46 protein-coding genes and 3 pseudogenes (1 of these 49 running past the window's edge) are annotated in these 57,671 nt (G+C 40.2%); 21 read left to right on the top strand and 28 right to left on the bottom strand.

The window, feature by feature from the left end; all coding sequences use genetic code 11:
• Together V7K79_RS24430 and V7K79_RS24425 are read right to left on the bottom strand one after the other, a co-directional pair.
• On the bottom strand, positions 1-3,093 hold the 5' portion of the coding sequence (locus tag V7K79_RS24430; RefSeq protein WP_335051254.1) for a DEAD/DEAH box helicase. It extends 1,413 nt beyond the left edge of the window; the window shows 3,093 of its 4,506 coding nt (coding positions 1-3,093); it begins with the start codon at positions 3,091-3,093; its stop codon lies off the left edge, out of view.
• Positions 3,094-3,433: 340 nt separating this feature from the next.
• Positions 3,434-4,033: a DUF1802 family protein gene (locus V7K79_RS24425; protein ID WP_335051252.1), complete on the bottom strand. Its 600-nt coding sequence runs from the start codon at positions 4,031-4,033 to the stop codon at positions 3,434-3,436.
• Between the two features lie 78 nt (positions 4,034-4,111).
• Between V7K79_RS24425 and V7K79_RS24420 the strand changes: the two genes are divergently transcribed.
• The 8 genes from V7K79_RS24420 to V7K79_RS24385 all read left to right on the top strand — a co-directional run bounded on the left by V7K79_RS24420 (position 4,112) and on the right by V7K79_RS24385 (position 13,643).
• Entirely contained in the window at positions 4,112-5,068 is a 957-nt protein-coding gene (locus V7K79_RS24420; protein WP_335051250.1) for an aldo/keto reductase, read from the top strand.
• 623 nt (positions 5,069-5,691) lie between these two features.
• A complete protein-coding gene (locus V7K79_RS24415) occupies positions 5,692-6,411 on the top strand; it encodes a hypothetical protein (protein WP_335051248.1) in 720 nt (239 codons plus the stop codon).
• 232 nt (positions 6,412-6,643) lie between these two features.
• A complete protein-coding gene (locus V7K79_RS24410; RefSeq protein WP_335051246.1) occupies positions 6,644-6,847 on the top strand; it encodes a hypothetical protein in 204 nt (67 codons plus the stop codon).
• Entirely contained in the window at positions 6,793-7,677 is an 885-nt protein-coding gene (locus V7K79_RS24405; RefSeq protein WP_335051244.1) for a hypothetical protein, read from the top strand. Before V7K79_RS24410 ends, V7K79_RS24405 begins: the two co-directional genes overlap by 55 nt.
• Positions 7,674-9,440, top strand: a complete 1,767-nt coding sequence (locus tag V7K79_RS24400; protein ID WP_335051242.1) for an ATP-binding protein — start codon at positions 7,674-7,676, stop codon at positions 9,438-9,440. Before V7K79_RS24405 ends, V7K79_RS24400 begins: the two co-directional genes overlap by 4 nt.
• 8 nt (positions 9,441-9,448) lie before the next feature.
• The gene (locus V7K79_RS24395; RefSeq protein ID WP_335051240.1) at positions 9,449-10,630 is read left to right on the top strand and encodes an exonuclease SbcCD subunit D; all 1,182 of its coding nucleotides are present in this window, start codon (positions 9,449-9,451) and stop codon (positions 10,628-10,630) included.
• On the top strand, positions 10,617-12,341 hold the full coding sequence (locus tag V7K79_RS24390) for an SMC family ATPase (protein ID WP_335051238.1): 1,725 nt from the start codon (positions 10,617-10,619) through the stop codon (positions 12,339-12,341). The genes V7K79_RS24395 and V7K79_RS24390 overlap by 14 nt, the downstream gene beginning before the upstream one ends.
• A 501-nt stretch (positions 12,342-12,842) precedes the next feature.
• On the top strand, positions 12,843-13,643 hold the full coding sequence (locus V7K79_RS24385; protein ID WP_335051236.1) for an SbcC/MukB-like Walker B domain-containing protein: 801 nt from the start codon (positions 12,843-12,845) through the stop codon (positions 13,641-13,643).
• Between the two features lie 99 nt (positions 13,644-13,742).
• On the opposite strand, the gene V7K79_RS24380 is transcribed toward V7K79_RS24385, so the two are convergent.
• Entirely contained in the window at positions 13,743-14,681 is a 939-nt protein-coding gene (locus V7K79_RS24380) for an alpha/beta fold hydrolase (RefSeq protein WP_335051234.1), read from the bottom strand.
• A gap of 127 nt (positions 14,682-14,808) precedes the next feature.
• Here V7K79_RS24380 and V7K79_RS24375 point away from each other — a divergent pair, with 127 nt between their 5' ends.
• Positions 14,809-15,690 carry a shikimate dehydrogenase gene (locus tag V7K79_RS24375; RefSeq protein ID WP_335051232.1) on the top strand — a complete coding sequence of 294 codons (882 nt, stop codon included), beginning with the start codon at positions 14,809-14,811 and terminating at the stop codon, positions 15,688-15,690.
• Positions 15,691-15,803: 113 nt separating this feature from the next.
• Here V7K79_RS24375 and V7K79_RS24370 read toward each other — a convergent pair whose 3' ends face one another.
• Both V7K79_RS24370 and V7K79_RS24365 read right to left on the bottom strand, forming a co-directional pair.
• Positions 15,804-17,186, bottom strand: a complete 1,383-nt coding sequence (locus tag V7K79_RS24370) for an aminopeptidase P family protein (RefSeq protein WP_335051230.1) — start codon at positions 17,184-17,186, stop codon at positions 15,804-15,806.
• A 29-nt stretch (positions 17,187-17,215) separates the two neighbouring features.
• Entirely contained in the window at positions 17,216-17,476 is a 261-nt protein-coding gene (locus tag V7K79_RS24365; RefSeq protein ID WP_335051228.1) for a hypothetical protein, read from the bottom strand.
• 177 nt (positions 17,477-17,653) lie between these two features.
• On the opposite strand from V7K79_RS24365, the gene V7K79_RS24360 reads away from it, so the two are divergent.
• Entirely contained in the window at positions 17,654-18,460 is an 807-nt protein-coding gene (locus tag V7K79_RS24360) for a PhzF family phenazine biosynthesis protein (protein WP_335051227.1), read from the top strand.
• Between the two features lie 2 nt (positions 18,461-18,462).
• Here V7K79_RS24360 and V7K79_RS24355 read toward each other — a convergent pair.
• Both V7K79_RS24355 and V7K79_RS24350 read right to left on the bottom strand, forming a co-directional pair.
• Positions 18,463-18,927: pseudogene (locus V7K79_RS24355) on the bottom strand (DUF29 domain-containing protein).
• Between the two features lie 154 nt (positions 18,928-19,081).
• Positions 19,082-19,288 carry a hypothetical protein gene (locus tag V7K79_RS24350; RefSeq protein WP_335051225.1) on the bottom strand — a complete coding sequence of 69 codons (207 nt, stop codon included), beginning with the start codon at positions 19,286-19,288 and terminating at the stop codon, positions 19,082-19,084.
• Between the two features lie 159 nt (positions 19,289-19,447).
• Between V7K79_RS24350 and V7K79_RS24345 the strand changes: the two genes are divergently transcribed.
• Positions 19,448-19,894 carry a DUF4332 domain-containing protein gene (locus V7K79_RS24345; protein WP_335051223.1) on the top strand — a complete coding sequence of 149 codons (447 nt, stop codon included), beginning with the start codon at positions 19,448-19,450 and terminating at the stop codon, positions 19,892-19,894.
• 85 nt (positions 19,895-19,979) lie between these two features.
• On the opposite strand, the gene V7K79_RS24340 is transcribed toward V7K79_RS24345, so the two are convergent.
• Entirely contained in the window at positions 19,980-20,594 is a 615-nt protein-coding gene (locus tag V7K79_RS24340; protein ID WP_335051221.1) for a TetR/AcrR family transcriptional regulator, read from the bottom strand.
• Positions 20,595-20,745: 151 nt separating this feature from the next.
• On the opposite strand from V7K79_RS24340, the gene V7K79_RS24335 reads away from it, so the two are divergent.
• The 4 genes from V7K79_RS24335 to V7K79_RS24320 all read left to right on the top strand — a co-directional run bounded on the left by V7K79_RS24335 (position 20,746) and on the right by V7K79_RS24320 (position 26,947).
• On the top strand, positions 20,746-22,386 hold the full coding sequence (locus V7K79_RS24335; RefSeq protein ID WP_335051220.1) for a M16 family metallopeptidase: 1,641 nt from the start codon (positions 20,746-20,748) through the stop codon (positions 22,384-22,386).
• Between the two features lie 45 nt (positions 22,387-22,431).
• A complete protein-coding gene (locus V7K79_RS24330) occupies positions 22,432-23,949 on the top strand; it encodes a M16 family metallopeptidase (RefSeq protein WP_335051218.1) in 1,518 nt (505 codons plus the stop codon).
• An 892-nt stretch (positions 23,950-24,841) separates the two neighbouring features.
• Positions 24,842-25,489: a Uma2 family endonuclease gene (locus V7K79_RS24325; RefSeq protein WP_335051289.1), complete on the top strand. Its 648-nt coding sequence runs from the start codon at positions 24,842-24,844 to the stop codon at positions 25,487-25,489.
• Positions 25,490-25,744: 255 nt separating this feature from the next.
• The gene (locus V7K79_RS24320) at positions 25,745-26,947 is read left to right on the top strand and encodes an alpha/beta hydrolase (RefSeq protein ID WP_335051216.1); all 1,203 of its coding nucleotides are present in this window, start codon (positions 25,745-25,747) and stop codon (positions 26,945-26,947) included.
• 45 nt (positions 26,948-26,992) lie between these two features.
• On the opposite strand, the gene V7K79_RS24315 is transcribed toward V7K79_RS24320, so the two are convergent.
• Entirely contained in the window at positions 26,993-27,628 is a 636-nt protein-coding gene (locus V7K79_RS24315; RefSeq protein ID WP_335051214.1) for a hypothetical protein, read from the bottom strand.
• A gap of 394 nt (positions 27,629-28,022) precedes the next feature.
• On the opposite strand from V7K79_RS24315, the gene V7K79_RS24310 reads away from it, so the two are divergent.
• On the top strand, positions 28,023-28,454 hold the full coding sequence (locus V7K79_RS24310; RefSeq protein WP_335051212.1) for a biotin carboxylase: 432 nt from the start codon (positions 28,023-28,025) through the stop codon (positions 28,452-28,454).
• 99 nt (positions 28,455-28,553) lie between these two features.
• Here V7K79_RS24310 and V7K79_RS24305 read toward each other — a convergent pair whose 3' ends face one another.
• The 3 genes from V7K79_RS24305 to upp all read right to left on the bottom strand — a co-directional run bounded on the left by V7K79_RS24305 (position 28,554) and on the right by upp (position 30,030).
• The gene (locus V7K79_RS24305) at positions 28,554-28,823 is read right to left on the bottom strand and encodes a YggT family protein (RefSeq protein WP_335051210.1); all 270 of its coding nucleotides are present in this window, start codon (positions 28,821-28,823) and stop codon (positions 28,554-28,556) included.
• A 127-nt stretch (positions 28,824-28,950) separates the two neighbouring features.
• Positions 28,951-29,304, bottom strand: a complete 354-nt coding sequence (locus V7K79_RS24300) for a hypothetical protein (RefSeq protein WP_335051287.1) — start codon at positions 29,302-29,304, stop codon at positions 28,951-28,953.
• Positions 29,305-29,379: 75 nt separating this feature from the next.
• Positions 29,380-30,030, bottom strand: a complete 651-nt coding sequence (gene upp, locus V7K79_RS24295; RefSeq protein ID WP_335051208.1) for a uracil phosphoribosyltransferase — start codon at positions 30,028-30,030, stop codon at positions 29,380-29,382.
• 313 nt (positions 30,031-30,343) lie between these two features.
• Here upp and crtH point away from each other — a divergent pair, with 313 nt between their 5' ends.
• On the top strand, positions 30,344-31,846 hold the full coding sequence (gene crtH, locus V7K79_RS24290) for a carotenoid isomerase (protein WP_335051206.1): 1,503 nt from the start codon (positions 30,344-30,346) through the stop codon (positions 31,844-31,846).
• Between the two features lie 281 nt (positions 31,847-32,127).
• Here the strand turns inward: crtH and V7K79_RS24285 are convergent, their stop codons facing one another.
• The 8 genes and pseudogenes from V7K79_RS24285 to V7K79_RS24250 form a co-directional block, all read right to left on the bottom strand.
• Positions 32,128-32,760 (bottom strand): DUF1003 domain-containing protein, encoded by a 633-nt coding sequence (locus tag V7K79_RS24285; RefSeq protein WP_335051204.1) that lies wholly within the window; start codon positions 32,758-32,760, stop codon positions 32,128-32,130.
• 121 nt (positions 32,761-32,881) lie between these two features.
• Positions 32,882-33,031, bottom strand: a pseudogene (locus V7K79_RS24280) (IS630-like element ISAcma27 family transposase); the annotation flags it as partial.
• 68 nt (positions 33,032-33,099) lie between these two features.
• Positions 33,100-37,023 carry an ATP-binding protein gene (locus tag V7K79_RS24275; RefSeq protein ID WP_335051202.1) on the bottom strand — a complete coding sequence of 1,308 codons (3,924 nt, stop codon included), beginning with the start codon at positions 37,021-37,023 and terminating at the stop codon, positions 33,100-33,102.
• 1,065 nt (positions 37,024-38,088) lie between these two features.
• The gene (locus V7K79_RS24270; protein WP_335051200.1) at positions 38,089-39,171 is read right to left on the bottom strand and encodes a TIR domain-containing protein; all 1,083 of its coding nucleotides are present in this window, start codon (positions 39,169-39,171) and stop codon (positions 38,089-38,091) included.
• 110 nt (positions 39,172-39,281) lie between these two features.
• Positions 39,282-39,752, bottom strand: a complete 471-nt coding sequence (locus V7K79_RS24265) for a toll/interleukin-1 receptor domain-containing protein (RefSeq protein ID WP_335051198.1) — start codon at positions 39,750-39,752, stop codon at positions 39,282-39,284.
• A gap of 174 nt (positions 39,753-39,926) precedes the next feature.
• Positions 39,927-40,973 (bottom strand): RNA 3'-terminal phosphate cyclase, encoded by a 1,047-nt coding sequence (gene rtcA, locus V7K79_RS24260; RefSeq protein WP_335051196.1) that lies wholly within the window; start codon positions 40,971-40,973, stop codon positions 39,927-39,929.
• Between the two features lie 145 nt (positions 40,974-41,118).
• On the bottom strand, positions 41,119-42,486 hold the full coding sequence (locus V7K79_RS24255; RefSeq protein WP_335051194.1) for an FAD-binding oxidoreductase: 1,368 nt from the start codon (positions 42,484-42,486) through the stop codon (positions 41,119-41,121).
• 182 nt (positions 42,487-42,668) lie between these two features.
• Entirely contained in the window at positions 42,669-43,331 is a 663-nt protein-coding gene (locus V7K79_RS24250) for a GIY-YIG nuclease family protein (RefSeq protein WP_335051193.1), read from the bottom strand.
• Between the two features lie 171 nt (positions 43,332-43,502).
• On the opposite strand from V7K79_RS24250, the gene V7K79_RS24245 reads away from it, so the two are divergent.
• Positions 43,503-44,429, top strand: coding sequence for a carbohydrate ABC transporter permease (locus tag V7K79_RS24245; protein WP_335051191.1), 927 nt, complete (start codon positions 43,503-43,505; stop codon positions 44,427-44,429).
• 636 nt (positions 44,430-45,065) lie between these two features.
• On the opposite strand, the gene V7K79_RS24240 is transcribed toward V7K79_RS24245, so the two are convergent.
• Complete coding sequence (locus tag V7K79_RS24240) at positions 45,066-45,959, bottom strand: ABC transporter permease (RefSeq protein ID WP_335051189.1); 894 nt, start codon at positions 45,957-45,959, stop codon at positions 45,066-45,068.
• A gap of 209 nt (positions 45,960-46,168) precedes the next feature.
• A complete protein-coding gene (locus tag V7K79_RS24235) occupies positions 46,169-47,254 on the bottom strand; it encodes an ABC transporter substrate-binding protein (RefSeq protein WP_335051187.1) in 1,086 nt (361 codons plus the stop codon).
• A gap of 547 nt (positions 47,255-47,801) precedes the next feature.
• On the opposite strand from V7K79_RS24235, the gene V7K79_RS24230 reads away from it, so the two are divergent.
• A complete protein-coding gene (locus V7K79_RS24230) occupies positions 47,802-48,929 on the top strand; it encodes a succinylglutamate desuccinylase/aspartoacylase domain-containing protein (RefSeq protein WP_335051185.1) in 1,128 nt (375 codons plus the stop codon).
• A gap of 74 nt (positions 48,930-49,003) precedes the next feature.
• Here V7K79_RS24230 and V7K79_RS24225 read toward each other — a convergent pair whose 3' ends face one another.
• Positions 49,004-50,086 (bottom strand): ATP-dependent 6-phosphofructokinase, encoded by a 1,083-nt coding sequence (locus tag V7K79_RS24225; protein WP_335051285.1) that lies wholly within the window; start codon positions 50,084-50,086, stop codon positions 49,004-49,006.
• Positions 50,087-50,515: 429 nt separating this feature from the next.
• Between V7K79_RS24225 and era the strand changes: the two genes are divergently transcribed.
• Together era and V7K79_RS24215 are read left to right on the top strand one after the other, a co-directional pair.
• The gene (era, locus tag V7K79_RS24220; protein ID WP_335051183.1) at positions 50,516-51,490 is read left to right on the top strand and encodes a GTPase Era; all 975 of its coding nucleotides are present in this window, start codon (positions 50,516-50,518) and stop codon (positions 51,488-51,490) included.
• A 134-nt stretch (positions 51,491-51,624) separates the two neighbouring features.
• Positions 51,625-52,302 (top strand): response regulator, encoded by a 678-nt coding sequence (locus V7K79_RS24215; RefSeq protein WP_104908984.1) that lies wholly within the window; start codon positions 51,625-51,627, stop codon positions 52,300-52,302.
• Between the two features lie 688 nt (positions 52,303-52,990).
• On the opposite strand, the gene V7K79_RS24210 is transcribed toward V7K79_RS24215, so the two are convergent.
• The 5 genes and pseudogenes from V7K79_RS24210 to V7K79_RS24190 form a co-directional block, all read right to left on the bottom strand.
• Positions 52,991-53,731, bottom strand: a complete 741-nt coding sequence (locus V7K79_RS24210) for a DUF3891 family protein (RefSeq protein WP_335051181.1) — start codon at positions 53,729-53,731, stop codon at positions 52,991-52,993.
• 343 nt (positions 53,732-54,074) lie between these two features.
• Entirely contained in the window at positions 54,075-54,767 is a 693-nt protein-coding gene (locus V7K79_RS24205) for a manganese catalase family protein (RefSeq protein ID WP_292871159.1), read from the bottom strand.
• Positions 54,768-54,936: 169 nt separating this feature from the next.
• Positions 54,937-55,182 (bottom strand): GlsB/YeaQ/YmgE family stress response membrane protein, encoded by a 246-nt coding sequence (locus V7K79_RS24200; RefSeq protein WP_442938968.1) that lies wholly within the window; start codon positions 55,180-55,182, stop codon positions 54,937-54,939.
• Positions 55,183-55,887: 705 nt separating this feature from the next.
• Positions 55,888-57,270 carry an oxygen-independent coproporphyrinogen III oxidase gene (hemN, locus tag V7K79_RS24195; protein WP_335051177.1) on the bottom strand — a complete coding sequence of 461 codons (1,383 nt, stop codon included), beginning with the start codon at positions 57,268-57,270 and terminating at the stop codon, positions 55,888-55,890.
• 71 nt (positions 57,271-57,341) lie between these two features.
• Positions 57,342-57,578: pseudogene (locus V7K79_RS24190) on the bottom strand (biliverdin-producing heme oxygenase); the annotation flags it as partial.
• Between the last annotated feature and the right edge of the window lie 93 nt (positions 57,579-57,671).

Raw genomic sequence — 57,671 nt, 5'->3', positions numbered from 1 at the left:
AATCAAACTATCAAGTTGTTTTAGCCGATTTTCCCAGTTGCGTATTTTTGCTGTAAATTGTGGGGATTCAGTCAGAATATTTGAAGAATTATTGAGGTATCGTTGCACTAAAAGTCTTAATTCATTGGGTAAGTGTGGAAAGGATGAAAGTTCTTGTGAAAGTGCGATCGCTTTTTTAAATTTGAAGTCAGCTTCACTGCGATAATTTTCTAGCTGCTCTTGATTAGCAGATATTTTTTGCTGTTCATTAGTCGCTAACCTCATCTGTTCATTTAATTGAACCTCAAGCTGCTTTTGCTCATTTTCGGTTTCAGTCTGTAGTTGCTTCAGCCATGTACGCGCACTCATAACTATGCCGTTGACTACCACCTCTGTAATTTGGGAGATAGCCGATTCACTTTCAACAGGTTGAACTTTTTGACGTATAATCTGGGCTTGTCTCCTAATAGCCTCAAGAGTTACCACCGCACCATAACGGCGGCTATATGGACGTAATTTTTGAGCTATGGAATCCAAACTTGGCTGGTTGACAGCAACCGCAAGTATCCATTCGATAATCTGACCCCAGATCCCTAGTGGTTTCTCAATGTAATCAATGCTATTTTGTGCTAGTTGCTTCAGTTTTATGAGAGATTCCACAGGGTCTTGCGCGTTACTAACGCTCACCTGGGAAATAGCAGCTTCATTGATTGAGCGATTACCTAGTAGATTTCGTCCCCGCACGAGTAAATCTCTGATTTCAGTAACCCGACTGCATACTCTATCCCATTGGCGATATTTTTGAATTAATTCATTGACTTTCAACCGACACTGATCAATACTTTGTTGCCAGGGTAGATATTGATCTGCGATCGTCATGCTTTGTAATCCCGAAGGTAATGAGATTAAGTTAACTATAAAGTCTTGACGTTTTTGTAAGCAGTGCTTCAATACATTGACGATATTTAAATTAGCTGTAGACCGCCATATATCAAGGTCATTTATTGCTAAACTGACCTCAGATTCACGGTTATGTAGATTTTTAATTCTTGATTGTAAGCTTTGCTGATTAGTAAGAAATTGTTTGTGATTTGACTTTAGACGAGCAAGAGATTCTGAATTTTGTGTGTAAGTTTGTGCAGTTAACTCCGCTTCGGTCATTGCCATAGCTATATCACTGGCGTAGGCTAATGCTGTGCGAACTTCAGTAATCCAAGAAGCTACAGTGTTGTACAACCAACTAGCTAAATCAAATAAGCCGTGATTTGGGTGAACCATACCAAGTTCAGAAGCCAAATCAATTGCTAACCAAAGATTTGCAGCAAAGTTTCGCAATGAAGCGTCTGTAGATGTGTATTTATTCAGACCCGCCCACAAATTAAGAAGTGCTGGATCTTGCCAGTTTACTGAAGGTGCTTGATTCAGCAATTCTTCTAAAGCAGTTTTCAGAGATTCAACCTCACCTAGTTGAGATGCGGTTTGATTGTATTCATTTATTTGGATCGTACAAGCTGACTCTAAATTAGCTTTACGTATCTGTAATAAATCCTGCTCTCTCTTAAACACCTCTTCTACTTTCAGGTATGCTGTGAATCGTTGTGATGATGCCAGCAATTGACGTAAAACTTTTACATTATCGAGGCGTTGAGCAAGATTTTTTTCGCAGTCAGTAGCAGTATTTTCTAACCATGTGCCAATCACTCGATTTTCTAAAAATGGCTGTCCTTGTACTCCAACTTTTTCGGCGTTTCCCTTTCGCACAGCCCGAATCACTGGGTTATGAACTAATCGACTCAGGGCGTTATCTACTGCTAAATTGGCTTGAGAAGTAATTAGAGTGCGTCCACCCCGCAGAGCAACTTGATAGCAAATCTCGGCAATTACGGTAGTTTTCCCAGTACCTGGTGGCCCTTGAATTAGAACTAAATCCTCAGCTGCAAGCACCATTTCTACTGCTGCTTTCTGACTTGGATTAGCTGAGGATAACAACAAATCCTCTGGTTGCAATTCGACAGTTTTTTGAATAGGTCTTGCTTGGGAAGCGTCGAATAAAAAGTTTCCCAAATAGGGATTTTGGGTACGTCCTTGTCTTAATTGTGCTAAGGCTTCTTTTTTGCGTTTAATCTGTTGGATGTTACCAACTTCCTCGAAAAACAAAAATCCGGTAGCTGGTAGCTGATAACGCCCTGCTGCCATATAGTCAGCTAAATCGCTTTCTAGACTCACACGAATAATGCAACTGTTTGGGACAATTTCTTCAATAGTTCCTAATAGGCGGCTATTGCGCCAGCTTTGTCCTGTGGGAGTAGTCTCGAACAGTTTAACCTCTTCATTTTTTGCTCGTTTTACACGTTCCCAGAAGTTTTCCACAGCTAAGGAATTTTCATCAGAACCATCAAGAGTAGCTGAGGTTACGTCAATCTTAAAAGTGATCGGTCTTCCAAAGCCATTGTGGCTGAAAAAAGGTACACAAAATTGGCCTGTTTTAGCGATTTTTTCCTCAATCTGTAAAAATACTTCCCAAATCCGCAGATGATCTTCTGTAGGTAGATGGTGGCCGCATATAGGCATGGCTGCCATCCGTGCCAATGCCGTTGACGGAATATTGATGTGATACTGATGATTAGGCAGCAACCGTAAACGATAAGGTACAGCATAACCATCAGCATTTCCTTGTGAAAGTTGTAGCAACTTAGCAGATAGTACCTTTAAACCGTCCCTTCCATCTTGTTCTACAACTGCTATGAATCTTAGTGTTTTTCCTAGCTTCTTAAGTCTTGCAGGTAATTGGAAATCATCTTGATCTGTTGCTATGATTAAATCCCAAATTTCTTCTCCAGGATTTCTACCTGCGCCCTTGCGGCGTACATAGACTAGGCGAGGCTCTTGGCCTAGTAAATCAAATATTAACTCGTTAGCACGCTCTCGTCGCTGCCAAAAGTCGGGATATGATTCAAGGGCTGTTTGACTTTCAATATTGCTGATCAAACTATCAATTGTCGAACTGACTAATGTATAGCCCCAATCTTCAGAATCTATTTTATGGAAAGATGTAGTAATGGATAATTCTAGGGTGTTAAAGGGGCGATAGATTCTGACTTGGGCGTTGTTCATCCACTGCTTGCCTTTGGAAACAAAGTTTTCTAAGTCTAGTATTCCCAAATACTCTGAAGGAACAACATCTTCAACTTAAGCCTATCGCGCTACTACAAATATTATTGAGTGTTTAACCGAACCTGATATTAGAGATAATTTATAAAGTCAGGACTTACGCAAAATTTGCCGAAAAGCTTAATTTATCAAACCGCCAAGAACGCTAGGAATTCGTAGAGTGTGCGTAAGTCTTAAAAGTTATAAATCAAATGAGCTATAGGGTAGAATAGCACTTACTTAAACTAGATTTAGATACCCGACTTATTGAATAAATCGGGTATCTGAACAACAAGTTGGGTTATTAGAAGGATGGAGCATACAACTTATCGCCGACAATCTGGCGAATTGTCTCTACTAGTTGGGTGTATGCAAAGTTAGATAAAACTGGTTGTGCTGTTTGCAACTGAATTTGTCGATCTAAATCAATCCATGACTTGCAGCCAGCGTATTTGGTGTAATAGGGAATTTCTTGCTCTTGCGGTAGTTTATATGTCCGCAGGAGGAGGATATAAAGGGGTTGACGTGCTTTCCATTTAAGGCGATCGCTAATAAAATGCTCGTTCCAAATATGGAAGGGAAGTAAACTGTTGACAATAGACTCATCACTACAAGGCAAAATATCTGTAATTTCAGCCCAACTGCCAATGCGAACAGTTTCAGGATGCCAGCCTGATGTTACTGGATAAACATTATTGGCATACTCAGCTTTTAGCATGAAAGCTTGTTGGTGCTCATAAGTAGGGTAAAGCAAAATTTGCTTGTGGGCAACTTGGAAATGTCCATGTCGTTCGTGGATTCCGCCTTTGCGGAGCAACATAATTGTTTTGCCACTTTCCAAGGCATTTATAGCAACTGCCCATTCTTTGAGAGCATGAAAAGTTGTAGTCAATTCCATCGGCATCTACTGTAACTCTGATTTAATTTGAAGCTAAGACTGATAAAGTATGAACCTGTCCAAGGAATGAATTAGGTAGCGGTTATGGAAAAGCGAACGCTAGGTACGAGTGAAGTCAAAATCACACCCATCTTAATGGGAACTTGGCAAGCTGGTAAAAGAATGTGGGTGGGAATTGAAGATGCTGACTCGATAAAAACCATTCGAGCCGCTTATGAAGCTGGGATCACCACAATTGATACTGCTGAAGCTTATGGTGAAGGACACTCTGAGCGAATTGTCGCTGAAGCTTTATCTGATGTCCGAACTCACGTGGAATATGCTACGAAAGTTTTTGCTAACCATCTCAAGTATGAACAAGTGATTGAAGCTTGTGAGCATTCCTTAACTAACCTGAAAACTGATTACATCGATCTTTACCAAATACATTGGCCCTCCGGCGCTTTCAATAGTGAAATAGTACCTATCGAAGAAACTATGAAAGCTCTTAACCTGCTCAAAAAGCAAGGTAAAATTCGAGCAATCGGTGTTTCCAATTTTTCTGGCGTCCAGTTAGCAGAAGCAGCAAGTTATGGACGTATTGATAGTTTACAACCACCCTATTCTTTATTCTGGAGACAGGTAGAACAAGATGCATTGCCCTATTGTATCGAAAACAATATTTCTATCCTTGCTTATTCGCCTTTAGCGCAGGGGTTATTAACAGGAAGATTTACTTTCGGTCATAAATTTGACCCAACAGATAATCGTGCTAAAAATAAACTGTTTCAAGGCGAAAACTTTGAACGTGCCCAACAAGCGCTAGAAAAACTGCGTCCTATAGCCCTTCTTTATAATTGTACCCTTGCTCAGTTAGCTTTAGCCTGGTTAATTACTCAACCTCAAACAAATGCGATCGCTGGAGGGCGTTATGCCGAACAAGCACGAGACAATGCATTAGCCGCTCAAATTAAGCTTTCTACCGCCGAATTGGCAGAAATTGATGCCATTGGCCGTATTGTCACCGACCATCTGGACAACAATCAGATTATGTGGGATTGATGACAATGCAGTTTGGTTACTATGCTTAATCTATCCAAGATCCCTTTAACTTTCTTCAAAAGAGGGTTAGGGATCAAATTTCTAGCTCTAGATTGCAAAATATAACAAAACGTCAACTTTAATAAACCAAAGATTGCAACTCACAAATTAAGTGATAATTTAGATAGTAGGACACCGAAGAAAATAAAACCAAACAAAAAGGGTTAATGACTTAGTGTCCCCTTGTCATCAGCCCAAGCAAACTTCAGCATATCAAATGTAATATAAGTGGCAAAAAGCCTAATGTAGAAGGTAAAGCCAAATCCTAAAGCGGAAAAACGCAAGAATGCTGAGTTTGTTAGTTTTTCAGCCCACCTTAGTTATTAACCTCCAGTTAGTTAATTAGTTTAAAATTTGAAACCTGTAAACTCGATAAAACCTGGTCAACCTTGACCAGGTTTTTGGCATCTTATTGTAATATGATTTTCTCAGTACGGCAGCGAGTGCCAGTGGGGCTTTGTTAAGTTACGCTTTGCTTAATCCAATTTACAAGTTTTCTTAACTCAATCATATTGGATGGACTCTAGCTAATTTTTCAGCAGGGAATAAAATAGGACAGCAACATATCCTGCAAGGAAAATTTGATGAAAAAGTATCGCATTTTAAATAAAATTACTACAGTTACGATTGTAGCTGCCCTTTCTTTTTCCTGTAAGTCTTCTGTTATTAAAAATGTAGAACAGGTAAAAACAACTGAGAAACCGAAGCTGCAACCAAATCTTATCTATGGCGATTTAATTATCAAAGAACAATCAGATTATCTAATGATTCCTGTTAGTCTTGCAGAGCATAATGAAGATAAGGGAATTGATTTAAACCTTTCACGTTCTTATGAAAATGAAAAAAATAACCAATTGTATAACATCATCTTTTATCAAAAGCAAGGTAGTGAAGCTCATCTTTTATTAAATAAAAAAGCTCTTATCACCTCCTTTGATTTATTGGAAGTAAAAGCGGTAGAGAAACCCACTACCAGAGTTTGGTTATATAAAATCATTGACCAAGATACAAATACAGATAAAAAACTTAATAGCGAAGATGCTACTATTGGCTACCTTTCTGATTTATCAGGTAAGAACCTCCAGCAAATTACCCCAAATAATACTCGAATAATCAGTTGGGTTGTTGTTCCAAGTCAAAATGCAATTTTTCTAAAAATTATTAAAGACTCGGATAATGATAAAAAATTTACAAAAGAAGATAAAACAAATTTTGTGAAGGTTAACCTCAATAAAATTGGTATGGGAACTGAGATTATTAGTGACAAAATAGAGCAAGAAATTAAATCCTACGTTTTTAAATAATTAAATAAGTGTGTTTTAAACTTGACAAGGCAAATTTTAGCTGGTACTGCATGAGCCGCTAAAATTCCTTTGCTCTTTAGCGATCGCCCCTTCTGTAATGCGGTAGGTTCGTTCCTATTTGGATGGCCATCAACCAAAGTTGCCAAGACTTAATAATCCATAAAGTTGACAATTATTCGTAGATTGCGAGTAACATTGAAAACATGAAATTTACTACGCAAAATACAAGGTAATGTCTGAGGAGAACTATGTAAGTAGCTTCTGGCGATCGCATAATTTTCGCTTGGAGCCTTGGGGGAATGACTACGAGCCGCCAATTCAAATCAGCGAAGAGCTTTCACTGTCTGAAAGTGATGTTAACCCGACAGTAGAAACTGAGAATTGGGACTGTTTTCAGTCTCTCCAGCCGCGATCGCTTCGCTACCTAATCGCCTGATTTTTATCGACGGGCGTCGTCGCTTAGATGCTGCACTTGTAGGTGGGAATGGCAACACAATAACATACGGTGTTTTTGGGACAATTGCTGTGGGTGCTGTGGTAGTAGATAGAACTATCCCCAAAGCGAGTTGTATTGAAATTGATGTTCGTCGAGTTTTGGGTTTTGGCGGAGAGCAAGATGCAGTATCAACACCCATCCCTTGTCCTTTAGGAAGCAAAGCAGAATTACTCTACACAGCAATTAAAAGCAACCAACCAAATACTCCTGAAGCACGGGGTGCAATTGTTCAAAATGCCATGCTAGCAGCAGAGGAACAGCTAGTAGTAAAACTAAATGTAAAAGATGGGAATACTTTGGTAATTCGAGATGGAGCATTGCGATATGAATCGCCAACATCTACGTTGGGCTACATCAAGACAATGCACAAACAATACCTATCTGAAAATTATGCTGTTTTCTTGTGGAAATTGTTACCAGGACAGCGCACACCTATTTTCCATATTAAAGATAGATCCCAATACTCTTGGTATTTGAAATCTGGTGATTTTCAATATTCTCCACAACAACTTGGCTACCACGATTTACATGGCATCGTGCGGCTGGAGTTATCTAGCAAAATTGACATAGAAACAGCTAAAGAAATAGCTAATCAAACTTGCTATTTAATTCCCTATTATGCTTCCCATCCATCACGAGATCCCCGCGCACCACAAAACCTTGCACCTGTTAGCGCTTTGGAACAGGAATTAGGAAGAAGAATGGGTGATGCAATACTAATTAAGCGGCGGCTGCAATGCTTCCTGGCATCTTTTGGAGGTAATGAATGATATCTTCTGAAGCAATCGGTTTTGTACTAGGTACTAAAGAAGCTACTCCTTTAGAATTTTGGATAGCAGTGGATGCTAAAAAAGTTTTACGGCTAGATGATGTTGTAGAGGTGCAAACTCAACGTCCAGATGGTGGCGGAATTGTATGTTTTTACGGTGTGGTGGATTATGTCCGCACTCAATACGAAGGAGCGCAATTTGAGACTGATACTTTTTTAGTTGCTAAAGAAGGTATTTTACCAATCAATATTTCTTATACTGCTCACGTTCAAGTCACAAGAATTGAGCCAGAAGAGTATTTACCCCCACAACCAGGCGATCCAGTTAACCTCGCTCTAGGTAAACAGTTGGCATCGGCTTTGTATTTTGACAGCATGGATACCCCAATTCCGGCTGGTATTATGAATAACGGCAATGCAGCATATTTTAACTACTCATTTATTAATGGTGAAAAAGGTGCTCATGTAAATATCTCCGGCATTTCGGGAGTTGCTACTAAAACATCCTATGCTTTGTTTTTGCTATATTCTATTTTCAATTCTCCGGTTTTAGGTTCTTATAAAGCTAATACTAAAGCACTAATTTTCAATGTTAAGGGTGAGGATTTATTCTTTTTAGACAAACTAAATCAAAGTTATGGCAATTCTGAAAAGCAAAAGGATAAAAATAAATATGAACTGATGAAATTGCCAGTACAACCTTTTAAAAGTACAAGTTTTCGGGCTGCACCAAAAAGAGATTCCCGGACTATTGATTCTGATTTAGAACAGCGTTCTGAAGGGATATCAGTTTATTTGTGGAGTATTCGGGAATTGTGCCGCGATCGCCTGTTTCGCTTTTTATTCACTGGTGAGGATTTAGACCGGGGCAATTTATCCTACTTAGTAACGACAGTAGAAGAAAGCTTAGCACGGCTAGCAGAAGAAAATGACCAGAGCGATCGTCAGAGTCGGCGCAAAACGCAAGCTTATTTACAAGTAGAAGCGTTTGGGGAAGAAGGCAAAACACAAATTAAAACCTTTAGAGATTTAATTGACTTTTTAGAAGACAAACTTCTCAATGATGAAGATAGAGAAGAAAACAGGCGTTGGTTAGGGCGAAATGTTCCAGCTACGGCTGAAGCAATGATTCGGCGTTTGTATGGTATCAGTAGTGAAGTTAACCATTTAATTCGCGGGGATTTATCACCAGATGAAGTTGCTAAATACCAACTCAACCCCCTAGCTTCAGATGCTCAACTAACTGTAACTGATATCCACAAACTCAGTGCCCGCGCTCAAAAATTTGTTGTGGGTGTTTTACTACAAAAACTATTTTTTCAAAAAGAAAAACAGGGAAGAGAACCAGTTGTTTTTATCGTTCTGGATGAGTTGAACAAGTATGCACCCCGTGATGGACGTAGCCCGATTAAAGATTTACTAGTAGACATTGCAGAACGGGGGCGATCGCTAGGAATTATCTTAATTGGCGCACAGCAAACGGCCTCAGAAGTTGAACGGCGCGTTGTTGGACAAGCGGCTATCCGTGTTGTGGGTAGGTTAGATTCAGCCGAAGCAGAACGTCCAGAATATAACTTTCTTACAGGTTCTTGTCGCAAGCGAGCTTTATTTCTTAAATCTGGGACGATGTTTGTACATCAGCCAGAAGTCCCCGCACCAATTTTAGTTAACTTCCCTTTCCCCGCTTACGCCACTCGCAAAGAAGAAGTATTTTTGAGCCAAGCAGAAATTACCAGCATCGAAGCTGATATTGACCGTTTTTAGGAGGAATTGTGCGTTTAATTCATACATCTGACTGGCATTTGGGGCGTCACCTCAAAGGCAAGGATCGTACCCCAGAAATTGAATTTACTCTGAATGAACTTTTACGACAAGCTAAAGAATTAGAAGTTGATGCGGTGTTAATCGCAGGCGATATCTTTGAAACTCCAAATCCACCATCTGATGCTGAACGAGTCGCGTATCAGTTTTTTGAGGGGCTGCGAAATGCCAAAATTCCGGCGCTCGCTATTGCCGGAAATCATGATTCTGCTTCCCGCTTTGATGGAATAGCTAATCTTTTATCTTTAGCTGGCGTGCAGATTTTAGGAAAACCTCGTCGCGTCAATCAAGGCGGTTTGATTACCCTAGAAACGCCCAACGGCAAACTACGTGTAGCTGCGATGCCTTTTGCTTCCGAACGGCGGCTGTTGACAGTCGAAAATCTTTGGACAATGGATGAGTTGCAGCAAATACAGCATTACAGAGACAGAGTAGATTACTTGCTCAAAAATTTAGCCAGTGGCTTCCAAGATGACAGCATTAACATCCTCATGGCTCACCTTACTATCGATGGTGCTAGATTAGCTAACTCCGAAGCCCGTCATCATACCAAAGAAACCTACGCCTTGGCTGGACAAAGCCTACCGCCTGAAGCTCAGTATATTGCTCTCGGACATATTCATAAACCTCAACAAATTTTAGTTGCGGCTCCCACTTATTATTCTGGTTCTTTGATTCAAGTGGATTTTGGCGAAGCCGAGGAAGAAAAAGGATTTTATCTGATCGATGTTGAGCTTGGTTCTCCCGCCAAAAAACCACAGTTTATATCTATCCCCTGTCAAAAACCTTTGAAGATAGTCGAATGTGAATTGAGTGATTACGAGGAAAAACTAGAACCACAACGCCATCACCCAGGTTATCTAAAGGTAATTATCAACTTGCAAACACCTCAAATGGGGTTAGCTGACAAAATTCGGAAAATTTGTGGCGATAAAGTGCTGCAAATTGAGCCACGTTATCCAGAAATAGAATCAAAGCGGGAAAAATCTGTAAAGCAAGAAGAGTTTGACCCGGTAGAAGAATTTAAGCGCTACTTCCAAGAGGAATTAAACACTACACCTGCTCCCGCCGTTGTAGCGAAGTTCGAGGAACTATACAAGGAAATCAAGGAAACCCAAGATGCGACCACTTGAGCTAACTTTAGAAGGTTTTACCAGTTTTAGGAATCAGGCAAATATCCTTTTTGAGAAAATGGACTTATTTGCTATTACTGGCCCAACCGGCGCGGGGAAATCGTCTTTGCTGGATGCGATGACTTTGGCACTCTATGGAAAAGTAGCAAGAAAAACTCAACCCAAAGAATTATTGAGTCAGGGTGGCTTAAAATTACAGATATCATTACGTTTTTTGGTAGATCAAACTGAGTATCTAGTCTTTCGCTCATGGTCATATCGTACTAAAACAGCCCAGCTTACTTTTAAGTTAGAAAAGCGAATAAATGGTGAATTTCAACCTTTTGGAGAACAAAGAGAAGCAGAGATTAACGCCGTTATCGAGAAAGCTTTAGGAATGAATTTTGAGACTTTTACAAAAGTTATCCTTCTACCTCAAGGACAATTTGATGAGTTCCTCAAAGGTAAAAGTGCTGATCGGCGGAAGATTTTAAACAATCTGGTTGGATACGAAAAGATTTTTGCAGATATGTGTTCTCAAGCTGGGACGCAAGCTAACCGTATTGAAGGTGAATGTAACGCGATTCAAGAACAGCTAAAAAATTTAGATTTATCATTAAATATAGAACTGAATTCTCAACGACGCGCTCGCTCTGATTTTCTAGTACAAGAATTACCCAAATTACATAAAACAGTTACCAAAGAACAGATAGCTTTAGCCGCCGAAAAAGAATTATTGCAACGTCTGAGAGATTTAGCAAATTGGCAACAGCAACTTGATGAATTAAATAAAGAAGCTGCAAAAATAAGTGAATTAAAACAGCAATTAGAACAAGCACGAGTTGGCGATCGTCTATCTGCCGCTTGGACATCAGTCAATTTGGCTCGTAATCGATATGACAAAACTCAAACTGATGTTCAAATTGCTGCCAAAGCTTTGATTGAGAAACAATCAGCCTTCAAAATTCAAGAAGAGAGCTTACAGAAAATACAAACATATCAAGCTGAGATTACACCGCAAATAAAACAGCGAGAAGAAGCTCTTAATACTGCCAAAATATATGAAGAACAGCATCGTAAAATTAATGATGAAGTAAAACGCTTAGAAAAAATATTAGCAGAAAAAAATAAGCTGGCAACTGAGGCTGATAAAGCTCTAAAGAAAGCTGAAGCTGAATTCAATCAAAAAAATCAGATATTGACGATAGCTAATAATGAATTATCTCAATATTCTCCTGGTGGCTCAAGACTAGAGCAACTTAATCAAGTAACACCACTACTAATTAAATGGGAAGAAATTCAAAAGCAAGTTGAAAGCGACCGCACTAATTTACAACAAATAGTTCAAGAATTATACACTGCTGAGTCTGATTATCAATCTACTATTTTAAATTTCCAAAAGTCTGAAGCAGAATGCTATCAATATCGTGTTGAATTAGATACTGCTAGACAACAAAATCATGCTGCAAGTTTACGAGAATTTCTGCATACTGGTGATGATTGTCTAGTTTGTGGTGGAATTTATCCAGAAACCCACTTATTACCACGACTAGAATCTTCAGATAATATCAAAGCACTAGAAAAACGCGATCGTGCTGCTGAACAAAACCGCCAAAAAACTACTGATACTAAAATTAAAGCTGAAACAACCATCGGTAATCTAAAAAAGCAAGAAATTCAATGTCGCAAAGTATTAGCAGAAAAAGAAGCTGGACTGGAGGCAGAGACATAACAAATTAGTGTCATATTAAAAACAGATAAATGGAAAATTAAAGTAATTGAACAGGAGCACCAAGCATTATATGAAAGTGACGCTAAGTATCAAAAATATTTAAGAAACCAAGAGAAAACAGGTACAGAAGTTCAAATAAGCGAACAAAATTTAAAGTCTGCAAAAAGTCAATTATTAGATAAACAAACCCAGCATCAAGATGCAGCAGATGAAGTAGAACGTCAAAAAACACAACTTCAGGAAATATCAGGCAAACTATCCAAACTTACTGGAGGTGAGTCTTATGATAATTTATTTCAAGAGCTAGAACAAGATAAACGAGAGTTAGATAATCGTCTTCATCATGAAACCCAAAACTATCAAACTGCTCGTGATCAATTTAGTCAAGCTCAACAATGTGATATAAAGGCAAGAGAAGACTTTGATTTTGCTTTTAATGAAAAAGAACATTTAGAAGCTGAATGGCAGAATAGTTTACTCTCTGCATACTTTACAGAGGAAATGTTTCAGCAATCTAAAATATCCCCAGAAATGCAAAATAAATGGCAGCAAAAGATTGATGATTACAATACCAATAAAATTCAGTTGCAAACTAATGTTAAGCGAGAAACTGACGCAATTGGTGAGAAAACTACAAATGCAGAAATAATTGCCCAGTATGAAAAACTTTTTGCTGATGCTGAAGAAAAATATAAACAAGCGCAAGATGAACAGAACAATTTAAAACTTTTGATTGCTAAATCTGAAGAACAGCGAGAGCAACTAGAGAAATTTAAAACACAACTTTCTAGCAAACAACAAGAGCTAGAAATATATCAAATTTTGTCTAAAGAGTTGAGATCGGATCGTTTTCAAGACTATATTCTCCAGCATTTTGAGCGCGAATTAGTAGAAGTTGCAACAGTATTCCTGTTGGAACTTACAGAACAGCGATATGCATTAAAATATGAAAATAAAGAATATAAAGTAGAAGATAACTGGAGTTGTGGTGAAACAAGACGAGTGCAAACCCTCTCTGGTGGCGAAACTTTTGCTACATCTTTATCACTGGCTCTGGCACTTTCAGAAAAGTTGTCTAGAGGAGCCAAGTTAGGGAGTTTATTTATAGACGAGGGATTTGGAACATTAGATGCTGAAACTCTAAAAAGTGTCTCAAATATCCTACTATCTTTAGGGAAACAAGACAGATTAGTTGGCGTAATCACTCATGTTCCCGCCTTGGGAGAGGAGTTAGGAACACAAATTAAGGTAGAGAAGTTTTTAGAAGGCTCCCGGATTGTTGTAACAGGAATTTTAGCTTAATAGTAATTTCCTTTTTGTTACAAGTATTATTGTGTAGAGAAACTGCGAGTAGAGACGCAATTTATCGCATCTCCACTCAACATTTTCTAATAATATTTATCACCGGGCAATAGACAAAACCCAATTGCGTAAAAGTTGATTTACTCCATCGGGTACTTCATCATGGGGACAATGACCTGCTGTTAAAAAATGCTCTGCGAGTTGAGGACAATTTTGACGAAACTTTTGAGAACGTTCTCTAGCATTCATCCACGGATCGGCTTCTCCCCATAACATCAACACAGAACAAGTTAATTGCTTTAGTAATATATCAACTTTTTCTCCTTGAGGACTGCTAAAAACTGAAACAAATACATCCAATGCACCCGGATCAAAAGCAGGACGATAAATTTCTTCTACCAATTGCTCTGTAACTGCACTTTTATCAAGGTATACTTTTTCTAAAGTTTGGCGAATTACCCAACGTTGTCGCACGTATTGAAATAACACAAACTGAGCTAAAGGTTGTTGAAAAATCCATTTAACTGAGTCACCCAGAAGTTTCTCTAAAGAAGAGGGTTTTTTGGGTGGCTGAATTTCGCTTTGCAAAGCTTCCGGTTCAGATGTTGGCTGGTTTTCGCTAAAAGGCCCGGCACTATTAAGCAAGACTAAACCAGCTGCACTGTCGGGACGTTGTGCCGCAACACACAAGCAAGCATAACCACCAAGAGAATTACCGGCTAATACTGCTTTTTCACCAATCACTTCGCTGATAAAATCATGAAGTTGGTCGCGCCACAAGTCGCCACTGTACTGCAATTTTGGTTTTGCCGATCGCCCGAATCCCAAAAGGTCGATCGCAAATACTTCAAAATCTTGACACAATCCTGTGATATTCTTGCGCCAGTGGTCTGTAGAAGCACCAAATCCATGTACCAAAAGCAAAGGCGGACGTTGCATTTGCTTCTCTCCCGCACGCACGTAGTAAACGTTGTGCCCGCGCCACTGCCAATATTTGCCAGGAATTGGAGTTGTAGAGGAGGCTGTAGTTGCCTGCATGATTTAAAGAAATGTTAAGGAGCTTTTAATAATTGTAGGCTAGCTAAGGAGCGGAAGCAGGGGAGCAGGGGAGCAGAGGAGACAAGGGGACAAGGTGACAAGGAGAATAATCCATGCCCAATGACAAATGACAAAATTAATTACAGGTAAAACTAAACTACTAGGAGTGATTGGACATCCGGTAGAGCATTCGCTGTCGCCAGTGATGCATAATGCTGCGATCGCACAATTAGGATTAGATTACATTTATCTGCCTTTTGGGATTGAACCACAAAATTTAGAAGTGGCGATCGCAGGTTTAGCTGCTGTTGGGGTTGTCGGCTTTAATGTGACAATACCTCATAAACAAGCCATCATCCCTTTACTCTCAGAAGTTACACCCCTAGCTCAAACTATTGGAGCAGTGAATACTGTTAGTCGCAAAAATAACCAATGGGTAGGTACAAATACAGATATTGAAGGATTTATCGCTCCTTTGCAGACAACATATAAACAAGATTGGAGCCAAAAAGTAGCGGTAATTTTAGGCAATGGTGGTGCAGCCAGAGCGGTTGTCGCAGGTTGTATTCAGCTAGGTTTTGCCCAAATTCATGTTGTTGGGCGCAATATGCAGAAATTAGAAGAATTCCGCAATAATTGGAGCAATTCACCTTTAGCTGATAAATTCCAGGTTCATCAATGGGAGGAATTAGCAAAGCTCATTCCCCAAGCAAATCTGCTGGTAAATACAACTCCGATTGGGATGTATCCCAAAGTTGATGAATCGCCTTTGAGTGTAGAAGAAATAGCGAATTTACCAATGGGTGCGATCGCTTACGATTTGATATATATTCCTAAACCAACGCAATTTCTAAAGCAGGCACAAAAACAAGGCGCAATTGCGATCGATGGATTAGAAATGCTAGTCCAACAAGGGGTAGCAGCATTAAAAATCTGGTTACAGCAGGAAACTTTGCCTGTAGAAGTGATGCGCCAAGCGTTACAAAATCACCTGGGTTTAAAGGAATGATAAAACTTGTTACCCCCCTTAATCCCCCCGATGCATTGGGGGGAAATCATATATCCAGTTCCCTCCCCAATACATACGGGGAGGGTTAGGGTAGGGTAAAATTTAGCCTCAACTCAACCATTGACTAAATTTTCTATAGTATCGGCATCGTTTGGCAATGCGGCTGTTAAAATTTCGCTGCCTTCTGTAGTAACTAAAACATCATCTTCAATGCGTATTCCACGTACATCGGCAAATTCCGATAAACGCTGCCAATTCACTACATTCTGATATTTGGAACGCACATTAGCATCATTTAAAATTGCTGGTACTTGATAAAAACCAGGCTCAATTGTGACTAACATTCCTGGACGCAGGGGACGATTTAAACGGAGGTAGCTTAAACCGAAGCGATCGCTCCTTTGGCGTCCTTCTTCATACCCAGCTAAATCGCCCAAATCTTCCATATCATGCACATCTAAACCCAGTAGATGGCCGATACCATGAGGAAAAAACAGTGCGTGGGCATCCATTTCTACTAAATCTTCGGGATTTCCTTGTAAAATTCCTAACTCTACTAAACCTTCAGCGATCGCTGTTGCTGCTAGCAGATGAATATCCCCATACTCTACACCAGGCTGGATTTTGGCAATACAAGCATCATGGGCTGCTAATACCACATTATAAATATCTCTTTGGGTAGATGAAAACTTACCCGAAACTGGCCACGTGCGAGTTACATCACCTGCCCAACCCATCTCAGTTTCAGCGCCAACATCGGCAAGTAGCAAGTCACCTGGTTGCAAACTATGGTGATACTGATCGTTATGCAAAACTTCACCGTGAACGGTGACAATACTGTTGTAAGAGGTGGTCATATTCTGGGCAATAATTACCCCTTCCATCGCGGCTCGAACTTCCGCTTCTAATTTGGCTTGGGGTGTTGCTGCCATCCCCGCTTTGTGAGCTTTGACAGTGACAGCCGCAGCTTTTCGCAACTCGGTTAATGCACCATCATCGTGGGTGAGGCGCAGAGAAACGATCGCCTTAGCTAACTCCAAGTCAATTCCTTGGGGAAGACTTTGTGGTAAAACCCATCTATTTAATAGCTGCGATTGCTGCGTCCAAGTAGCAGCATCTTGGACAGCAAGTGTAGCGGCATCTTCTAGCCAAGACTCTAATTCTGCCATTGGTCGAGTTACATCCGCCCCAATCTTCTCGGCTATTTCTTCGCGCGTTGGTGTTTCTCCATGCCAAAGGGCGCTGCTGGGTGAGGGATCGTCGATGAATAGTTCTAGCTTTCCTCCTTCTAGACGAATTGCTGCCTTTGGTAATGGCAGTCCGGCAAAATAGAGGAAATGACTGTTAGCACGAAACGGAAAGGTATTGGCGGGAAAGTTGCGCGAATTGTTGCTACCCGACCACAGAATTGCTGGAAAATCAATCAGCTTGGCTAGTTGTTGCCGTCGGTGGCGTAAAGTATCGCCGAGGGAAGTAGAAGTTTGTTGAATAAGCATAAATGTAAACTCAAAGAAAAGGATAAAAGTTAGTCGTTATCGTCTTTATCGTCATCTTTTTTATCATTTTTGCGATCGCCATCTTTATCGTTGTCATCTTTGTCCTTTTGCTTTGTTTGCTGAGGCTGCTGGGTAGGTTGTAAGACTGGTTTTTGTTGCTCAGTGGGAGCAACTGGTTGCGGTGCTTCAACAACACAACTAACTAATCCTCCAGAAATTAGCGCTAAGTTGACAGCAGCAAAGATGCTTCTGAAGATTTTTATCCTCACGTTTTCGGTTTGCTTTAACATTGACCCTAGTTTTTGGAGATTGTATTCCTAATTTATAAGGTACTGTATATAGCGGTTCTCATTTGGATTAAGACAGGGTAGAAGCTCATGGCTATGCGCCCGAATGATATCGTGTCCGTATAATTAAGTAAGTCGGCGTGAAAATTTGCCGTGGCGTTAACTTTCAAGGTGAATCTAATGGGACAAATCATTACTCAAGTTGATGCTTTTACCAATACACCTTTCGCAGGTAATCCAGCTGCTGTTTGTGTTTTGCTTACTCCCCAAGACGAGCGCTGGATGCAAAGCGTCGCGCAGGAGATGAATTTATCTGAAACAGCTTTTCTAGTTAAGCAAGATGATGGCTTTAATCTGCGTTGGTTTACGCCGACGGTGGAAGTGCCGCTTTGTGGTCATGCAACTTTAGCTAGTGCCCATGTACTTTGGTCAGAGGGACATTTATCACCTGATGAAGTTGCACGTTTTTATACCAAGAGTGGCGTGTTGATTGCAAAGTTGCAAGGTAAGTGGATTGAATTGGATTTTCCTGTGAATCACTTACAAGCAACAGTCGCTCCTCCAGAACTCAAGCAAGCTTTAGGTGTAACGTACAAGTCTGTCTTGCAAAATTCATTAGGTTATCTAGTTGAATTGGAATCTGAAGAATTGGTGCGGCAAATACAGCCTAATTTTCAACTACTCAAAACCTTATCGATTTCAGATGTGATTGTCACTAGCCCTACTAACTCTGATTCTGAATATGATTTTGTCTCTCGCTTCTTTGCACCGGGATTGGGTATTAATGAAGACCCAGTGACAGGAGCGGCTCATTGTTGTCTTGCTTCCTTCTGGCGCGATCGCTTGCACAAAAATGAGTTTTTGGCTTATCAAGCATCTAGTCGCGGTGGAGTAGTGAAAGTGTATTATGACGGGGGCGATCGCGTCTTTCTCGCCGGACAAGCGGTAACTGTGCTGCAAGGTGAGTTAATTACCGCATCAACTTAATATTACAAATCAAGAATATCCGGCAAAAACTCACTATCAAGAACTTGGGCAATAGAATAAGGACATTCTACAGGAAACGTATTTATTGGTAGTTCAGTTTCATTATTAGCAGCTTTCAATCCCCGATGATAGCATTGGGCTAAAACTTCTTCTGGATAAGACTTGAGGCTGGGACTTTCTTGGAGTAAATCTGCAATTTTGTAGCGCTACTCATCAATAGTATTTCGCCAAGAGCCACTTTGCAAACTAGACTGATATTGCCACTTGAGCAAATGCTGTAATAATACTTCTAAGCGGCTTTTCAACTCTCGTCGTTCTGACCGTCCCAAGCTTTCAATCTCTTCAATCACAGCATCCCATTCTACTTGTCCAAATTGTCCAGCACGAATGAGTTGTACAGTTTTTTCTGTCCATGCTGCAAAATCTGTTTCATACAACTGGGCTGTGCTTTTCGGAATCTGGGTCATGAGCTTCCTGCAATCTACCGTATATTACCTAAATTGGAGATACTTTACGCCCATTTTAACTTCAAGAAAGCGATCGCATCTTTTTAGCCATACAAGCCGTAACGCGCTTATCTTAAACTGTTATTCTGAGGTAGCAGGCAGGGAATTTAACTTTTCAGACATCCTTTAATAAAAAACTTGCAAGTAAGGTGAAATTGTCAGCCAAAACAATCGCATTGTCAGCCAAAACAATCGTATTGTCAGGCGAAACAATCGCATTGTCATGCAAAACAATCGTATTGTCATGTAAAACAATTGTATTGTCAGGCGAAACAATCGTATTGTCAGGCGAAACAATCGCATTGCAGAAGATTGAGTTCATTTCCCGCTCCCTATCCCCACCTTATGAGTACATTGAAGGTGGGGATTTCCGCGATGCGTTAAAATTGTACGTCAATACAAACACTAAACCGCAAAAGCGGACTTTTGCGAAGAAACAACTGTCACAATATTTAAACAAACCTATATTTGTATTTCAAAAATGTCTGCTAAACACAAAGATAGTAGAACTACTATCCAATCTCGTGATTGGCCAATTGAGCAATTACCTGGACTGAGCCATGAGGAACAATCTCAACTTCAAAATTGTGGGATTAATAGCACAGTGGCTTTAGTCAAACAAGGTAAAACTCTAGAGTCAAGACTAGCGTTAGCAAATAAACTACAGATTCATCTTCAATATGTAAATAAATGGATGGCTTTAGCTGACTTGGCACGTATTCCCAGCGTCGGGACACAATATTGTGGTTTATTGCTTCATGCAGGTATTGGTTCTGTAGTACAGTTAGCTCAAACTCCCACTCACAGATTGCACCAACAAATCATGCGCTTGCAGGTAGCAACAATGCAGCGACGAGATTTGTGTCCAGCACTTGAGCTAGTACAACAGTGGAGTCAGCAAGCAAAAATAGTGGGGACTGGGGGCTAGGGACTAGGGACTAGGGACTGGGAACTAAGGCGATGAGGAAGATAAGGGAGAAATATTGAACAAGCTTCTTCCCAATCCCCAATGCCTAATCTTTAGCTAAAACACCATTAAGAAAAATATCAGCAAGTCCTTCGGCCATTTCCTGCATTTGTTGGGGAGAAGCATCAGGTTCGATGAGGGTGTTGTTAGAAAAACCTGCGATCGCAAACATTCCTAAGAAAACTTTTGCAACTAGCTTCGCGTCCCCTTGACGATAAATGCCTTTATCCATCGCTGTTTGAAAGAATGCTTCACCCACATCAGTCATTTTAGTAATCACTTCTAATTGAATGCGATCGCGCAAATCTGGGTGAAATTGCACCTCCATAAAACAAACACGCATCAAATCGGCATTTTTTTGGAAATTCCACATCCGACGGCGCATCACCTGAGCAACAGCTTTATAGCTGCCCATTTCACTTAATTCTGTGAGCAAATCTGTAAGAATCTCTACCCAGCCACTCGTGGCTACTTCCACCAAAATTGCTTTTTTATTCGGAAAATGACGAAATAGAGTACCTTCAGCTATACCTGCTGCTTGTGCTAAGTCACGGGTGGTAGTACCGTCAAATCCCTGAGAGGCAAACAACCGTTGCGCTGCCTGTAAAATCCGGGTGCGCGTCTGAGTCTCTGAGGGCGGGGAAGAATTAAAAACTCGCATAACAGTTATGGTTAGATATCCGTAACAAAACTTGTAGCATTATTGTCTAATGTCGAGTGTAAAGAGCCACTGAAAGCTTAATACAAGATTAACGTTCTTTTGCTGAGTATCCTGTTATTTAGGTAATGTAACTTTATCTTAATTTTCGCTTATGAACCAGAGCAGTCGGTCAATTTTAAATTTTAGATTGGGGATTTTCGATTGGTTAGATCGAGTATTTGTAATATTACGACAGTTGTTTGTCACTTTGTTGGCTTTAATTATCTTTTTGTGGGGATTACTGCCAGAAGTCGCTCTAGCTCAAACTCAGACAGCACCTCCTCAAGAAGCTAAAACTCAAACTCCACCAGTTGAAAGTTCAATCCAACCTTATCTCGATCGAGTTATTAAGCAGTTAACAGAGTTTCGTCTTGACAATGGTTTGAAATTCATTGTCTTGGAACGACATCAAGCGCCCGTAGTTTCTTTTCTTACTTATGCGAATGTAGGTGGTGTGGATGAACCAGATGGCAAAACTGGTGTAGCTCACTTTCTAGAACATTTGGCGTTTAAAGGCACAACGCGCATTGGTACACAAGACTACAAAAAAGAAAAACCACTACTAGATACCTTAGAGCAGTTGAATGCTCAAATTAAAACAGCGAAAGCCAATGGCAGAAAAGCTGAGGTCATTAGGTTACAAACTGAGTTTGAGCAAGTGGAATTGCAAGCAGGCAAGCTAGTCAAGCAAAATGAATTAGGGCAAATTGTCGAACAAGCGGGAGGCGTGGGTTTAAATGCCAATACTTCAACCGAAGCTACTCGTTATTTTTACAGCTTTCCTGCCAATAAGCTAGAACTGTGGATGTCGTTGGAGTCGGAGCGATTTCTCGATCCCGTAATTCGTCGTGAGTTTTATAAAGAGAAAGATGTAATTTTAGAAGAACGACGAATGCGGGTAGAAAATTCACCCATTGGACAGATGGTGGAAAAGTTTATCGATACTGCTTACAAAGCCCATCCTTACAGGCGTCCGGTAATTGGTTATGACGAAGATATCCGCAATCTGACACCAGAAGATGTCCAAAAGTTTTTTGATACTCATTACGTACCAAGTAATTTAGCGATCGCTGTTGTCGGAGATGTTAATCCCGCTCAAGTGAAAAAATTGGCGCAAACTTATTTTGGCCGTTTTCAAGCTAAAACCAAAGCTGTTGAACAAATCCCGGTGGAACCGCCACAACAACAAACACAGGAAGTTACTTTACAGCTACCTTCTCAACCTTGGTATTTAGAAGGTTATCACCGTCCGGCGATTACCGATCCAGATAATGCTGTCTATGAAATCATTGGCAGTTTATTAAGCGATGGGCGCACGTCGCGGCTATATAAATCTTTGGTAGAAAAGCAACGTTTGGCACTAAATGCTCAAGGTTACAGTGGATTTCCTGGAGATAAATACCCAAACTTGATCTTTTTCTATGCTCTCACAGCTCCTGGTCATACAGTTGATGAGTTGGCGGTGGCTTTACGCCAAGAAATTGACAAATTAAAAACTGAGCCTGTAGCGGCGGCTGATTTACAACGGGTGAAAACCCAAGCACGGGCGGGTTTGTTACGTACTCTCGATTCCAATATGGGGATGGCTCAACAATTGTTGGAATATGAGGTAAAAACTGGCTCTTGGCGGAATTTGTTTAAGCAGTTGGATGATATTTCGGCGGTGACGACGGCTGATATTGTGCGAGTGGCAAAGGAGACGTTTACGCCGAAAAATCGCACGATTGGTAAGCTGTTGTCGAAAGAATCTTAAGAGAAACCAACACGCAGAGGCGCTGAGGCGCAAAGGAAGAGAGATATGCAGAGGTCTAAGGTGAAAAGTAAAAAGCAAATCACATTCAAAATCCAAAACGGAAAAGGACTAATTTATGCTTTGATTGCTGTTTTTGCGTGCTTACTTTTAACTAGTAATTTTTCTCTAGCGGCGACTGCTGAGGCGAAACATTACACAGAATTGCAGCTACCATCGCTACCTGAGATTAAGTTACCCAAGTATGAGCGGTTTGTACTGCAAAATGGCTTGGTTGTGTATTTAATGGAAAATCACGAGTTACCGTTGGTGAATGGGACAGCGTTTGTACGCACAGGAAATCGCTTGGAACCAATGGAGAAAGTTGGGTTAGCTGGTTTTACAGGCGCGGTAATGCGAACTGGAGGAACTAAGAAGCATTCGCCTGATGAACTCAACGAAATATTAGAACAACGGGCGGCATCTGTGGAAGTTGGTATTAGTGAAACTTCTGGTAGTGCTAGCTTTGACGCACTCAGTGAAGATTTAGAAACGGTGTTTGGACTGTTTGCTGAGGTGCTGCGATCGCCTGTATTTGCTCAAGAAAAGCTAGACTTGGCGAAAACTCAAGCCAAAGGTGGTATTGCTCGTCGTAATGATAATCCAGATGGGATAGCTAGTCGAGAATTTAAGAAATTGCTCTATGGGAAAGATAGCCCTTATGCTCGCACGATAGAGTATGCAACGGTGAATAAGGTTGAGCGTGGAGATTTGCTCAAGTTTTATCAGCAATATTTCCACCCCAATAATATGATTTTGGGGATTGTGGGGGATTTTGAGAGTCAGAAAATGCGATCGCTCGTTCAAGCTAAGTTTGGCGATTGGCAACGTAACCCAGGTATTGCTAAACCCACATTACCAAAGGTTTCGCCAGCTAATACAGGTGGAGTCTTTTTTGTCAATCAGCCACAACTGACACAAAGTAGTGTGCTTATCGGGCATTTGGGCGGGCGTTTCGACAATCCCGATTATGCAGCGCTGGATGTGTTAAATGGAGTGTTAAATGGATTTGGTGGACGCTTATTTAATGAATTGCGATCGCGTCAAGGTTTAGCTTACTCTGTCTACGGGCAGTGGAGTCCCCGCTACGATTATCCTGGCATATTTATCGCTGGTGGAGAAACGCGATCGGATGCTACTGTCCAGTTTGTCAAAGCCTTACAAGCTCAAATCAAGCGCACCCAAACTCAAAGAGTGACTGCAAAAGAACTAGCTTATGCTAAAGAGTCTACACTCAACTCTTTTGTGTTCAACTTTCAAGACCCTAGCCAAACCTTATCACGATTGATGCGATACGAATATTACGGCTATCCAGCTGATTTTCTCTTCCGCTATCAAAAAGCTGTCGCCGCCACCACCGCAGCTGATGTCCAACGGGTAGCACGAGAATACCTCAAGCCAGAAAAGATTGTGACTTTAGTAGTAGGAAATCAAACCGCTATTCAACCGCCATTGACACAGTTAGCTAAACAAGTGACACCAATAGATGTCACAATTCCTGGTTCGCAGCCTCAAGTGAAGAATTAATAGCGTAGATATAGCAATCCGATTTGATTTCTGAATCATTCGTAGAGGTAAGGGACTGGGGACTGGGGACTGGGGACTGGGGACTCTTAAGAAGGAATAAAGGTGTACTGAGTTTTGTTCAAAAATCAAATATGAGTCCTATAGCTACAATACCTTTGCCAAAAAAAGGAGTATGAAGAGAGAGGGCTGCTGTAGTAGAGTTATTGTCTCTCAAAACGACAACTTAAAAACTACTGTTCAGCCCGTGCCCAATATTTTATCACTGCTACAATGCCTGTTACCTCAGATAAATGCTACAACCAGGCGGCAATGAATTAGATAATCCTGACTATATTAGCAATGAGTGGCAAAGTTACCATATTAGGCAGAAATTGGGCGTTTTTTCCTGTAAGTACCTAGTTCTAATTTATCAAGATTTAACTACCAAAAATGCTGGTACTTGCAATCGATAGTTGGTATTGTATTACCATTCCTGTTGCTAAAAGATAATGGCTGATTGCTGATGCGATCGCCATATCTTTAGCGTAAGTTCTAATCCAAATAAAATCACAAGGTTCAGATCCCCGACTTTTTAGACAGTCGGGGATCTTGTTGTTAAAATAATTTTCTCCATTATCAGGAAATGATTTAGGAGAAATTGGAGTAACAAGTAGAAACTAAATCAGGAACTAAAACCTCTGGAGTTCCCAGAGGTTTTTTTTTACTCTGTTAATCTTTTTCGGAGCGATCGCTCCAGTATACACTTCTATAAAGGGCTTCTTCAAGTAAGCGATGTCTAACGACAAGCTGGGGTGTATCTGAAAATCTAGCGATGAAGCAATAAAAATTGTCGCAGCGAATTAGTTAACTAGAGTAAGCTAAATCTAGGTTTCAACTACTGGGAGTGGAGATGATGTTGTTGGAATTAAAGCGCATCCATGTTCCACCAGGACAAAGAGTGCTACTACGAGATGTAACCTGGCAGGAATTGGAAACAATTCTAGAGGATTTAGGGGAACACCGGGTAGCACGAATTGCTTATGACAGGGGAATACTGGAGATTATGGCACCACTGCCAGAATATGAATATGACAAAGAAATTATTGGTGATTTAGTCAAAGCGCTTCTAGAAGAGTTGAGTACTGAGTTCATCAGCCTTGGTTCTACCACTTTCAAAAACCAAGTAATGGCTCAAGGTATAGAACCCGATCAGTGTTTCTATATAAAAAATGAATCTAAGATTCGCGGCAAGAAGCGGCTAGATTTAGCAGTAGATCCTCCTCCAGATTTAGCTCTAGAAATTGATATTACTTCTCGTACTCATCCTAATATTTATGAAGCGCTAAAAGTGTCTGAGCTTTGGCGTTTTGACCGAGGAAAGCTCCAAATTAATATTTTGCGAGACGGGCATTATGTCGAATCTCAACAAAGCCTAAATTTTCCTCTATTCTCATTAATTGAAGTGATTCCCCAATATCTGGAGCAAAGTACAACAGCAGGTAGAAATGCAACGCTCAAAGCTTTTCGGATTTGGGTACAAAAACAGATACAAAAGCAATAACTTATACTATCACCAGAATTTACAACATACAGTGGATTTCAGGTTAGTAAAGTACACAAGCTAAGTCTCAAGTTTAGGTATAATAAAATATATTAATAAATCCAAAACTCAGATGTGGAGACGCGATAAATCGCGTTTTGAAAGACCAATCATTTATACTTCTGACTCCTGGATTCTGCTGTATAAATATTCCTAACCTTACTATGAGCGGATAAATTGTGCTTTTTTGAAGTCATTATTACCGCATTTTAACCTATGTTTGTTAAACCCAAAATATTTTTATCATTGCTTGTATTAGTACTGAGTTTTGCAAGTTTATTTCTTAGTGCTTGGATTATTCTTCCTGCTCCGAATATGTTCTTACTCACGCTAGCAGTAGGAGTGCCAGAAGTTAGTCCTTGGTTATTATTATTAAATTTGCTCTTTTTATTGCTGTCTTTATTCTATATCCGTCGCCGTCAGCTACAACGTTTAGTTTGCATTTTCAGTTTAATCGGATTGCTAATTTGTGGATGGGTGTTAGTGAATATCCCACTAACTCAAATGCAGATGGCTAAAGCGATGAAACAAGGGTTGGGAGCAAATTATCTAGAGCAAATTTCACCCCAATTAAGGGCTAAGATGCAAACCTATCCTTTTAACTTAGTTAATTTCTTTCGGGGTATTGCATTAGGTAAAACGCGTCATCAAAAAGATATTCTTTTTGCTTCTCCTGGAGGATTGCCTTTAAAAATGGAAGTATACCAACCCCCAGACGTAGGAAAATATCCAGCAGTGGTAGTAATTTATGGTGGAGCTTGGCAATATGGTAATACTCATGCCAATTCTGAGTTTAATCAATATATTGCTAATCATGGATATACGGTGTTTGCGATCGACTATCGACACGCACCTAAATATCAGTTTCCATCTCAGTTGGATGATGTGCGTACAGCCTTGAATTTTATTCGCAAACATGCAACTGAATATGAAGCCGATTCAGAACGCATGGTACTTTTGGGACGTTCTGCTGGGGCACATCTAGCAATGCTAGCGGCTTATCAGCCCGATGCACCACCGATTCGTGCTGTGGTGAACTATTACGGGCCTGTTAACTTAACTGAAGGATATAAAACACCACCAAATCCCGATCCTATAAATACCCGCGCTGTTTTAAAAGCATTTCTTGGTGGTTCTTTAGAAGAATTGCCTAATCAGTATCAAATTGCTTCACCGATAAATTACTTAACACATCCTTTACCGCCAACTTTATTAATTTACGGCAGTCGCGACCATTTAGTAGAAGCGCGATTTGGCAGGCAGATGTATGAAAGTTTACATAAATCTGGCAATACTGCGGTTTTTCTAGAAATTCCTTGGGCAGAACATGCTTTTGATGCTGTTTTCAATGGTGTGAGCAATCAATTAGCGTTGTATTACACTGAGAGGTTTTTGGGTTGGGCGTTGTTCGGGCAATGATTTTATTCCCAAACTGATTCACAATTATTAAAAACTCAGCACTTTTTACTTTTTTTGAGGCCAACGCCAATTATAGCGATTCCATTCATACATTCCTTGTATTTCATATTCTGCGCCGTTAAAGAAGCGGACGACGCAATTAGTAGAGGAATAATCGCGCAGGCGTAGCCCGTCGTAGACATCGTCAATTTCTTCAACCCTAATCACCATACAGGGAAACCACTCCCGCTTACAAGGCCCATTTTCCTGCACCCATTCCCATAGTGCATTGGAAACTTCAATGCGATAGCCTACTCTTAACTTCAGTGCATCCTCAAAATAATAATACTTATCAAAATGATATGACTCAACACGATTCAACCACTGTAAACCATAGCGTTGGCGAATAAATTGTACCGTTCCAGAATCCTTTTCTAGCAACCAGTCGTTAAGTAATTGTACTTTCCAAGTGCGGTTGCGTTGTTCTTCATCCTTAACAAATTGTAAAAATGCTTCCAACTCTTCTGAAGTAAGTTCATCTAAAGGATTAGCAATATTTGATATCACAGAGGTAGAATTTCCCTGAATTTGCTCAACCACTTGCAGTAATATCTGTTTCTGCGTGTCAGTGAGAGGACAGCTTGCTGCATCACAATCATTAAAGGCTGCGAACATAGCTACTTCAATCTCATCTGGAGTCATAATTTCATAGCAATTGAGGGCTTATTCTCTTAATTATTACAAATGTTAAATTCAAGTCTCCAATCACCCCGTAGTTAAATATAGACATAATTAAATGTAAGATGCCTATTCAAAGAAAAATTTGATTCTGTCTCCTGTCTCCTGAGTTGTTGGCATCGGCTTGGTATTTTCTAGTGTTGACCTAGTTTGCAAGTGAATCGAAGGACAATATGAAGATACGGTCTTGAAGGGTACGGCGACCATGGCATCAGATATAGTCCCTGATTGGGAATTGCTCGTGGAGCAGGTATTTGCAGTGGTGAATTAATCAGGGAAGTAAAGAATAGAGAGTAGGGGTATGTTGTAAGCTGAGGTTATCAGTTAATAATTATTGAATTAAATCACGGGGTCTTTTATGCGGTTGCGTTCGCTCACGGTCGTTTTTATTTCATGTCTCATTACCTTTTTATCGTGGGTGATTGTTCCCCCAGCTGTAGCTCTGACACAGATTAAACTATTTGATGTCTCTTATAAAGATTGTCCATCAGAACTAGCACAAGGCGCTGTTATCAGCAGTGGTAGCGCTGCTGCCAATTGTTTTCTTGTCGTTGGCAAAGCAGAAAATGGCACTAATAAAACAGTCTACGATGCAGATATTTTTGGACGTATCTATGATGCTAATAATGACTCGGTGATGCAAAATCGCACTCGCTTAGGCTCTATTACTGAAGTACCACCAGGTATTAGCGATTTTGAATTGAGAATTTCTGTACCTGCGAATCAGCCTACTCCTTTAAAGCTAAAGCAGTTTAAGGCTGCCGGGTTTAGCGGTCAAGTGCGTAAATAATTCGTAATTCGTAATTCGTAGTTTGTAATAAATGGTAGAGACGTGAAATATACAAACGTCTCTACACAATTCTTTACCAAGGTAGTAATCAAAATCTTTCTATAAGGGCAGGTAAGCTGGAATGGCACTCAGAAGCCCAGTAACTAGATTAAGTGCTAAGAAAGCTAAGAACGGCGAAAAATCTATTCCGCCCAATGGGGGAATAATTGAGCGGAATAGATTCAGATAAGGATCGGTTATCTGGGATAAAGCGGCAAATGGCTGGTTATACCAGTTGATTGTCGGGAACCAGGTTAGCAAAACCCGGATAATTAGCAAATAGCTATAAAAGGTGACAAAGGTAATTAGTGTCGTAATCAGTAAACTCATGGATAGCTTTGTTTCCTACTAGGTGTCAAACGCGGTCTTATCTTTTAATTTTAATTTAGTCCATGTCATGGTACTTGCAGATTTCATATTTACCACACTTGACACTTTCACCATGCTTGAACAAACTTCAGGAGTCTTTAGTGAGAGAGCGGTCATTTCTTGGTTGGGGTGAACTACTATTCACGTTTCCCAGTTGATTTCGCACTTCATCAATTGTGGCATTTAACTGGGCAATTTTATCTTCTAGCGATCGCCTGGCCGTTTCTATACTGTTGCTCTCACTTTCTGAGGCTTTCATCTGACGCCGCTTTGCTGCTATTTTCTTCGCTTCGGCTTGGCTATCTGTCAGTTCTGTCTCCTCTTCTATTAGCAATTGGGGGTCGCGCCGAGAAGCAATCAGTGCCCCAACAACACCGCCAAAGACTCCACCAACAAACGCCCCTGCTAAAAAACCACTGCCAAAACCATCTCGCTGACTCATATTTTTACCGCCTTCAACAAACCTTGCAACTTTTACAGTAGTTATGCTATTTTCCTGCCCTAGCTGCATACTAGCTTAAGTCCCAAAGATGCGATCGCCTGCATCTCCTAATCCCGGTACAATATATCCCTTGCTGTCCAGTTTTTCATCAATAGTAGCAGTGTAAATTATTAAACCTGGATAAGCCTCACTCAATTTTTGCAAAGCTGGTGGAGCCGCTACTACACAAATAATCCGCGTCAGAGATGGGTCAGCACCCCGTTGTGTTAATTCTGCCATTGCTGCCATGATTGACCCTCCAGTTGCTAACATTGGATCGGTAACTAACACTCGTGTTTGGGGCTGAAATTTTTCTGGTAACTTGTTTAGATAACAATGAGGTTGGAGTGTCTCTTCGTCTCGCGCCAACCCAAGGTGGTAAATCGATGCTAAAGGCAGTAAAGTCTGCGCTCCCTCTAGTAATCCTAGCCCAGCCCGTAGAATCGGCACTACTGCCATAGGCACTTGCGGATCGATCACCGTTGCTGGACAGGTATCTAAGGGACTCTGTACTGCTGTTTCTTGAGTCGGCAACCAGTCTCGTGCAGCTTCATAAGTCAGCCATCTTCCCAACTCAATCATGGCACTGCGGAACAATACTGAAGGCGTGCCTGCATCACGGGCAACTGCTAGCCAGTGCTTGATCAGGGGATGGGGTGGAACATAAACGCGCAATTGTAGCGTCATAGCCAGAAATAGGCGCCTTTTTATTGTATAACAACTGAAACACCATAATACTCTTTCCTGCATCCGGCTGACAGCTTAAAATTAACGCTCTCAATTTTATTGATAAAACTTTTCATTACTAGTTGACATTAATTCTCAATCAAGGCTATATTCTTATACAGTGTTCTCCTCTCTTTTAAGGATCGGCAGACGGGATAAGTCAGCAGTAGCAGGCTCGTCCCTCTTTTTTTTTGATTGGGCATTAGGGATTGGGGATTGGGCACTGGGCATTTGGGGTTGGGCATAGGGGAGAATAACTAATGACTAATGACTAATGACCAAAATGCAAGATATTGATGCGATCGTAATTGGGTCTGGGATTGGCGGATTAGTAACAGCGACCCAGTTAGCGGCGAAGAAAGCGAAAGTGCTGGTACTGGAACGTTATTTGATTCCAGGTGGTAGTGCTGGTTATTTTGAACGCCAAGGTTATCGATTTGATGTTGGCGCATCAATGATTTTTGGGCTGGGACAGAACGGTACAACTAACTTACTCACCCGTGCATTATCAGCAGTAAATGTCAGCCTAGAAGCGATCGCAGATCCGGTACAGATTCACTATCATCTACCCCAAGATTTAGATTTGAAGGTTGACCGGGTTTATGAGAAATTTTTGCAAAATCTTATTGCTCATTTTTCCCATGAAGAACAAGGAATTCGTCGCTTTTATGACGAATGCCAAAAAGTATTCAAGTGCCTCAACAGCATGGATTTGCTGTCATTAGAAGAACCTCGATATTTACTGCGCGTATTTTTCCAGCATCCTTTGGCGTGTCTCGGTTTAGCTAAGTATCTGCCCCAAAATGCTGGGGATGTGGCGCGGCGCTACATCAAAGACCCGCAATTATTGAAATTTATCGATATGGAATGTTATTGCTGGTCGGTGGTTCCATCGGATATGACACCAATGATTAATGCTGGGATGGTCTTTTCTGACAGGCATTATGGTGGAGTAAACTATCCTAAAGGCGGAGTAGGACAAATAGCCCAAAAACTGGTGGAAGGTCTAGAGAAGGCTGGAGGTAAGATTCAATACCAAGCTAGAGTCACAAAAATTCTTACAGAACAAGGAAAAGCAGTAGGTGTACAACTGGCTAATGGTAAAGTATATCGGGGTAAACGCATAGTTTCTAATGCTACACGTTGGGATACATTTGAACAATTACTACCAGCAGAAGAAATCCCACATAATGAGAAAAATTGGCAACAAATTTATCAAAAATCCCCAAGTTTCTTGAGTTTGCATATAGGGGTTAAGGAGTCTGTTTTACCTGCGGGGACAGAGTGTCACCATATTTTGCTGGAAGATTGGGAAAAGATGACAGCAGCAGAAGGCACAGTTTTTGTTTCGATTCCCACATTGCTAGACCCAGATTTAGCACCAAGTGGATATCATATCATTCATGCCTTCACGCCTGACTGGATTGATCATTGGCAAGAACTTTCTCCAGGTGAGTACGAAGCGAAGAAAGAACAGGCGGCTTGGCGAATTATTGACCGCCTAGAGAAAATTTTTCCCGGTTTAGATGCGGGATTGGATTATTTAGAAGTGGGGACACCGCGCACCCATCGCCGCTTTTTGGGTCGTGAAGATGGCACTTATGGGCCAATTCCCCGGCGCAAGTTGTGGGGGTTATTGAATATGCCCTTTAATCGCACAGCTATTTCAGGACTTTATTGTGTAGGGGATAGTACCTTTCCCGGTCAAGGGTTGAATGCAGTCGCTTTTTCTGGGTTTGCTTGCGCCCACCGTATTGCCGTAGATTTAGGATTTTAATTACAGGAACAGTCAACGTAAAAAAGTGAAGCTGGTAGCTACCCCAACAATCTGAGTAACTCTCAATACGGTTCGGTAAAGAAAGTTATCTGTTAAAGCAAGTTGTTTGAGCGGAAGTAAAGGAAAGTGCTAGGCAAAAAAGAGTGTTTAAATTTAATCTCTTCACTTTAAGTGCCTCCAAGCCGCCTTTCTAGCTTATCCAAACCGTATTGAGATGAATAGCAAGTACAATCAAAAAGTTACTAGTTTTAGTACTTTCTTTTATATGATGATAAACTCTATTACTCCTTATCTAATATTTCTTGGTTTTTAAAATTAGCTAACTCTGATGCTAAACTCTCTTCTAATGCATCTAGAATCGCTTGCGGATCAACAGCTTCTTTCATCATTTCGGCTTGCTTATCGGAGCGATTTTTGACATTGGGAATATCTTGGCGTAATTCTTCAACTAAAGCGATAAGTTTCGCTATTTTCTGCTCAGAAAGCAGGTTAAGCTGAAGGCTAAGTTGCGCCCGTTGCTCTGCTAATTTTTCCTGACGTTCTTGTTTTATCAAGACCCCTGCTGTTACTAACAAAGAACCTGCGGTCAGTGAAAATTGTAGCCAAGAAAATGGCGGAGGGTCGAATCTTAATATGCCTAAACGTCGTGGTAAAACATTAGGTGTTACCCACAGAATAATTCCTAACAGGATAGTATACAGGAATGCTGGACGACCAAAAAAGGCTGATACTGTTTCTACAGCCCGTTGATGTTGAGATACGTCTTTTTCATAACGTCTGTGCAGTGCAATAATAGTATCGATATTTTGACTAATCGCTTCCGGCAATGGGGCAGTAGGCAAAATAGTTTGGTAAGGTGCTGATGACGATACTTGCGGCGAATCTTTTGGATTTAGTTTATCTTGGGAAGACATGGACAGTTTTTTATACTACTTATTTCTCTAATTTAATAACATCAAGTTTTGACATAAATCTATACTTTTAGGTAGATGAACAGATGAAAGTACCTATAGACAGAGATGTTCAATTGACATGAGCAGCTATTTTTTCCACGTACCAGCCATGTGCGTTTAACCTGATTACTTCGGCTCGGTCTTTGACTTTCTGTGGTACATCTGCTGTTTTTAGGTTTAAAAGGGTTCGGTCTTGCTCACGAGTTAAAAATACTCTTAAACGCGCACCCATGTTTTAGTTCCCTCAATAGATTCTTTCTCCGTATTTATTTATCTTCACATAGTTTGGTTTTTTCGTGCCTACCTACTTAGACCAATTAGAGTTGCAATTGCCTTGACTAACTCATCTGGTTCGACGGGTTTGGACAGATGCTTTTGAAACCCTGATTCAAATGCTTGTTGCTGATTGACTTCTCCAGCATAAGCAGTCAAAGCGATCGCCGGAATTTGTTTGGCTTGGTTTGCCTGTAATACTTTAACTTGGCGCATCAACATATAGCCATCTGTCTCTGGCATCCCAATATCACTGAGGAGCATATCTGGTTCTGACTCTGCCAAAACTTGCAATGCTTCTTTTGCTGATGTCACTGCTGTCACTATTGCTCCAGCCTGTTCTAGTACAAATGTGTGGAATTCACGGGTATCATCATCATCATCTACAACTAAGATTTGGATGCCTGTAAGGATTTCAGTTGGATAAGAAGGATTTAATGCCGCAATATTTATGTGTTGTTTTGGGGTTAAATCTTTTTTAATTAGTGGTAGCTTGACTTTAAAAGTAGCTCCTTGCCCTTCACCTAAGCTTTCTGCCCAAATCGTGCCGCCATGTAATTCTACCAAATGACGAACAATTGCTAACCCTAACCCCAAGCCACCAAATTTTCGGGTTATTGTACTATCAGCTTGGCGAAAATATTCAAACACATAAGGCAGAAAGTCAGGGTTGATTCCCTTACCTGTGTCACTGACGCTAATCTGAGCTTGAGTGTCAACACACTGTAATTGAATATCAATCTTCCCTCCTTCAGGAGTGAATTTAACGGCATTCGATAAGAGATTCCAGATAACTTGTTGTAAACGACCAGAATCACCCAAAACTTCCCCAAAAGAAATATCCAGCATCGTCTGAATTTGAATATTTTTAGCTTCTGCTGCCAAACGCACTGTTTCTAATCCCCCTTCAATCACAAATACTAGGTTGACAGGAAACATCTTCAGGTAGAGCTTACCTTGTAAGATCCGAGAGACATCGAGTAAATCTTCAATTAGTTGAGCTTGTAATTGAGCATTCCGCTCGATAGTTGCGATCGCTTTCTTCAGCGCTGTTGGTTCAAACTCACGAGTCTGCAAGAGTCTCGCCCAACCAAGAATCGGATTAAGAGGCGATCGCAATTCATGGGAAAGTACCGCCAAAAACTCATCTTTAATCCGGTTGGCTCTTTCGGCTTCAGCTCTAGCAGCTTGCTCAAGTTCCAAGAGGCGATCGCGTTCGGCTTCTGCGACTTTGCGATCGCTGATGTCTGTAACAAAGATGCTTACTCCTTCTGCAAAGGGGTAGATACGATTCTCAAACCAGCGTTGCCAAGCTGGATAAAAGTATTCAAACTGAACAACGGTGTGTTGTGCGTTCGCCAAAGGCGTTGGCAGAGCCATCGCCCGATGAACCTGGGTATCAAACTCGCTGTTAACCACATCAGGAAACACTTCCCAAACAATCTTACCTAACAACTCTTCCTTTGAAATGCCAACAACTTCTGCTACTTGATCGTTGACAAAGATATAACGCCACTCTCGATCCAACACAAAGAACTGGTCTTGGATGCCAGCGATCACAGTCTCTAGGCGTGCTTTTGCTACTTCAGCTTCAATTCGCAGCCCTTGCTCGCGTTCCATTGCCTCTTGGCGGAGACGAGCCATTTTTAGGGCTGCTTCTACCCGCGCCAACAATTCACGCGCAGAGAACGGTTTAATCAGATAATCATCGGCTCCCCCTTCTAACCCTTCCACTCGTGCCTCTTCCCCTGCCCGTGCCGATAATAGGATGATTGGAACTTTTTGCGTCTGCGGATCGGCTCGTAATGCTTGCAACAGTCCAAAGCCATCTAATCCAGGCATCATCACATCTGTCAGTACCAAATCTGGGACACGTCCACGAGCAGAATCTAAAGCAGCTAAACCGTCCGGCACTGATTCCACTTCATACTGCTGATTTAATAATCGCTTGACATAATCGCGCATATCTGCGTTGTCATCAGCCAGAAGAATCCGGACAGAGGGGGTAACACAAACGGGCAGAAGAGAAAATACTTCCTTCTCCCCTGCTCCCCTGCTCACGCCAGTTGCTACAACGGAGGGAACCTCCGCAACGCACTGGCTCCCCTGCTCCCCTACTTCTTCCGGTAGCCACCGCAGGGCTTCTTCTAGATACGGTGTTGCCCCTAATGCGGTTGAAGCTAAAGTTCGCGGGGCACTAATTCGCTCTGGAGGCAAATGAGCATATCCTGTTGGAATTGACACAGTAAAGCAACTGCCTACTCCGAGAAGACTGGTAACACCAACTCTTCCACCATGCATTTGCACCAATTCTTGCACCAGTGACAATCCAATTCCTGACCCTTCAAAAGTGCGTCCTTGCGCTCCTTTGACCCGATGAAATCGTTCAAAAAGGTGGGGGATTTCTTCTGCTGGGATACCGATGCCTGTGTCTTGAACTGCGAACTCAATATGATCGTTTAACCACTGCAAACTCACCGTAATTTTTCCAGCCATTGTGAACTTGAAGGCATTCGAGAGCAGATTAAGAACAATCTTTTCCCACATCTGGTGATCTACATACACTGGTTCTGGTAGGGAAAGACAATTAATTGATAACTGCATCTCTGCCCGTTCTATCGCTGAACGAAATACACTAGCTAGTTCTGCGGTGAAGGTGGCAAGGTTGGTGGGTTCATAAGATGCTTCAACCCTTCCGGCTTCAATGCGTGAAAAATCTAGTAAGCTGTTGACCAGTTTCAGCAGCCGGAGTCCGTTGCGTTGCACCATTTCTAGCTGGTCTCGCTCTTTGGCTGGAAGCAGCGTGGCACAAGTGGTTAAGGTGTCTTCTAATGGCCCCAACATCAGAGTAAGCGGGGTACGAAACTCGTGGCTGACGTTACTGAAAAAGACGGTTTTCGCGCGAGCAATTTCTGCCAAGGCTTCAGCGCGTTTGCGTTCTTCCTCGTAAGCTTGGGCATTAGCAATGCTGGCTGCAATTTGAGCCGCAACTAAATCAATGAATCCTTGATAATTGTCGTCGAATAGCCTGAAGGGGTTCAAACCAGCGATTAATACACCAGCTTTTCCGCTTTTACCGGATGGGGGAATGGGTACTGCGATCGCTTGATGAGGCGATCGCTGCCAAACACCACAAGGTAAATTACTAAAAGACACTTCCAAATTAGAAATCAGTTTTGCTCGATGTGTTCTGATAACTTCCGCAAAGGGCCAAACTTCATCAGCATCCAAAGCCACTGTTTCTGGAACTGCTACATGGTTTTGCTCAATGCGGGAGGTTCCAGCCAAAAAAACTTTCTGCTGATCTGGATCGACCAGATAAATCATCGCGAAAGGGAGATCGTAAGCATTGCTTTCCAGACAACTCGCACTCCGTGTACAGGCTTCATCGAATGTTCGCGCGTCTACTGTCCTCGCCGCGAGTTCGCGCAAAAGTGCCAACTGCCGTTCAGTGATAATCCGCTGCGTGTCGTCTGTGTTAGCGCAGATGATTCCGCCTGTGTCGCCCTGGTCATTAGGAACCGGGCTGTATGAAAAAGTATAATAGGTTTCCTCTGGATAGCCGTTGCGCTCCATAATTAGCAGCAGGGCTTCGTCGTAAGTGCCCTCATTCTTCACCATCGCTGATTCGGCTCGAGGCCCAACCTGATCCCATATTTCTCGCCACACGTAGGAAGCTGGTTGCCCAAGTGCTTCTGGATGTTTGCCGCCAATAATAGCTTTGTAAGCGTCATTGTAAAGGTTAATTAGTTCATCGCCCCACCAAACAAACATGGCTTGACGGGAAGTTAGCATAATCCGCACAGCAGTTTTCAAACTCTGTGGCCACTGCTGTGTTGGCCCAAGGGGCGTTTTTGACCAATCGTATTCTCGCATCCTCGCACCCATTTCACCCCCACCAATAAGGAAATTTACGTCGGCGTTGCTTGCTAACGTTGACTCGTTCTTCATTAATTCCTCTCGATTGGTCATGTGTCGGTTATAGGCTACATCGGTGGTTGTCTTTTAAGAAAAATCCTCGATAAATTAGACCTTTACGCTTCTAAACATTCATTTTAGAGGATATTCAAAGGCTTATACATACAACGTGAGATGCCAACTCTGCTGTAACTTTTCAAAGCATTGAAACTGCCCTTTCGGGGCAAGTTTTTATTTTTGCTATTTTTATTGTCTCCTTTATATCATTGATTATTTAAAGTTACCAAGGGCGATTCTCATTAGGTATATCCGAAGAAAGGCAGAAGGCAGTCTGTATAAAACAAATTTCAAAAGCTTTGAATGAAAGAATGACTGGAAATTGGTATAATTAATAACGCTAAAACCCTATTATCTTCTGCTTTCTGGCGACGCTCGCGGACTAAAATCATCACTATAAATCTTTGATTATTTACGCTGTTATACTTATCAAAAGTTTTCTATCTCCCCTTATAAAAACTCCTTTGCTTTATTTCCAGTGTTGGAATAGGATGCTTGGCAGATTGTTAATCGTGAAGATGATGCTACATATCGTTCACAGGCTCAAAGGTTTATTCAAGAGCATAATTTATTAGATACACGAGTCCTATACCCCATTGGGCATAACCACAGCCAACAACAAATATCTTTGTGTTTAATGCCCCATACCCAATTCCCAGTCCTTTGTATTTGCGATCGCAAACTGACTTAACTTAAATATATGCCTTTAGCAGAGGTAAATTCAAAGCAGATGTTCGATATTTAAGTAAATAGTAAGTATTAAGAAGAACGGAACTCAGTTTTAATCCTAGTTGCGATCGCCTTGTAAATTTGTCATTTGTTTATTCTTACAACAAATCTGGCTTTAGGGGGATTGATTACAAATGCTCCTAGATAAAGTATCAAAAGTTTTATGTCTTTGCTTATAAAAGCTCCTTTGCCTTTGCCTCATTTCGGCTCTTAGAAATGAGGCATTTTCTATGCTACACATCCACGCATAATTTTGTTATTGGGAATAGAGGCAAAATATTAGTGCTTAAATATATTTAGCCTATGTTAGTACTATTTATTGCAAGTTGAGTTACATTGACGAACTTGCGCTTTCAATTTAATATAAGGCGAATTTTTTACAACCTTTGAGAAAGGCTCTACTTTCAATATAACTAGCTTTTCTCCTTTTTTAAATTTAACGATTTTTTTTCCAGATAAAGATTTTTCATTCATTAGATTGACTTCATTTTTAATAGTTACGATTGTTCCTAATGATGGAATGACAGGAGGCTCAATACTAGGAAATTGTTTAGGATTTGATGGTTGAAGAACTAGTTTTTGTCCAACAGATAAACTACCTGATGTCTTATTAACCATACCTATCCATATCCAGCCAGTAGGATTTACTGTTGTTCTTAAATTTGAAGTTGGTTTAGGTGCTGATGAAGGTATCTCTAATATATCAGGTGGTTCAGAAATGAAGCGTAGAAAGATACTACCTAATATAAGGAAAACAACAAATTTCACAGTGATGTTGCTGACTCTACTCCGGCGACGAGACCTTGATTGTCTAAACAAATATGAAAAGGTCGCTCTTGTCACATATATAAAAGTGTTTCCAGCAGCTTTTGCAACAAGTATTACAATTACCCTAATCCAACGTAGAATTTTTTTAGTAGGAAAAGCAGAATCAGTAAGTTCCTCAGCTACTTCTCGAATACCCGTAGCAATATTTGCAAAAGCTTTATCATAAGGTCTCCATTCAGTTATGGGTCTTTCACCCTTTGGTAAAACTTTGACATTAGGGAATGCGACCTTCCAATAATTATCGACTGGACGAAGCAGAATAGTAATAACACGAGATGTTTTAGCTCTATGCTGTTCCATAGCTTGTTTCGCCAAAACATCCCAGTGATAATCTGAAGCAGTAAATTCTGAACTAATTAGCACCAAAATTATATCGGCCGTCTTTAAATTTGTATCAATTTCACTTTTCCATTCCTTTCCTGGGCTAATCATACCTTTATGCCAATTGCTAATCACACCTTGCCGCTCCAAAGTGCTGAGGTGTTTCTCTAGTTTTTGCCGCATTTCTTCATCTTGTACAGAGTCAGAGCAGCAATAAAAAACTTTGACTACTTTGGTATTCAGCATTAGTTTAAGCATATATTAGTATGAAATAATTATGATTTTTTCATACTACTTTTTGTTTAATTTTTTGATATTTTATTTAGTTTTATTTATGAAGTTTAAACAGTGATTATTTACGAATTTACTGCCAAGTCTTTTGCAACTAACCGGATACCTTCAGCAATACTTGAAAATGCATCACTACGATTTCCCCACTTTTTAACAGGTTTACCACTTTTGGGCAATGATTGAAGCTTTCCAAAGGGTGCGCTCTCCCAATCAACAGAGTCAATAATTATGGGGATAACTCTGGCTTCTTTAGTTTCATGCCGTTCCATTGCCCGTTTTACCTCGACATCCCAGCAATAATCTGAAGCGATAAAATTTGCACTTACAAGCAGCAAAATTATCTGAGATGAATTTAAGTGAATGTCTATCTCATTATGCCATTCTTTTCCTGCTCCAATTTTGCGATCGTGCCATTCTGTAATCACTCCTTCCCGCCTTAAAAGAGCGAGGTGCTTTTCTAGTTTTTCACGAAGTTTTTCATCTTCATGAGCATAAGAATAAAACACTTCAATAGCTTGATCAGGTTGCAATGACATAAGTTGTTTTATGACTCGAATCTCTGGAAGTAGGTTTAAATCTTTATCAAAGTTGTCTACTAAAACTTGCAGCTTTTATTTGAAGGTAGAAGGAATCACAAGATTGATTTGAATTTACAGAATAATTATTTCTAAAACTTTACCATATAGTACTACTAAAGTAATAGCACTTGTTCATCTATTCAAGCTTTTTACCGACACTATTTTATCAGCTTCATCTACTGTTATTTGCGCCAGCCCAAACTGTTCAATTACTGCTGCATTTGTTGTCAAATGCCTACTTACTTCAGCCACTCGATACTGACTTTTTTGTGAAGCTAAAGCTGCCGGCAATAATAACTGATCTGCTAAATGTTCATCTACTGGTGCGCCGGTGTAATGAAACTCAAGCAATTGCTGACAAGCAATCTCTGCAACTGTTTCTGCCGACAATCGCAAACGCCCAAATCCACCAAAGCCAGTTAAGCTATTCTGATACTGAGCAGTTAAAAAAATACCTGCCCCAGGAGCCACACCTTTTTCTCGCAAGGTCTGTACAGTAACTTTTAAATGGGCTAATCGTAACAAATTCTCGGCACGATTTGCCATCCGTTGTGGAATATGAGAAGGCAATTCCGTCACCACCGCTAGTCCTCGCACCTGTTGTAAATCGCCCCGTTCCAACAAGTCGATTCCACTTAGTTTACCACCGCCATCCACCTGTAACTCTACCTCTCCGCCACCTTGGGGATACCACCCCCAAGCGCCTAACTTGACTTGGGCCTCTATACCCATGCGTTGCAGTATGGGCAGATAAACTTGCTCAATGTACGTCGCTGTCGGGCTAAAATTCACATGAGTTCCACCCTTTAGTGTCACTAGGGAATTGCCAGATGCTAGTGCCAAAGGTAAGAGAATTGTTTGAAGAACTAGAGCGATCGCACCCGCAGAACCACCTTGTTGTGCTTTACTAACATCAAAGGTATAAATTCCAGCTTGCACAGCACTACCTGGGATGAATTCCAGCAGCATTGAACCTAAAGCATCACCTCGTAGTTGGGCATTACAAATTCTCGCCGCCGCCCAAACTGCTGTTAAGTGTTGTGCTGCTAATCCTGGCTTTTTGCGTCCAGCACGAATGCCTGTAATTCGTATGGGTTCGCCGGTGATGGTGGCTAGACTTAAGGAAGTGCGAAGAACTTGTCCGCCTCCCTCTCCGTAGGAACCGTCAATTTCAATCATGGGCGATTATTGGGATATTGGATTTTGGGTTATCCCCACGGCTCTTAAAATCAAACCACAAATTATAAACGCCCAACAGCGAGCTTTTTAAAGGGAGGTTACACAAATATACAGAGAAATTTCTGATATGTGTTTCTCTAATTTGCTAATTTGGAATTTGGAATTGAATAACCTTGCTTTTACCGGGGTTCATCAACCCATAAGGATCGACTATTTGTTTAAATTTTAACTGCTCAGGATCGATAACTTTTCTGCCGCTGTCTTCAATAATATACGTATGAGGATTGGCAATACTCACACCTTGTTCTTCGTGATAGCGGATAATCTCGTTGAGGCGTTCTTCTGTGGTGTAGCGCACAAGTTGCAATGCACCAGGAACGACGACACCATTCACCCGAAAAAATTCTAAATGCATCATGACCTCATCGCCGAAGTAATGATACATTTGCTCTACTAATTGCAAACTGCGTAGGCGCAGCCCGCCGGAGGCATCGCGAGGAAACATACTTTGTAAGTAAGTAATTGCAGTATCTACACTCCGGGCAAGTAAGGTAGTGTGGTTCCAGCTAAATTCTGCTAAATGTATACCTTTGGCTGCTTCCTCGGCTGGTTTTTTATATGTAATTTGTCCACCGTATTGCTGCACCAAAGCTGGTAAAAATTCCAAACTTGGCTCGGAAATGATCAAAAATACTGAGTGAGTTCCTTCAGGAATATACTCTTGTAGGGCGTGAAAGTACTGGGAAATTTGGGATGCAAAGACAGAAATCAACTTCTTAATCATCCCATCAGCATTACCCAATGCTTGACCAAACTTTGCTGCCGTCATAAACTCCTCAAAGGTGACAATGACTTCTGCCCAAGGATAAGCTGGCCCTAAAGGAATTTCCACTTCAGTGATAATCCCATTAATTCCCCAAGTATGAATCACCTTTTGTACATCATCGCCACGTAATTCGATCGCACGGGGTTCGTCTTCTACAGTTATCACTCGCAGTGCCAAGATATTACCGCGATCAGCTAATAACCCATATTGGATCGAGCCAATGCCCCCACTTCCCCCAGCAATAAATCCGCCAATTGTGGCTGTACGGTACGTAGAGGGTGCCATACGGATTTCCCAACCGATTTCTCGTATTTTTTTATCCAAAGCCGCCAATTTCACCCCAGCTTCTACCCGCGCTACTCCCGGTTTTACCCAAAGAATCTCTTGCAACCGCGTCATATCTAAAATTACACCACCGTGCAATGGCACACATTGCCCATAATTACCAGTTCCCGCACCTCTCACAGTTACAGGTATACGATGTTTTGCACAGGCGGCTGCAACTTTTAAAACCTCTGCTTCATTGACAGGACGCACTACGATATCCCCAACTTTTCCCTTTAGTTTTGACACTAACACGGGGCTAAAAGTGTGATAATCCTGGGATAATTTTGCGACTTGGCTAGAGTCAGTAATGGTTTCTATACCTTCTAAAGAATTAATCAGAGCATCTAATTTTGTCATCATATATATCCTTTTTTTAACTCAGAAGAACGCAAAAGTTTACGCAGATAATTAACTCCTCTGCGAGCCTTTGCGCTTCCCTCAGCGTCCCTCTGCGTTTTAAAATCTTAACTTCTTATCTTTCACAGCACTTTCAAGCCACTTACTTAATACAAAGTCAGATAAAGTAATTAAGCTGACAAAAATCAATACTTAGTTTCCTGTGTCTGTGCATCGATAATTACACTCCAGTCATCGTTTTTCACAGCAGCTTCAAGTTGACGCTGACGTTCGGCTTCACTTGCATCTATTGTTTCTAACTCTTTAGAAAGGGTTGTATCAGCCATTGCTTTCCGCAGTTTTAGCTTTTTCTCCTCGTAGGCTTGAAGTTGGGCTTCTGACATTACCGCTTTAGTCGCTTCGCCTACTGTACTAGCCCACATTCCGCCCTCAGTTGCATTACCAGGTGGCGTACTTTCGAGTTCTGCTATCCACGCATCTCGCAAATCTTCCATTTCTTGACGTTTGGGAAACTTGAATGCTTGCACGCGTACAAAAGTACACTTTTGCTCACCATTTTGGCGAAGATGGCTGTTTAAGGAAAGCAACACACTCCGAGAATAGCCGATATACTGCGTGCGGCGTTCTGCATTTAATACTGCGTAAACTCCTGCAACTTTAGCGTTCTGAGCAGCCACACTCCAAGCCTCAAAGTCAATGATTTCAGTACCATTGTTTGCCAGTTCAGGAGTTATACTCACCTCAATGGCAGCATGTTCGTTGTCAGAACTATACAAAAAATCATGCAGTCCACGGTGGTTTATGGGGACATTTTGATGTTCAATTGGCGGATTGTGCTGAGTTTCCATTGCAGTTGATCTCCGAGTTATTAATTAGCGACGTCTACGATGAGCTTTTTTATAAGAGGCTACACTAATACTTACGCAAGCAAATATATGCCCTTAAAATATTGAAGCTTAAATCTACTCACATCTCCAAATCCTTGTTCTGAAAAAGTAAAAACAACTATTAAACTTCTTATGAATCAATTGATACCTAAAAATTGGATATTCATCAAACAGCGCCTTACCCCTTATTTATTTTTACTACCCGCCTTAGTTCTTTTAGGCTTAACTGTCTTTTGGCCTGCACTGCAAGCGTTTTACCTCAGCTTTACTAACTATGAAGATATTGCCCAACCGCCACAATGGATAGGTTTCGCTAACTTTCTTAAGCTTTGGAAGGATGCAGTTTTTTGGAAAACCTTGGAAAACACTTTTTTATATCTTGTAGGTGTAGTACCAATTTTAGTAATTGCTCCCTTAGTACTGGCAATTTTGGTAAATCAGAAACTGCGGGGAATGAATTGGTTTAGAGCAGCGTACTACACTCCAGTAGTAATTTCAATGGTGGTTGCAGGAATAGCTTGGAAATGGCTGTATGCAGAAAACGGATTACTCAATCAGTTATTTAAAGCTTTAGGTCTTTTTTCAGAAGGTATTCCTTGGCTAACTAGCCCAGCAAAAATTTTTGGCATTGTACCAATTTCTCTTGCCAGCGTCATGGCTGTTACTGTGTGGAAAGGATTAGGCTACTACATGGTGATTTATTTAGCGGGGTTGCAATCGATTCCAGCCGATATATACGAAGCCGCAGCAATTGATGGCTCTGATGGTATCAGCAAACATTGGGATATTACCATACCTTTAATGAAGCCATATCTAGCATTAGTAGCGGTAATTTCGGCTATTTCTGCGACCAAGGTATTTGAAGAAGTCTACATTATGACTCAAGGAGGCCCGCTCAGTAGCTCAAAAACAATTGTTTATTATTTATATGAGCAAGCCTTTAATAATTTGGAAATTAGCTATGCTTGCACAATTGGGCTAGTGCTATTTTTAATAATTTTAAGCTTATCAGTTTTGCGGTTGATTATTAATCAGCAAGGTGATGATATTACAATTTAATATTGCCTTAATTAAATATATTAAATTTAGAAAAATCATCTTCTATTAGCTCTGATAAATTTAGAGATGCCACGAATGAATGGTTTTGAGTTGTTGAGTGATTTCCAATAATACACCAATTTCGCCAAAATATCTATCGTTTTTCTTACTTATAGCAGGAGGCAGAAGGCAGGAGGTAAAACTATTACTATTCCTAGCTTTCACTCTTTTAAAATGTCCTAAACTATGTGACTACGGCTATACTACTGCGCTGAAAAACATCGCCAAATTTTCCAATAATTAGGTACAAAAGCTTATTTAACTAAACTTTTTTTAGAACATGAGTTTATTTCTAAAATTAAAGAGTTAATGAACAGTAATGCAGATAGTTTAGCTAAGTTACTCATAGTTAAAAATAATTCAAAATTCGTAATTACGAATTACTAGGTAAATTATTTGGATCTAAACCTAGAGAACGTAAATACTCAGCTAACTGTTCAGCCCTTTGCCACTCTTGCTACGCCTGTTCTGCATCTGGTATATCGTCAGAACAGAGAAGTTCGTCAGTAGTTGGTAACGCATTTTTGAGATTGGGTGAGAGCATAACCTTTGTCTTGTTGGCGTTTGATGCCTTTATTATAGTGAGTGACCAAAAGTTTAGCGTTTGGGTGTAGCTTCCCCAAACTTAATTAAAAGTGCGATCGCAATACTAACAAGTAAAATTAACGTCATACTCAAAGCTGAACCAAATCCCCAATTTTGGGTTGCTCCAAGAAACTGATTATAGACTAACCGCGCCGCCGTCATACTAGAAGCACCACCGAGTAATTCTGGATCGACAAAATCTCCCAAGCCGGTAATGAATACAAGCATGGAAGCAGCCGCAATTCCCGGAAAAGTTTGTGGTACAGTTACTTGCAAAAAAGTTTCCACCGGATTTGCACCTAAATCAGCTGCGGCTTCTAGTAAGCGCTTGTCTAGCTTTTCGAGAGAAGCATATAAAATTAAAACCATATAAGGTAATAAGCTGTAACTCATGCCAATCAATACAGCTTGACTATTGTTGAGTAATTGCCAAGTTGGCAAGCCTAAATTGCTGAATAAACTGTTCAATAAACCAGTAGGACGAAGAATTGTAATCCAAGCATAAGAACGGAGTAAAGAAGAAGTCCACAAAGGTAAAACAAAGCCTAATAGCAGCAAATTTCGCCAACGCTGCGGTGCTATCTGAGCAATCCAATAGGCAACGGGAAAGCCTAATATTAAACAAATTATCGTAGTACCAAACGCAAAAAATAGCGATCGCCCAATTACTTGCACATAAAGTGAGTCAAATATTCGGATGTAGTTTTTGAATCCGTTGGGATTGACTAAATCTCCCGGTCGGATGTCTGCAACTAAACTTAACTCGAAAATTATCAAAGTTGGCAACACTAACAAAAGTAATAACCAAATCCCGGATGGTGCAAGCAATACCAAAGCTTGGAGCCAATTTTTGACAGGGTGTTGCAATTCTTCTATTTTGGAAATCTCATTTTCTGGAAAATTCATCACTTATATAGCAGGAGGCAGGGGGCAGGAGGCAGAAGGCAGGAGGTAAAAACATTACTCTTCCTGACATTCACGATTGTCATTATGTTCTAACTTATATGACTACGGCTATAACTCTGTCAATTTGAGATTTTGAGTCGCACCTTTGGTACGCTTACAGAGCAACTTGAATTTTGGATTGAATTAAAAATCTCAAATCCAAAATTTATTTAGCTACTAGTTAATTGAGTCCAATAACGATCGTAAACCTCTTCAAATTCTCCTACAGGTGTAACCCGTTCACAATTTTTTAACAGTGACTCTGGCGGAAATAAATTAGTATTGTTTTGGATTGTTTTTGGCAATTGCTCAAATCCAGCAATATTCGGTGTAGAAATATTCAGGCGTTGAGTGATTTGGGCTGCTATTTCTGGTTGCAAAATCATGTTAATCCAAGCATAAGCTCCAGCTTGATTTGGGGCTGTTTTAGGAATTACAATAGTGTCTGTCCATAATGAAGAACCACTACGAGGAATGACATATTTGAGTTTCGGGTTTTCTTGAGAGATTTTCACTGCATCTGCTGAATAACACATTGCCAATAATAAATCTCCTGCCAGAATTTGATTTTGCCAAGCGTCGGTGTCAAAACGGGCGATCGCAGGTTTTAGTATCTTCAATTTTTCATAAGCTTGTTTGATTTCTTGTTCATTTTTTGAGTTGTAAGAATAACCAAGTATTCGTAAGGTTGCACCCATAACTTCTCGAACATCATTAAGCAAGGTCATTCGCTGATTAAGTAGCTCTTGATTTTTCCAAAGGTAATCCCAGTCTTGTGGTGTATCTTTGATTTTTTCAGAATTGTAAAGTAAACCTGTTGTTCCCCAGTTAAAAGGGATACTGTAGCGGTTATTGAGGTCATAACTAGGATTTTGAAACCGAGGAAACAAATTCTCTAGACCAATTAAGCGATCGTGATTTATTTGTGTTAACAAGCCTTTGTCTACCATCTTTTGCACCATGTAATCAGATGGGTTGATGATGCTGTAAGCGCCACCGCCTCCAGCTTGCAATTTAGCCAACATGACATCATTGGAATCATACACATCTGCCAGCACTTTCATGCCAGTTTGGGCGCTAAAAGTTTTCAATAATTGGTTGTCAGTATATTGCGTCCAGGTAAAGATATAAAGTTGGTCACGCTGACTATTGGTATTAGAATTAGCACGTACTTCAGCCAGCCTCCAGCCACAACCACCCGAAGATAAGCTAGAAAGTGCTGCCACCCCTTTTAAAAATTGGCGTCTGTTAGTCATTAAGTTAATAGTTAATTATCTTTTGTATTGTTGTCGATTAATTTTAAATATGCCTTTAATTGGAGTGCCCATAAGTAGTTTAAAGATTAGCTTAAGTGTATCTATTTATGCAACTGTTAATAAGTTATACCAATTTTATAAAATAAGGCAACACATTAAAACCCCCAAACCCAGATATAGTCTAGCTTTCTTAATTACAAATTACGAATTATGAATTTGTATTACTGGTGTCAGATACTATTATGAACGGTTTTTAATCAAGCTTGAGTTACAAAAATTAACAAAGCAAGTACTCGTCAAATTATCAAGAAAACTCAGTGTGGCAAGCTGAACTGCACTTCTGTACTAACAAAAATCACAGGGTTTGTCCTTGCCCTATCAGTTAAAACTGTTACAGGAGTTTTAGACTTATAACTCTAAGCAGGAATCATCCAAATGTCTAATTAGTCAATCAAGCGATCGCCCAGCATTAGCCCTTTGAGCCTTTCTATAAAACTGCGATTTTAATGCTGTACCATAAAACCAACGCAAGAACCTGAATTATTTTATGCTGCCTGTTATTGAGACTATTGTATTACGTCAAATGGCTTCGGGCGATCGCCTATCCTTACAACTATACAAATTTATTGGCACTCAACCTGGTAAAAAGGTTTACATTCAATCTAATCTACACGGTGCAGAAATTGCTGGTAATGCCGTTATTCACCAGCTAATTGAGTTTTTATTAACAATAAATGATACAGATTTAACTGGAGAAATTTGGCTAGTTCCGGTTTTTAATCCAATGGGAACGAATGAACGATCTCATCATTTTTCCCCCGGACGTTACTGCATTTACGAAGCCAAAGACTGGAATCGCATATTTTGGGATTACGAGAAAAAAGCTGATGATTTAGTAGCTTTTACTAAATCTCAACTTCATATCGATCTAAAGGTCGTTCGACAAAATTATTTAACTATAATTAAGCAACAATTTGCGAAAGTTTTAGAAAAAATTAATTCTCCTAGTGCAGTGCCATACACTGAACTTTTTGGTTACAAACTACAAAATATGAGTTTAGATGCAGACTATTTAATTGATTTACATAGTTCTACCAATCAAGCTTTAGACTACGTTTATTACTTCCGAAATCGAGAAGACAGTGCAAAATATTTCCTACTTAATTTCGGAATCTTGCTTGATAAATACGATGGTGATGCTTTTGATGAAGCTTTTATCAAACCTTGGTTAGCACTAGAAGCTTGTTTTCAAGATTTAGGTAGAGATATCAAGTTTGATGTGGAAGCTTGGACGCTAGAATTAGGCTCAGGAATGCAAATGAACTCTGATTCAGTCGCTAAAGGTGTACAGGGTGTGAAAAACTATTTAGCGCAAAAAGGTGTACTGCAAATTCCTAATTTATCGGCTCATACAAAAACCCATGAAATGACCTTTGCATCTAGCAGTAACCGAAAAAAATATTATGCGATCGCAGGTGGTATGATTCAATCGAGAATAAAATTGGGTAGTTCAATAAAAGCTGGAGAAAAACTGTATGAAATTCTCAGTTTTAATAAAGAAGGTAAGTTACCCAGTGTAATTGATGTCTGCGCTCAACAAGATGGATTGGTTTATGATGTTGCAACCAATCAAGCTGTAAATGAAGGTGAGTTTGTATTGGGAGTTATTAGTTAGTTATTGGTCATTGGTCATTTGTCATTAGGAGTTTAAAGTTTTTTTAACTCCTCACTCCTTACTCAGCACTCACTTCAGTCTCCCAAATAAATACCCATACCACGAGCAGTTTTAACCAAAGTACCATTAGAATCAACAGCGCTATATTGAGCGATCGCTTCTGTAATTGGTACACTTAATACTTGGCGATTTTGCCATGTCACCATGCGATCGTATTTATCTTCGGCAATGAGATTAACTGCCGCTACACCAAAAGCAGTAGCAACTAATCTATCTAGTGGCGAAGCAGTTCCACCCCGTTGAATGTGTCCTAAAACTGTAACTCGCGTTTCTACACCAATCTGCTCAATAATTTTATCTGCTAAATATTCACCAATTCCACCGTATCGAGATTGACCTAAACGATTTGTAATTGTCACATTTTCCCCATCGTGGGTACGAACCGCTTCGGAAACAATAATCAAACAATAGTTTTTGCCTTTATCTTGGCGTTCTTTGATTTTGTGGCAAATGTGTTCAACCGTATAAGGAATTTCGGGAATTAAAATTACATTTGCTCCCCCTGCAATTCCCGCAGCTATTGCTATGTGTCCAGCATCACGTCCCATTACTTCCAAAATCATGACTCGGCTATGACTTGCAGCGGTAAAATGTAACCGATCTAATGCTTCCGTAGCAATATTTACTGCTGTATCAAAACCGATAGCATGTTCGGTAACACCAATATCATTATCAATGGTTTTGGGAATACCTACTAGATTAATACCACCTTGTTGAGCGAGGCGACGCAAAATTGCCAAGCTACCATCGCCACCGATACCAATCAAAGCGTCTAAACCTAGTTGATGATAACCTGCAATAATTTCTTCGGAGCGATCGCATAAACTTCCATCCGCCATCGGAAAGGCAAAAGGGTCGCCTTTATTGGTTGTCCCCAACATTGTGCCACCCGCAGTTAACAACGAGTCAACTCGATCGACTTCCAGCTTGGTGAATTGCGGCGGACGCGCCATTAATCCTAGAGTTGCTTGAAGAATTCCCAAAACCTCCCAGCCATAAGTATTGACAGCACAATTGACTACAGCCCTAATTACAGCATTCAAGCCAGAACAATCACCTCCACTCGTAAGAATTCCTATGCGTTTGGGTTCTCCCATATTTTTTATTGACATTTTGATCCAAATGTATGTATTAGATAGTCGATGAAAATTAAGCCAAAGTTAGCAACAGATTAAACTTAAGCAAAAATCCTCCCTGTTAATGCCAAAGTAATTTTATGTTTCTTTTGGATCTAAAGACAAAACAAAGTCTAAAAATTCAGCAACTTTTGAGCCAGAAGTAAGATTTTATCTGAGTTTGGTATGATTACCGATGAAATAAGGTAAACTTCAAGATTAATTTTTTTTATATTTTGACTACTGAATTCTGACTCCTGAATACTACAACTAAGGTTATCTCAGCTGTAAAATATAAGTGTAAAGCCAGTAGTAGATTAAACCTCGGTAAAAGCAATTCCTAAAAATGCCAGGGTAATTTTATGCTTGTTTTGTGTCTAAGAAAAAACCAAATTATCCTAGCTATAAAATATGGGAGTGGAGCCAAAGGTGACTAGTATTGAAAATTACACTTTCTCTTTTTCAGGAGAAGTAACAATTCCCCAGGCTCCTCCTGAATTCAAATCAGGTTTTATCGGCATTGTTGGTCGTCCAAATGTCGGTAAATCTACTTTGATGAATCAGTTAGTAGGACAAAAAATTGCTATTACATCACCAGTAGCACAAACTACACGTAACCGTTTGCGCGGTATATTAACTACACCAGAAGCGCAGTTAATATTTGTAGATACGCCAGGAATTCATAAGCCTCATCATCAATTGGGCGAAGTATTGGTGCAAAATGCCAAAATTGCCATTGAATCAGTAGATGTAGTGTTATTTGTAGTAGATGGATCCGTGGCTTGTGGATCAGGCGATCGCTATATTGCCGATTTGCTCGGTCGCAGCAAAACACCAGTAATTCTGGGCGTGAACAAAACTGACCAACAACCCGCTGATTCTCAGTTTCTAGATGATAGTTACGCCCAAATGGCCCAGTCCCATGAATGGGAAATTGTGAAATTTTCTGCCAAGACTAGTGCCGGATTACCGCAACTTCAAGAATTATTAATTAAACATTTAGAAATTGGGCCATTATATTATCCTCCAGACTTAGTAACTGACCAGCCAGAACGCTTTATTATGGGTGAATTAATCCGAGAACAAATTTTATTGTTGACTCGTGAAGAAGTACCCCATTCAGTAGCGATCGCCATAGACCTAGTAGAAGAAACTCCCAGCATTACCCGCGTGCTTGCTACCATTAATGTCGAGCGTGATTCCCAAAAAGGTATACTCATCGGCAAAGGTGGAGCAATGCTCAAAGCAATTGGTAGTGAAGCTCGCGAACAAATTCAAAAATTAATCGCTGGCAAAGTTTATTTAGAATTATTTGTGAAAGTCCAGCCAAAATGGCGACAGTCGCGGATTAGTTTAGCAGAATTAGGCTATCGCGTGGAAGAATAATATATTGGTCATTTGTCATTAGTCATTGGCAAGCAAAAAAAGCAAAGGACAAAGCGCAAAGTCTGAGCGGAGGTTTCCTCCGATCAGAACTTTGTAAGAGAGGACAAATGACAAATAACTCTTAATTAATAAAAATGTCTTTAGATACTCGCTATCCCTTAAATTTACCCGTCAATGCTCCGCCCTTGCGCGTGTTAATTGTCGAAGACGATCCGATGATGCAACTTGGATTAGAGCAATCATTAATGGCTCATCCTCAGTTGGAAATTGTTGGACAAGCTGAAGATGGTTATTTGGGAGTTCAAGCCGCACTGCAACTGAAACCTGATTTGGTGGTTATGGATATTGGATTGCCGCGATTGGATGGCATTGCTGCAACACAGCAAATTAAGGCGGCGCTGCCAGCAACTCATGTGGTGATGCTGACATCTCATCAAACAGAGACAGAAATTATTGCGGCACTGTCTAGCGGTGCAGATGCGTATTGTATCAAAGGTGCTAGTGTAGAACGATTGTTAAGTGCGATCGCAGCCGCAGTTGATGGTGCAGCCTATCTCGATCCTCAAATTGCACGGCGAGTAATTGATAATCTCAAACCGCCTTCACCCACCACTAACACCGCCAACTTATCTGGGCGCGAGTTAGAAGTGTTAAAGCTGATGGTAGACGGGTTGAGTAACCCAGAGATTGCCGAAAAACTCTATCTCAGTCCCAATACCATCAAAACTCACGTCCGAGGAATTATGAATAAATTAGCAGTGGACGATCGCGTGCAAGCAGCAGTTGTAGCACTACGTTCTGGGTTGGTTTGATTACTAGAATCTGTGAGCATTGTAGATCAACACCAGCTTTCAGACCACCTGACGCACTTGCATATTATGGCGATCGCCCGCCAAGATTGTTTAAAAAATAGTCTATCTCAATGCATTTTAGTTAAAAGAGTTTGAGAATTGATTCGGGTCTATATTAGCAGGAAATAACAAAATTTCCTTACCTTCTAATTTTGCCTTGTGGTGAAGCAAAATTGCTTTTCCCAAAAAGCAATATTTAATTGGAACCCATCTGTCATTACTATAAAAGTAGACAGTTACTCGGCTCATCGCATACTCTTTCAACAGCAGTGGAAGAGACCAGGATGAGTCCACTGTTTGAACCTTACCTGTTGAGTCCATGCTTTGAACCTCAGTTGTTAAGTATATTTACTTTCACCCATCAGAATGATAAAAAGGAACTATCATAAGTAATAACAATCTGCCTTAAAAATACATCTTTAGATAAAAATTAGAATAACTAAAACTGACTTCATGCCCTTAGCGCTAAATACAATCGCTACTTTTTGGATCTCAGCAGCTTGGGTTATATCCACATCATCACGCTATGCAATAGTCATTACTGAGATTACCATTGCAAAAATAAGTAGAAATTTGATAGAAGAGTGCGATCGCATAACTTAGTTTTCTTACAGCGATTTCCTGCTAAATAGCTGTAAGCTCTATGCATCTAACTTTTAACAAATATCCACTCTAGTACCTTGATCGGGGCTTCTTGTAGTGCTTGAGTTAATTCAGTGCTGCTTTCAAATTTAACCTGCCAGAGGTCGCAAGCTTCGATGTTGACCGTGAATTTCTCTTCTTGAAAGGGCCAGGGTTTGACAACAACCAAGTTATCACTACGCTGCATGATGTCATAGCGCTCACCTTCAGGGCCCTTGCTAATTTCTAAAAACCTTTGATCGTCAGGTAGTTCTTGCTGACAGAGAATAAGCGAAAGGCGATCGCACCATTGCATAAATGCATAGGCTGCATCAACTTCCTCCTTTTTGATGCCCAGTTCTTTACGCCAATGTTGCTGGTTTTGAAGTTGCTTGTCTAAAAGTTTGTCTAATTTTGAAGACTTACCTCGGCTTGGCTCATTTAAACGGCTGATGTGCATGGAAATTAATAGAGCCACCCATCGTCCACGGTAAAGGGCATTCTTTGCCAAATTAGCCAATTTATCAACACCTGCATATAAATCGGCATTTGTGGATAGGGTAAAGTCCTTCGGCGCACCCGCTTCAGTCAGAATATCTTCTTCCCACTCTTTTTCTAGGTCATCGTGATGGGAAATTGCAGCTATTGTTTCATACAACCTTGCTGGAGCATCTTTGCGTCGCCATTGTCCCGCTAGTTCAGCGGCTAATAAAGCATGGGCACGATGATAAATGACTTCCCAACCAGTTGACGTAGCGTTGACAATCACAAGTCAATCTCCTGATTTTGAATTTTGAGTTGAATTAATTTCTGAAGTCAGAAATGTTAGGTTAGAAATTGAACCAGCGATCGCTCTAACTTTTTCAGTGTGGTTGAATATTTAAAGCTCTAGCTATTTTAAATCGAGTGTAATAGCTAAATACTCAGCTAAAATTCCCGACTTCTTAGAAAAGTCGGGAATTATTTTTTGCTTAGTAGATATAGCTAAACAACTCGAAAATTGCTAAATAAGGTGCGCTGTTTACTCAGAAGATGATTGGGAGTTTTTCAGAACTCCCTAAAATCTCTTTGCTCAAAATCAACCTATACTCTAATTGCAACCACTTATACAATTAAGAGTGGCTTTCTAGCGGATTAGCAACGTATTTGAATGTTGGCTCAGAATTCCAAGGGCCACGCTCATCTTTACCATCTCCGTCTGTAGATAGGTTGTAGTAGAGAGCAACAGTTTCATCTGGCTTAACATTACCAAAGAATGGATCTGTCAACTTACCTAGCGAATCTAGAGCTTTCATAAACATCTGGGTATGAGAAATTTCTCGTGTTAACAGATGTACTAAAGTCTCTTGGGTTCCTTTATCAGTTGCCAACTTAATCAATTCTTCGTAAGTCTGACGAGCACCAGCTTCGGCTGCAAGGTTAGCTCTTAAATCACGCACTACATCTCCACCTTCATTCAAATAATTTGCAGTCCAAGCATTACCTTGACTATCTAGAAAATGAGGCCCAACCCCTCGAATTGCAAAGAGAGTACTTTTATAAGCCTCTGTTTGATCAACATTTTTGGTATGACCTTCGATGAGCTTCCCAACCATTTCTAAATGGCCGAATTCCTCGATCGCAATGTCTTGGAGCATGTCTTTAATGCCAGCATTTTCGACATGGAACGATTGTACCCAATATTGAAGTGCTGCACTAAGTTCTCCAGTAGCTCCGCCAAACTGCTCTAAAAGTAACTGAGCAAAACGAGGGTTTGGTTCACTAATGTTAACTGAATGAATAAGCTCTTTCTTGTGAAAAAACATAGATTTACATTTCCCAAATTATGATGTTACAGAAAGGATCGGCTATTTGATTGTCTTTTAGTTTTTTTGGTAAGAGCTAATCTGATCTTTAATAGCTTCTCAAGTTGGGTAACTAAAAGACTAATAAAATACAGTATTCATGTGAGTGTTGATAACTGCCAATCAGCGATTATGCATTCCTGCTTATTCTGATTAATCCCCATATATAAATAGCAACAATTGTACCAAGCACAGCTACTAAAATACCAGGGATAGTTAAATCAGCGCCAGCTGAAGTAATTTGCAGAGTTCCTGTTCGTAACAAGGTAAATAGACTTCCACCAACGAAAGCACTAATGATACCCAAAATCATTGTAGAGAGAATTCCATCACCTTGAGAACCAGGATAAATAGCTTTAGCAATTACACCTGCCAAAAGTCCTAAAACTATTCAAGCAATAATACTCATAACCGCCTTAACAATTTCGCTTATATCTAAGCTATCAACTCTAATTCCAAATTCTTTCTACCAGATGGGGTAAATGCTAAATCCAAAAGTTATACAAAATAATTTATATCGAGTTATATCCAGATTTGATGAGAATTTACATTTTTTACAATTTATATATTATTAAACGAAAATTTCTGCATTTTTAAGTTATTAAATTCTTAAAAATATTTATCCTTAAATATAATTATTCTCAATAAAATAAATGCAAATTAATCTATTCTCTTTTATCTCTATCTTAAGGCATAAACCTTACATCTAACTTTTTATGGATGTATTAATAATCTTCATTATAAAATTATTACTTTATAAGAAATTATTTATCATAAATCATCTATATAATTAATCAAGCTTTTTGTTATACATTTTTTATTTAAAAATATAAATTTAATTAATGATTGCAACACATTATTGGGTGAAGACAAAATGAATTACGTTTATACAAATAGTGTATTTATTGCATTCTTTTTTACAATTGCTTTTTGACTACCTATCACGCTTATGTTAGGTTTCATGCACTACGCAAATAAGCTGAAAAAATTGCATTGCTATAGTCTTAATAATATCCCCTCAACTTTTATTTTTAAAGTAGATTGAAGGGATAATATGTATTAAAGATTTGCAAAAACAATATCAAATAGCGCGGGAAAACTTTGTCTGTCGCGTTCTCGCGTGAGTATCAAATATGACAACAATATTTCTTACTAGTAATCTACCGATATCTGTAATTTTGATCTGATTTTTTGATAAACTGACGAGACCATCGGCTTCTAGTGGTTTTAACGCCTCTAGTTCTTCAGAGAAATATTCATCAAAACTGATATAGTATTTGTTTTCAATATCTTGCTTATGAAGTTGAAAGTGAGACATAATACCCATAATTACATCCCGTCTAATAATATCATCTTGAGTGAGTTTGATACCCTTACTAATAGGTAAAGTGCCTGCTGCTAGTGTCTGATAATAATCCTTTAACTCCTTGTGGTTTTGAGCATAAGCATCTTCTAACATACTGATGGATGTGGCACCAAAACCAAATAATTCTGTCTCAGCGTGGGTAGTATAACCTTGAAAATTTCGTTTGAGAGTACCATTACGTTGAGCGATCGCTAATTCGTCATTAGTTTTAGCAAAATGATCCATCCCAATAAATAAATATTGGTTATTCGTCAATTCTTCAATGGTCATTTTCAGAATCTCTAACTTTTCCTCTGCTAGAGGTAGCGCCTCTTGAGGAATATTTTTTTGCGTTGGCTTGAGCCACGGTACATAGGCAAAGTTAAAGACAACAATTCGATCGGGATCTAATTCAATCGTCTTTTTCAGCGTCTCTTTAAATGTCTCGCGAGTTTGATAAGGTAAACCATAAATTAAGTCTACATTCATACTTTCAAACTTAGCTTCTTTAATCCAACTCATGACATCAAAGAGCATTTCTTCTGGCTGGACACGATTGACAGCTACTTGAACTTGGCGATTAAAATCTTGAATGCCAAAACTAATGCGGTTAAATCCAATTTGTCTGAGAAATAAAATGTAGTTTTTATCGATATAGCGGGGATTAATCTCAATTGAGATTTCTGCTTGGGGATCGATGTTGAAATAACGATTGATGTTTTTCCATAAAAATTCTACTTGGTGACGATCCAAGTAATTAGGAGTACCGCCTCCCCAGTGGATTTGCAGCACTTTTCTATCTGAATCAATTAAAGCTGCGGTGTTTTTAATATCTTGAACTAAAGACTCCACGTAAGGTTTAGCTATATTCTTGTTGTTGGAAATTACTGTATTACAACCGCAGAAGTAACAAGCACTTTGGCAAAAGGGGATATGGAAATATAAAGAAAGAGGAGTTTTGCGTTGATTCGAGGCGGCGATCGCGGCCTTAAAATCCGTTTCAGTGAATGTTTCGCTTAACTCTGTAACGGGTGGGTAACTGGTATATCTAGGTGCACGAGTATCGTACTTTTGAATCAGCTCCAGATCAAACTTGACACTAGGTAATAGAAAAACCATTGAGTTGCTTTCCAATGAATGAAGGGAGTGGGGAGTAGCGAGTAGAGAGCAAGAGGGAAATAAGTATATGACTAATGATTTAGGGTATTAAAGAGAATTTGACCAAGTGCTTTAATTAAACTTCCCTCGAACTCTTGAGCCATCTTTAAATTGAACCCAAAGGCATTATTAGCTTCTGCTGTTATATCATCAACAGGCAATGCATTTAATGCCTGACGATACTTATCCTTAAATGCCTTTTTGTCAGGAATTTACTCAAAGTTGTAAAAGAATGTGCCTTCATAGCCAGAAAGCTTCAGGGTTGACTGATATCCCTCTTCTGTCACTTTCCGGTTATTCTAAATAAAAGGATTAGAAGAAAAAACTCTGCAAGGGAGGTAGGGCAATGGATGTAGAATTAC

The organism is Nostoc sp., from assembly GCF_036917575.1.
GTDB lineage: Bacteria > Cyanobacteriota > Cyanobacteriia > Cyanobacteriales > Nostocaceae > Nostoc.
The sequence above is the reverse complement of the archived record's forward strand: the minus strand, read 5'-3'. Positions and strand labels throughout refer to the sequence as shown.

What these genes read in the sequence shown, in the direction of transcription:
- V7K79_RS24270 (WP_335051200.1), bottom strand. Translation starts at nt 39,171, where the DNA reads ATGCTGAATACCAAAGTAGTCAAAGTTTTTTATTGCTGCTCTGACTCT.
- V7K79_RS24420 (WP_335051250.1), top strand. Translation starts at nt 4,112, where the DNA reads ATGGAAAAGCGAACGCTAGGTACGAGTGAAGTCAAAATCACACCCATC.
- V7K79_RS24300 (WP_335051287.1), bottom strand. Translation starts at nt 29,304, where the DNA reads ATGAGTCAGCGAGATGGTTTTGGCAGTGGTTTTTTAGCAGGGGCGTTT.
- V7K79_RS24400 (WP_335051242.1), top strand. Translation starts at nt 7,674, where the DNA reads ATGATATCTTCTGAAGCAATCGGTTTTGTACTAGGTACTAAAGAAGCT.
- V7K79_RS24320 (WP_335051216.1), top strand. Translation starts at nt 25,745, where the DNA reads ATGTTTGTTAAACCCAAAATATTTTTATCATTGCTTGTATTAGTACTG.
- V7K79_RS24410 (WP_335051246.1), top strand. Translation starts at nt 6,644, where the DNA reads ATGTCTGAGGAGAACTATGTAAGTAGCTTCTGGCGATCGCATAATTTT.
- V7K79_RS24375 (WP_335051232.1), top strand. Translation starts at nt 14,809, where the DNA reads ATGACAAAATTAATTACAGGTAAAACTAAACTACTAGGAGTGATTGGA.
- V7K79_RS24235 (WP_335051187.1), bottom strand. Translation starts at nt 47,254, where the DNA reads ATGACTAACAGACGCCAATTTTTAAAAGGGGTGGCAGCACTTTCTAGC.
- V7K79_RS24330 (WP_335051218.1), top strand. Translation starts at nt 22,432, where the DNA reads ATGCAGAGGTCTAAGGTGAAAAGTAAAAAGCAAATCACATTCAAAATC.
- V7K79_RS24340 (WP_335051221.1), bottom strand. Translation starts at nt 20,594, where the DNA reads ATGCGAGTTTTTAATTCTTCCCCGCCCTCAGAGACTCAGACGCGCACC.
- rtcA (WP_335051196.1), bottom strand. Translation starts at nt 40,973, where the DNA reads ATGATTGAAATTGACGGTTCCTACGGAGAGGGAGGCGGACAAGTTCTT.
- upp (WP_335051208.1), bottom strand. Translation starts at nt 30,030, where the DNA reads ATGACGCTACAATTGCGCGTTTATGTTCCACCCCATCCCCTGATCAAG.
- hemN (WP_335051177.1), bottom strand. Translation starts at nt 57,270, where the DNA reads ATGGTTTTTCTATTACCTAGTGTCAAGTTTGATCTGGAGCTGATTCAA.
- V7K79_RS24285 (WP_335051204.1), bottom strand. Translation starts at nt 32,760, where the DNA reads ATGTCTTCCCAAGATAAACTAAATCCAAAAGATTCGCCGCAAGTATCG.
- V7K79_RS24350 (WP_335051225.1), bottom strand. Translation starts at nt 19,288, where the DNA reads ATGAACTCAATCTTCTGCAATGCGATTGTTTCGCCTGACAATACGATT.
- V7K79_RS24315 (WP_335051214.1), bottom strand. Translation starts at nt 27,628, where the DNA reads ATGACTCCAGATGAGATTGAAGTAGCTATGTTCGCAGCCTTTAATGAT.
- V7K79_RS24325 (WP_335051289.1), top strand. Translation starts at nt 24,842, where the DNA reads ATGTTGTTGGAATTAAAGCGCATCCATGTTCCACCAGGACAAAGAGTG.
- V7K79_RS24345 (WP_335051223.1), top strand. Translation starts at nt 19,448, where the DNA reads ATGTCTGCTAAACACAAAGATAGTAGAACTACTATCCAATCTCGTGAT.
- V7K79_RS24205 (WP_292871159.1), bottom strand. Translation starts at nt 54,767, where the DNA reads ATGTTTTTTCACAAGAAAGAGCTTATTCATTCAGTTAACATTAGTGAA.
- crtH (WP_335051206.1), top strand. Translation starts at nt 30,344, where the DNA reads ATGACCAAAATGCAAGATATTGATGCGATCGTAATTGGGTCTGGGATT.
- V7K79_RS24390 (WP_335051238.1), top strand. Translation starts at nt 10,617, where the DNA reads ATGCGACCACTTGAGCTAACTTTAGAAGGTTTTACCAGTTTTAGGAAT.
- V7K79_RS24225 (WP_335051285.1), bottom strand. Translation starts at nt 50,086, where the DNA reads ATGGGAGAACCCAAACGCATAGGAATTCTTACGAGTGGAGGTGATTGT.
- V7K79_RS24275 (WP_335051202.1), bottom strand. Translation starts at nt 37,023, where the DNA reads ATGAAGAACGAGTCAACGTTAGCAAGCAACGCCGACGTAAATTTCCTT.
- V7K79_RS24335 (WP_335051220.1), top strand. Translation starts at nt 20,746, where the DNA reads ATGAACCAGAGCAGTCGGTCAATTTTAAATTTTAGATTGGGGATTTTC.
- V7K79_RS24305 (WP_335051210.1), bottom strand. Translation starts at nt 28,823, where the DNA reads ATGAGTTTACTGATTACGACACTAATTACCTTTGTCACCTTTTATAGC.
- V7K79_RS24385 (WP_335051236.1), top strand. Translation starts at nt 12,843, where the DNA reads ATGTTTCAGCAATCTAAAATATCCCCAGAAATGCAAAATAAATGGCAG.
- V7K79_RS24415 (WP_335051248.1), top strand. Translation starts at nt 5,692, where the DNA reads ATGAAAAAGTATCGCATTTTAAATAAAATTACTACAGTTACGATTGTA.
- V7K79_RS24215 (WP_104908984.1), top strand. Translation starts at nt 51,625, where the DNA reads ATGTCTTTAGATACTCGCTATCCCTTAAATTTACCCGTCAATGCTCCG.
- V7K79_RS24310 (WP_335051212.1), top strand. Translation starts at nt 28,023, where the DNA reads ATGCGGTTGCGTTCGCTCACGGTCGTTTTTATTTCATGTCTCATTACC.
- V7K79_RS24370 (WP_335051230.1), bottom strand. Translation starts at nt 17,186, where the DNA reads ATGCTTATTCAACAAACTTCTACTTCCCTCGGCGATACTTTACGCCAC.
- V7K79_RS24265 (WP_335051198.1), bottom strand. Translation starts at nt 39,752, where the DNA reads ATGTCATTGCAACCTGATCAAGCTATTGAAGTGTTTTATTCTTATGCT.
- V7K79_RS24240 (WP_335051189.1), bottom strand. Translation starts at nt 45,959, where the DNA reads ATGAATTTTCCAGAAAATGAGATTTCCAAAATAGAAGAATTGCAACAC.
- V7K79_RS24380 (WP_335051234.1), bottom strand. Translation starts at nt 14,681, where the DNA reads ATGCAGGCAACTACAGCCTCCTCTACAACTCCAATTCCTGGCAAATAT.
- V7K79_RS24250 (WP_335051193.1), bottom strand. Translation starts at nt 43,331, where the DNA reads ATGGAAACTCAGCACAATCCGCCAATTGAACATCAAAATGTCCCCATA.
- V7K79_RS24425 (WP_335051252.1), bottom strand. Translation starts at nt 4,033, where the DNA reads ATGCCGATGGAATTGACTACAACTTTTCATGCTCTCAAAGAATGGGCA.
- V7K79_RS24230 (WP_335051185.1), top strand. Translation starts at nt 47,802, where the DNA reads ATGCTGCCTGTTATTGAGACTATTGTATTACGTCAAATGGCTTCGGGC.
- V7K79_RS24365 (WP_335051228.1), bottom strand. Translation starts at nt 17,476, where the DNA reads ATGTTAAAGCAAACCGAAAACGTGAGGATAAAAATCTTCAGAAGCATC.
- V7K79_RS24360 (WP_335051227.1), top strand. Translation starts at nt 17,654, where the DNA reads ATGGGACAAATCATTACTCAAGTTGATGCTTTTACCAATACACCTTTC.
- era (WP_335051183.1), top strand. Translation starts at nt 50,516, where the DNA reads ATGGGAGTGGAGCCAAAGGTGACTAGTATTGAAAATTACACTTTCTCT.
- V7K79_RS24245 (WP_335051191.1), top strand. Translation starts at nt 43,503, where the DNA reads ATGAATCAATTGATACCTAAAAATTGGATATTCATCAAACAGCGCCTT.
- V7K79_RS24255 (WP_335051194.1), bottom strand. Translation starts at nt 42,486, where the DNA reads ATGATGACAAAATTAGATGCTCTGATTAATTCTTTAGAAGGTATAGAA.